Origin of the sequence: Hoeflea sp. AS60 (genome assembly GCF_038900115.1) — a bacterium.
Lineage (GTDB): Bacteria > Pseudomonadota > Alphaproteobacteria > Rhizobiales > Rhizobiaceae > Hoeflea.
Window position 1 is genome coordinate 56,446 of the sequence record NZ_JBBMQP010000006.1, and the last position, 56,299, is coordinate 112,744.

Below are 56,299 nucleotides of genomic sequence, written 5' to 3' on the forward strand. Positions count from 1 at the left end.
TTCGTCTGATCGGATTTTCCACAGCACGCACGCAATTTCCTTCGTCATTGATTCAAATTTGGGAATTTCCTTCCCGATATTTTGCCGCTTAGACCGCCGCACTTTTCGGGAGTTTTTCACCATTATCGGCGCATTCTTGCCATCTCTTTCACAGCGCTAGTCTGCGAAACGGCACAACTTGCGTGGTCAAGGTTCGAGCCGAACAGCACTTACCACTTTCTCGCCCCTTTTTCCGATGATTCGGGCAAATTACTTGGCAGACGTAACCCCACGGTAAGGGCCGTCTTGCGAGGTTGAGGCGAACATCGGAAGTCCTAGTGCAAACACTAGGAGTAGTCCTATGACGATGCGTCCGATTGAAATCATCACCTCTGTGGAGCGCCGGCGGCGCTGGTCCCGTGACGAGAAGGAACGGCTTGTCGCGGCCTGCCTTGAGCCTGGAGCCGTGCTTTCCGAGATTGCGCGATCGGCAGGCATCCATGTCAGTCAACTCTTCCGTTGGCGCAAGGAGCTTTGCCAGATAGAGGAGCCGAGGACACAAGCGGCGAGCACGCTGGTGCCTGTGATCGTGTCCGAAGCGGCATCAGTAGCCCAACCGATTTCCTCAGAGCCGTCTGGGCCATCACACTCCCGCCGAAAGCGCAGCGATGTGACGATTTAACTCGGTCGGGGTCGGCGTGTCCGCGTGGACAGCGACATTGACACGGATGCCCTGGGCCGCATTCTCGATTGTGTGCTGGGTCGGCGATGATCCCGGTCCCTGCTGGTGTGAAGGTCTGGCTGGCGACAGGCCATACCGACATGCGCAAGGGCTTTCCCGGCCTGTCGCTGATGGTGCAGGAGACGCTGAAGCGCGATCCGATGTGCGGACACCTGTTCGTATTCCGCGGGCGTGGCGGTGGCCTGATCAAGGTCATCTGGCACGACGGACAAGGGGCCTGCCTGTTCACCAAGAAACTTGAACGCGGGCGCTTCATCTGGCCGTCGGCGGCCGATGTCTCGGTGGTGATCACGCCCGCACAGCTTGGTTATCTGCTGGAAGGTATCGATTGGAGGATGCCGCAAAAAACCTGGCGACCGACGGCGGCAGGATGAGCAAAAGCACTGGAATGGCGTGGACGAATATGATTCCATCCTGTCATGAACGATGCGGCAGAACAGCTTCCTGACGACCTTGCCAGCGCACTTGCTACTCTGGCTAATGAGCGTGCCCGGCGCATCACGGCCGAGGCAGATGCAGCGACCGCCAAGGCGGAAGCCGCCAGCGCAAAGGCGCTCGTGTCGCACTCCGAGGCGCTGATTGCTCGGCTGAAGCTGGAGACCGAGAAGGTTCGCCGTGAGCTTTACGGCAGCCGCTCCGAGCGCAAGGCCCGCCTTCTCGAACAGATGGAATAGCAGCTTGAGGAGTTGGAGGCCGACGCGGGCGAAGACGAGCTTGCGGCGGAGATTGCCGCCAAGGCTTCGACAGTCCTGGCATTCGAGCGCAAGCGTCCGTCGCGCAAACCCTTCCCTGAACATCTCCCGCGGGAGCGGGTCGTCATTGCCGCTCCCTCAAGCTGCCCGTGCTGCGGCTCAGCCAGGCTGTCGAAGCTCGGCGAGGACATTACCGAGACGCTGGAAGTCATCCCGCGTCAGTGGAAGGTGATCCAGATTGTGCGGGAGAAGTTCTCCTGCCGCGAGTGTGAGATGGTCACGCAAGCCCCCGCACCCTTCCATGTGACGCCGCGCGGCTTTGCCGGCCCAAACCTGCTCGCCATGATCCTGTTTGAGAAGTTTGGCCAGCATCAGCCACTGAACCGACAGAGCGAACGCTATGCCCACGAAGGGATTCACCTCAGCCTCTCGACGCTGGCGGACCAGGTCGGCGCTTGTGCCGCGGCCCTGAAGCCGATCCATTCGTTGATCGCGGCGCATGTGCTTGCCGCAGAGCGTCTGCATGGGGATGACACCACCGTGCCGATCCTGGCGAAGGGCAAGACCGATACAGGTCGCATTTGGACCTATGTCAGGGATGATCGGCCGTTCGGCGGGCAATCACCGCCCGCAGCCCTTTACTATGCGTCGCGAGACCGTCGGCAGGAGCCCCCAGAGCACCACCTGAAGACCTTCACCGGGATTCTGCAGGCGGATGCCTATGGCGGCTACAATCCGCTGTTCAAGGTGGACCGGAATCCAGGTCCCCTGTCGCAAGCGCTGTGCTGGGCACATGCACGCCGCAAGTTCTTTGTTCTCGCCGACATTGCAAAGAGCACCAAACGTGGAAAGAACGCCGTGCCGATCTCGCCGATTGCGCTTGAGGCCGTGAAGCGGATCGACGCCCTGTTCGATATCGAGCGCGGTATCAATGGAATGTCTGTCGATGAACGTCTGGAGCGGCGTCAGCTGGAAAGCCGCCCTTTCGTCGACGAACTCGAAGCCTGGATGCGGGCCGAGCGGACAAAGCTGTCACGCAGTTCCCCGGTTGCCGAAGCGATGGACTACATGCTCAAGCGCTGGTCCGGCTTCACAACCTTCCTCGATGATGGCCGCATTTGCCTGACCAACAATGCTGCCGAGCGAGCCCTGCGAGGCTTCGCGTTGGGCAGGAAGTCGTGGCTGTTTGCAGGCTCCGACCGCGGTGCGGATCGGGCCGCGTTCATGGCAACCTTGATCATGACCGCCAAGCTCAACGACATTGATCCGCAGGCTTGGCTTGCCGACGTCCTCGCCAACATCGCGGACACCCCGATCAGCAAGCTGGAACAATTGCTTCCATGGAATTGGATGCCAAAGGAGCTGAAAGCTCAAGCGGCCTAACCTGCGGCGCTCACCGGATGCTTACTGGCAGACGGCGCAAAATGGGGACTCAGAAGGAAGGTTTTGGATGCTCAAAAGGTTGCTTCACGACCAAAATCCATCTCATTGCTAACACTCATGGACGGCTTGCCCGTGCGGAGATAACGGGTGGCGAGATTTCCGACATCAAAGGTTTCGATGCGCTGGTCGATAGTGACCTTTCAGAAGCCAGAGTTTTAATTGCTGACCCGGGAGGTAGGATAGCTAACAAATGAGCTCTGTGATCACGCGTCGTGGCCGATGACATGCTCCCCATAGAGTCCGCGTCTATAAATTTGTCCTGTTCAGGTTTTGGTCTTCCTTTGACCGGTTAGCATATTTCCGCAGTGTCCGACCAGCGAGGCTTGAATGGGGGGATAACCGTGATGGTTAAAATCGTCGCGCCATTCCGCCACCAGACCGCGTGCATGGCCCAAGCTGTCTATTAGGTGCTCGTTCAAGAGTTCTTCGCGCATCCGGCCATTGAAGGACTCAACGAAGCCGTGTCTCACATTGGCTCGCCCGGCGCGATGTAATGCGGGTATTTACCACCCGCAGATATCTAGCTCCTGATATCATCGGCCTTGCTTTTCCTGGAATGCCAACGGGATCACCTGGCATGGAATACGGCACAAGCTGGGATGCGATCGGCATATCTTTGATAATCAGGTTGTCACGACGTGGTTTCTGGAATCAGATGTGACCATCAAATGCTTTATAAATCGTGTGATACTTCTGTTGCATCCAAACTACATTTGAATTAAATGCAAGCTTCTGATTTTTCACAGTTTTGATCTGTTTCCCGTAGCGTCTTTCCAGCAACTTTGGGGAAAGGTTCAACATGGGAAAGTCAATCGCCGCCGCGCTCGCGCTCGCGTTGTCCTGCACCGCCGCCGGTGCCAATGCACTCCATCTCAATCCGACGCAGCCCACTAGCGCCGAGAAAATGGAGACGTTCGGTAGAACGACGATTCCGATCGGTTACTACGACTATTGCCAGCGTTACGCCGAACGCTGTGGTCGCCCGGCAGGTGGTCAGATCGTCGAACTGACGCGCGAACTTTGGAATGACATCATACGAACCAACGATGATGTCAATATATCCGTTGCACCTCTGACCGATAACGAGATTTTCGGGGTTGAAGAGCGTTGGGAGTATCCCAAGAATGTTGGTGATTGCGAGGATTATGCACTTGAGAAGCGTGAGCGCTTAAATCAGCGGGGCATACCTCTGGGGGCACTATCAATGACGGTTGGGCGGGATGCAAACGGAGGCGGACATGCAGTTCTCACCGTTATCACCGATCGGGGGGATTTCGTTCTGGACAATGTCGAATCGCGGGTTTTGCTTTGGAAAGACGCTGAACTCTACTTCCTGAAGCGCCAATCGCAGCATGATCCCAACACGTGGGTCAGTCTCGTTTCGGGTTGAGTTGTTGACTGTCGGCCAACACCCATACACCACCAGTACCTACAACAAAAGCCAGCAGGTAAGTCGTAAATTCTCCGTACAACGCTTCCATGATGTTGTGGCCTCCGATTAGACAATAGACGCCAAACAAGATTGCAAGGACCGAATAGGCGGTGGAGGTGATAACAATGAAAAGGCCGATGCGTACCAGCACGTCAAAAAAATCCCAGTGTTTTCGATCCTAAAATCATGGATGTACCGCTGGGGTCACGCCAATCACTTGTCGGTGATCGTCCGCGAAACGGGAGCACCTGCTGGGGCTTCTAACTGCAGATGAGAATAGCTTACGACAAACATCGTTGCAGTGAATCAACACAACACAAACATCAGAAGGATGGACCCACGCTTGCGCCGTTGCGCCACCACGCGCGATTCCGCGGTCGAAAGTTGGGTGCTGGCATTCTTGGACAGACACTAAGAACTCCACCCACTATAGCTGCAACATGTTACTACTCACAAACCCGCGAGTTTGAAATCGGTCAGGGTTTCAAAGAAATCTGCGGGTTGTTCGGAGGTAGGCCCGGTAAGCGTCCCCGTAGCGATCAATCAACCAGCGCTCTTCGGCGAAGGTCGCGAGGATCAACGCCGCGACGCCAGTGAAGATCACCGGCCATGCGAGGATCGAGGCGGAAAGCAGTCCGATCCCTATAAGGATCGCCATGTCAGCCACATACTGAGGATTGCGGGAGAACCGGTAGAGGCCACCGGTCCGTAGAACGCCTTCATCACCACTTGTCGCCGCGATTCCAAGTTGCATTACACCGGACCAGACGACGCCATTGCCCAGAACAATCAGACAAAGCCCAAGACCCCAGCGTATGGTCCATGGAAAATCGAGTGCACCCCATTCGAGCAGGGCCAGAGCGATGGCAGCCCCGAAGCCGACGCACGTAAGTCCCCAGCCGACGGTCTTATGGGCTGCAGTAGATTGAATCGGCGGCCAGACACGTCGCTCCGGTTGGAAGATTGACCAGAGTATCCCCGTGACTAGCAGGAGATTGGCCGCACAACCCAGCACGATAACGACGGAATTGAGATCACCCATGACCATACCTGTCCGCGTCCTGATGTTTGGCTGCTGAGCGTTCAAATTCCAGCGTAGAATGGTCGATCCCGAATTCATCGTCGAGGCGGGACTTGATTGCCGTCTTGATGCTTTCGAGGTCAAGCCAGCGGTCCTCGGCGATCACCACATGGGTATCGAGCGCCGCGCGATGTTCCTGCATCTGCCAGAAATGTGCATGATGCACTTCCTCGACACCGTCCACGTCCTCCACGGCTGCGATCACGTTGTCCGTGTCAATATCTGGTGGACTGCCCAGCATCAGGGTGCGGATCGGGCCACCGATCTCGGTGCAAGCGAGCCAGAGGATATAGGCGGCAATCCCGATGGTGATCGCAGGATCGACCCAGCGGATATCGTAGAGAAGGATGAGAACGCCACCCACGATAACCGCCACCGATGCAAGCGCATCGCTGAGATTGTGGAGGAACAGCGCTCGAATGTTCACGTTACCCTTCTGCATCGAATAGGTCAGCCACGCGGTGAGGGTATCGATGAACAGCGCCACACCACCCAGAATGAGCACCGTCCAGCCCGCGATTTCAGGAGGATCAACGAACCGCATCGCGCCTTCGTAGACCAGATAAAGACCGATGATGATTAGTGAGGTATAGTTGATCAGCGCGGCCACGATCTCGACCCTGCCATATCCGAAGGTCATCTTTGCATCAGGCGGGCGGCGTGCGATCTTACGTGCGCCGAATGCGATGATGAGCGATGCCATGTCGGAGAAATTGTGGATCGCGTCGGCGATTAGCGCGAGGCTGCCCGAGAGTATCCCCCCGACAATCTGCGCGACCGTCAGAAGGCCGTTTGCCCAGATGGCTATTGCGACCCTCCGGTCGCCTTCCTTCGGCTCCATATGGGTATGATCATGCGTCATGCAGTGTCCTTTTTTCTACGATTTGGTTCACCACATCAACTCTTCGAGGGAGAGGAGCAGCAAGAAACCGACAAAGAACATCGCCGCGACCCATGGGCGGTCGGGCGTCTGATGCGCCTCAACCAGCAATTCTTCGGTCACGAGGTAGAGCAGCGCGATCAGGCCGAAGCTCAGAAAACCGGTGATGTAATGCGCCGGAAGGCTGGCGATCGGTGTCGCGATGAAAGCACCAATGGGCAGCAGGACAACGACGGCTGAAATGGTTAGAACGATCCGCGTCCGGGACCTAACCGTTTCTGAAAGCTCGGTGGTAACGGCCAGTCCCAGAAACAGGACCTCGACACTGAGTGCGATGGTAAGCAGCAGGCCTGCGTTTGCCCCGGCGGCAAAGGCAATCCCAAGCACAAGACCGTCAATCAGGATATCGACGCCAACGAGTGTGAGCAGCCCAGCCGGACCCTTCATAACCCTTTCCAGCTGACGGACCGCCAACATCACGCCGATCCCGGCAAAGCCTCCGACAATCGTCGCGACTGGCGATCCGCTATGGGCTACATCCGGCATGATTTCACCCGCTGCCGCCGCAAAGACGACGCCAGCTGCAAAGTGCTGGATTGCGCTGACCAGCGTGGGGCCAAGCCGAACATTGACCGCGATGACGGCCCCCAGGATCGCGACCGTTGCCGGGATCAGCGTATAAATCCAGGCAACGGTCACGCCTCATCTCCATGCACCGCTTCATGGTGTTCCTCGTGCGCGTACCGCACGATGCCAATGCCTCCCCACGCCGCGACCCCGACAACGAGGCCGGGCCAGTTGCTACCCAGCCACCAATCGAGACCTCCAGCGATCAAAATACCGCCGTACGATGCGAAATCGTTGAGGCCGAATGTGTTTGTTTCCTCAATGCTCACGTCTGGCTCCTTCAGCCGCCCGAGCAGCCAGACGCAGGCGAGATAGACGGCGGCGGCGACCAGCGACATCACAATCAGACGCGCTCCGAGCGGTTCGGAGACACCAGCATAGCGCCGCCAAGCGTCGATCAAGAGTGCGACGGCCAAGACCAGTAGCAGTCCGGAGGATACGTTTGCGGCACCCCGCTTGCGTTTCAAAAACCGCAATAGACTACCATAAACGAGGGCTCCGTTGCAAATTCTGGATATGTTTGAGAAAGATCTTGTCTAGGAAGTTGGCAAGGCCATGCGCTATGGGGTTCGCCTTGGCCAGCAAGCCTTTGAATGGTCGGGCGAAGGCCGCATAGAATAGAAACAAGCATGGCCAAAATGGACGCAGCCAGCAGAGATGATCGAGTGGAAGCCAGAACTGGAGCAATGGAGCGCGGACAATGGCGGCATGCCGCCCGGGCTCGATAATCCTTTGGGCGCGCGCGCGCTCTACATCTTCCAAAACGGTGTAGACACACTCTACCGTATCCATGGCTCGCCCGAATACTGGACGATCGGCAAGGCGGTCTCGAGCGACTGCGTCCGGCTGAGGAATCAGGATATTATTGACCTTTACAACTGCGTGCCTTTGTGCGCCCGGCTGATCGTGGCTTGACACGGCCATGAGAGGAAAAAACCTTGTATGTCATGGTCTTTGCCGCACTCGCGGGGTTCGCAATCGCCGCGACTGCAGTGACGGTGCAACAGGATGAGCTGCGGGCTGGTCTCCTAAAGCCAGATGACCGGCGGGTTTTGGCGTTGGGCAAAACCCTTTATGCCGATAGTTGCGCGTCCTGCCATGGCGTTGAATTGGAAGGGCAAGTCGAGGATTGGCGTTCGCCGGGACCGGACGGTCTGATGCCAGCGCCGCCCCATGACGAGACCGGCCATACTTGGCATCACACGGATCAAATTTTCTTCGAGATCACAAAGTATGGAATTGTAGCCGCAGCAAATCTGAAGAACTACACTTCGGCAATGCCGGTCTATGAAGGAGTGCTCACCGATGCAGAAATCATCGCAGTGCTTTCCTACATCAAGAGCACATGGCCGGACAAATTCCGCAGTGGCGATGATAAGATGATTACGCGCTATTTTCTGGAGCCAAAATGACCAATTTGAAGCGTTCGGCTTGGGTGGACCTGGCAAAGGGCATGTCGATGATCTTGGTCGTGATGATGTATGCGGCCTACAACACCGGTACACATACCGGCAGCGTCGGTTTCCTTCATTACGTAATCGCGTTCGCGACCCCCTTCCGCATGCCGGAATTTTTCCTCATTTCCGGCCTGTTTCTTTCGACCGTGATTGCTCGTCCCTGGCAGCGATACGCTGATCGCCGCTTTGTACATTACATGTATTTCTATTTTTTGTGGGCATTCATCATGATCGCCTTGAAGGTGGGCATTTTCGCTCGCGATCCGATTGCCATGTTGGCGGATCTTGCCCGCGCCATTGTCCAGCCCTACGGCGTTTTGTGGTTTGTCTACATGCTCGGCTTGTTTGCCATAGCCGCAAAGCTGCTGTGGCAATTCCGGATTCCGCACTGGTTTGTGATTGGCGTTGCGGTGGGTTTGCAGATCGCTTCGATCAATGCTTCAAGTTACATTGTGACGCAATTTGCCGCCTATTTCGTATTTTTCTACATTGGTTATGCGTTCGCTCCTCAGATTTTCCGGGTGGCGGGCTGGGTAGCCGAAAACCGGGGGAAAGGAATTGCGGCGCTTGTTGCCTGGTTCGTCGTCAACGGACTTTTGGTGTTTCTGCCGAGTTTCGAACTGCTGCCGGGCGAAACTCATATGGGATTTGCTGCATTTCCACCGCTGCATTTACTGCTTGGTGTTGCGGGCGCGGTGGCGCTTTGTGCCTTCAGTGTGGTCTTGATGGATCGGCCGTATACTGGCTGGTTGCGATGGATCGGCGCGCATTCGCTTGTCATCTATCTTGCTTTCACCATTCCCATGTCGATCTTTCGCGAGATAGCTATTAATACCGGGCTGATCACGCAAACTGGGCCACTCAGCCTTGCGGTCTTTGTTGTAGCCCTGACGACTCCGATCATACTCTATTTTGCTATCGGCTTGACCGGTTTCGGGCACTTCCTGTTCGAGCGACCTGGATGGGCGCACATCAGATCTGAGTAGGCCCAGCGTAACTTCTTGATTGTGGTTCCATCATTTGATTAGTCGTAGCCTGGAGCATTCACTCACGGGGGAAGCTCGAGCCTTGGTCAATGGTTATGGTGATCGCCCGCACTGACGGGATGTCGGGTGAGAAAAATCCGCTCGAACAGAAACACCAACGCCATACCGACCATGCCGAGACCGACAATCAGCGGATCGGACTGCCACTTGATCGCGGCGAAGGTAGCTAGCACCACCACGTCGAGCGCGATTGCCGTCAACAGCATCCAGCCCTGCGCACCGATTTCGTGGCGAAGATTTCTGTAGACGCCCCAGTGAATGATGATGTCCATCACGAGGTAGAAGAAAGCGCCAAGCGAGGCGATACGGCTGAGATCAAAGAACACCGTCAGGAAGCCCGCGATCACGACAGTGTAGACCAGCGTGTGGTCCCTGATCGTGCCAGGCATTCCGAAATGGTTGTGCGGGATCATCTTCATCTCGGTCAACATTGCCAGCATCCGCGATACCGCGAAAACGCTCGCGATCAGGCCCGAAGCTGTGGCCACAAGCGCAAGCGCCACCGTCAAGTAGAAGCCGGTCGGTCCAAGCGCCGGTTTAGCCGCTTCCGCGAGGGCATAGTCCTTCGCTGCCACGATGCGTTCCAGCGGCAGACTGGAGCCCACGGCGAATGCCACAAGCAAATAGACAGCCACACATATTGCGATGGACAGGATGATGGCCCGGCCCACGTTGCGGTGCGGGTTTGTGATTTCTGCGCCGCTGTTCGTGATTGTGGTAAAGCCCTTGAATGCAAGAATCGACAGTGCGACGGATGCCACGAAACCACCTGCGCCAGCATCCCCGGCCGTCGCCTCGAAGGTGATGCCACTGGCCCAGAGGCCGGCCGCGCCGAACAGCGTAATGCCGCCGACCTTGAGCACCGCCATGACGATAGACAGAAGTCCGACATAACGGCTTCCCGAGACGTTTACGAGATAGGCGAAGATGATCAGCCCGACGCCGAGAACCGGGACGAGAATACTGTTGGGATCGCCACCAAAAGCCTGCAGCGTGTAGGTTCCGAAGGTGCGCGCTACGAGACTTTCGCTGATGACCATCGACAGCGTCATCAGGAGTGCTGCGCCTGCCGCGACCGTCGTCGGTCCGTAAGCTTTCGTGAGGATCATCCCGATGCCGCCCGCGGACGGAAAGGCGTTCGACATCTTAATGTAGGTGTAGGCACTGAACGCGGTCACAATCGCGCCGACGACGAACGAGAGCGGAAAGAGTGGTCCTGCGAGTTCAGCAATCTGTCCGGTCAGGGCGAAGATGCCCGCTCCGATCATTACCCCTGTACCCATGGCAACTGCGCCCGGAAGGGTGATGCTGTTTTTCTTGTAGTCTTCCGCCATCAGGTTTCCTTTGCGGTTCGCCGTCGAGCAGCCACCCAGAGCATAGGCAGTCCTGTAACTAGTCCAATGCCGAGAACTGCCCAAGTTGCGCGGCCCATATCTCCGCTCGCGGCTTCTCCGCCAACATGGGCAAGGAGGCAGCTCGCTGGCACGATTCCGGCCAGTGTCGCCAATGCGAAACGCCAGGCATGCAGGCAACTGAGGCCCGCCGCATAGCTGATCATGTCGAAGGACACGAACGGCAACAGACGGCTGGCAAATACTGTCCCCGTCAGGGCGTTCTGCGACCCGAGCAGTCCAGCATTTACCTTGTCGCCGAACAGGTGCTGAAGTGCATCTCGCCCAACTGTCCGTGCAAGACCGAAGGCTATCAGCGCACCGATCTCCGCACCGAGCACGACCTGAACGGTGCCCCAGAGATGCCCGTAAGCCGCACCTGCGGCCAAGGCTATCGGCGCGCTGGGAATTGGACTGGCGACCAACGCAACAATCATGAGGCCGATGATAAGGAATGGACCCCAGATGCCCGCTCGCGCCACCAGTGCCTCAAGAGTGTCGCGGTCTAGAAGACGCTGGGCTTCAACCAAGACCGAGGGCGCAAACCACCAGACTCCGAGCGCGGCGAACCCGAGGAGGGCCATCGCTGCAAGGATACCGATGCGAAGGCGCATCTCAGGTCGCATCGACCGCCTGCTTCATGGGCCGATCCGGCGATCTGGTGGTGCCGCTACCCATATTCGTAATCTCCTGTCGCGCGGTGATTGGCTCGTGGTTCCGCAACCGCTTCAACGCCATTTCGTTCTGTCGTGTCTTCCGGATGCGTCGACGAGGCGGCGGGGCTGGAATTCATGCTTCAGCTGTGGTGGTCATGCCAAGAAGATGCCAGCCCTGCATCCCGTCGCGGTAATAATGAATTCGACTGGCAGGAAACCCGGTGGCGACCATGGCTCGGATCGCAGTCGGCGACTGACCGCACCACGGACCGTTGCAGAACAGCGCTACATTTCCGACGGTGTCAAAGTCCCAGCCATCGGCGGTGCGCGAGCAGCCAAGCTCGTCCAGCCTGTCCGTGATCTCGGGAAAGGGAATATTGATCGCTCCGGGAATCGACCCGCCCTCAAACCAGTCCGAGGTTCGGCTGTCCACGACGACAGCGCGGGGATCGCATAGCATATCGAGCAGTTCGAGTTCTGCGATCGGCACGATGCCTTCAACTGGCCGGATCGGCTGGATGCAAGATTTCGGGCAAGGGCGAGAGGTCTGGGCCCAATACCCGGAGATTTCGTGCTCCGTATCCTGAATTCGGCTGATGACGACTGGACCATTACTCGTGGGGACGGTCACGCTGGCGCGGCCCTTGGCAATGGCAACGACCGGCATCGTAGGATCAGAACTCTCGGAGTCGTCTGTCATGATTTCACCTTATCAATTTTCTGCCGTAAAAAACAGAAATCGCCTGCGACAACCGGGCCTGCGTTCATAGCGTATCATAGTGCGAACTATGGGCATTAGCATAACACCCACTACGCGGATGTCCTGAAAAAGCACGTGATGGGCCTGATGCTTGCAACGGCAATCATTCAACTCGCAGTGCTGATGAAATAGTCGACTGGCGTTACCATAGCGGTCAGGCTCATCGAGGAAAATGCCTCGAAAACTTGCAGCGGTTCAAGCTTCGCACAGAGACTGGCCGCTTCAACAACCCGACAGGGCTATTGAAAAGCTGCGGACGAGCTCCAGACAGATAGGACTCGGCAGCAAGACTACGTCGCACTAGTCGGACTTGGACAGCTTGTGAGCGTGGCGATGGTGTAGATCGGGATAGTGCGGGTGTTTATGCCGCATTGGCTCATGTCGATGCCAATGGGAATGCACCTGTGGTGTCAAATTTTCATGGCCGTGCCGATGATGTGCATCATGGCTGTGGGCATGGTCATGTTCCACACCCTCGTGAAAGTGTTCGTGGTCATGCCGCTCGGCCAGATGTAGCCAAAGGCCGACGCCCATGAGAATACCTGCAAGGACGAGTTGGAAAGTCACTCCCTCCGGGAAAAGCACCAGCGCCAACACAGCTCCGATGAATGGAGCCAGGGAGAAATATGCTCCTGTCCGCGCAGCACCCAAATGACGCAGCCCAAGCATGAACATCACAAGGCTTACGCCAACACCAAGGAACCCTACAATCGCTCCCGCACCTACAAGCCCGAAACTCGGCAGGGATGCTCCAAGCGACATCGCAAGGGCGACATTCACGCATCCCGCTACCACGCCTTTTATCATCGCGATCTGCACCGGGTCAGCTGAGGAAAGCTTGCGCGTCAGGTTGTTGTCGATGCCCCAACATAGGCAAGCGGCGACGATCAGCAAGCCTCCGTAATCAAGACGAAAAGCCTGCCCGTCCCAAGACAAGACCAGGGCTCCGGCAAGGATCGCCATTGCGCCAAACATCAGACGCTTGTCGACATTTTCATGAAAGACGATCCAGGCGATCGCCATAGTCGCCAGCCCTTCGAGATTGAGCAGCAGCGAACCGGAAGCGGCCGACGTATGGGACAGTCCAAAAAGCAGCAGCAGAGGTCCCAGCATCCCGCCAAAGACAGTGACCGCGGCCAGCCAAGGCAAATCGGACTTCCGCAAGCGCGCTTCGACAGTGGGCAGACCGATTAGTGGCCGTCCCCAATGCACCACGGCCAACCCTGCGCCGGCACCCAAATATAGGATGCCTGCGAGAAGCCACGGGTCAATCGAGCCGATTAACAGCTTGGATAAAGGCGCGGAGGCACCGAACAGGACAGCTGACCCGAGTGCGAGGGGCACACCAGGCCATAGATGTGATTTGGTCTTGGACATGGGACAAGCCTAGCATGGTCGAAAATGTCTGCCGAGGTCGTAATACGCAGCATCAGCTACAAACATTTACTCCTCACGAAGCCGGGGTAGAGAGCTCAACTGACAGTGAACTGGGCCATCATTCCTGCATCCTCGTGTTCCAGAATGTGGCAGTGGAACATGAACGGCATTTCCTTGCTGGCCGGATGTTCGAACCGAGCGAGAATTTCGGTCTCACCGGGCACAAGCACCGTATCCTTCCATCCCGAATTTTCGGGACGCGGCGGCGATCCATCCTCACTGAGAACACGGAACTGGACGCCATGAACATGGAAAGGGTGGGCGACCATCGAACTGCGGATAATCCAGCGTTCCACTGAGCCAAGCACCACATTGAAATCGATACGATCCATATCGAAGGACTTGCCATTGATGGCAAAGCCGCCACCGCCCATCATCATGCCCATTCCCATGTCCAGCGAAATCTGACGGGTCCTGGTGTCCAACCCGGTCAGGTCTTCAAGTTGACTGCCAATCTTATCCGGAAGGCTTGTGATGCGTGCCGGCAGCGTTTCATCCACGGCAAATTCGAGCACTCCATAGGACTGGACGGGGTCGCTCATCAGGACCGGCGCGTCTGCCACCGAGAAATCCACGAGGATTTCAGCCCGCTCTCCCGGTGCCAATTGGAGCACTTCTAGCGCTAGGGGCTGAGGCAGGAAACCGCCATCGGTTGCCACCAAATGCATGGGGCGACCGTCGCTGAGAAACAAATTGTAGATGCGCGCGTTTGACCCGTTGAGCAGGCGGAGCCGCACGACCCCGCTGGGAACCGCCGCGACTGCCCCCGATTGACCGTTGATGAGCATGCGGTTGCCGTGAAACCCGTGCATCCGGTCCATCATCGACGGTTCATAGACCATACGGCCCGCGCGGTCGAAGCTGCGGTCCTGCAGTACGAGCGTCAAGTCATCGATGCCATAGGCCGAGGGCAGGCCACGATCATCGTCCTTGCCGTCGGTGACGTGAATGACACCAGCCAGGCCGTTGTAAACCTGTTGCGCCGTGCGTTCGTGAATATGGGAATGATACCAGATGGTAGCAGGGTCCTGGTTCACCTGCATTTCCGGCTTCCAGAACTCCCCTGGAAGCACTGGTTGATGTGGACCTCCGTCGTGGTCGCCAGCAATCTTCATTCCATGCCAGTGTACACTGACCGGCTCGCCCAGAGTGTTGCCGATTTCGGCAGCCAGCTGACCGTTCTGCATGATCACAGTCGGGCCAAGATAGCCCTGACTGTAGCCAGCAGTCGGCACTGAAGGCCCCCCTAGAAAACTGCTGCTTCCCGCCTGCGCGGTCATGGCTAGCTTGCCGCTGGCGCGAGTGTCGATCAGCGGGGGCATTTGCAGTCGCTGCGGAGTTTCCGCAGCGAAGACACGGGCCGGCCATGCCAATCCGCCACCTGCAACAGCAAAGGCTGCGGTGGCGGAAGTCAGGAAATCACGTCGTTTCATTTCGTACCTGTGATCTTTCGTTTTCTCTGCAGTTGCGTGAATTGAAGTTGCATGATCATGCGACCGAAAAAGAACGGAAAGATCAAGATCGGCACGCCAGTGTGGTCAGCCTAGTCTGAGAGCAGTTTCTTGCGTTCATCGAATTCCTTGGAATCGATTTCGCCGCGCGCATATCGCTCCTTGAGGATATCGTGGGCGCGACTGGACGATTGACCAGTCCCGGGCACAAAGCCGGAACCCATCTGACGCATGACGTAGATCACGGCTGCGACGATGCCTACAAGCACCAAGATCATGAAAATCGGTCCGAGAACCATGCCAAATCCTCCCCATTGATCGCCTCCCCACATCATTCCGCGACCATACTGGAACGGAACATTTCCGCCCGGTATTTCGCCGACCTGTGCGAGGGCAGCTGTAGCCGAAAGCGGAACCAAAGCGACGCTCTTGGCAATTTGCGACAATAGATTTCTTGTCATTTCAGGTCTCCATTTGAATGAGCGGATGCCCCGACCATCTCAAGCTATCCCCGGCAGAAGCGAACGGCGTTGATACGTATCAAATCGCTGTCGTCTTAATACCGTTAAGATCAGTATTTCCCGTCAGCATCTATTATCAGGGTGTCCTGTGCTTTGACGTTCGAAGAGGTAGAGGCTCGTCGAGCGTACGGTTTCAATGCACGCAGACATGAGGATGGACATTCCGGAATGTAAGGCAGCAAGGCTATATTTTGAACACACACCATAAAGCCTCAAGGTACGTCGGACGCGACAAGGGCATTTCTTCACAGGGAGCGACAGCTTCTGGTGGGCGAAAATGTTCAGCTGCCATTCCAAATGGCCACCCCAACGATGCAGATAAAATCCATTGAACTCAACGATTTCTTGGTCAGCCAAATTTGACATGGTTTTTTAAAGCAAGCCAAGTTTAGTGTTAGCGGCCATCTATTTCCGGCGTGGCTTGAGGGCCGCCGTTAAGATCGGCAATCAATGCTTCCATCTCCGCGATCTCGCGCTTTTGCACTTCAATGATACCGTCTGCCAGCTTGCGTACTCTGGGGTCGGAAATGTTGGCACGCGTACTGGTAAGGATGGCGATGGAATGATGAGGAATCATGGCTTTCATCCAGGCTATGTCGTCAACGGTGTCCTGACTGCGAACCAGGTAAAGCCCGAGGCCAAACGAAAGGACCGAGACAACAAGGATGGCCAGATTGGCCTTGCGGTTGGCGTACATCCCGAGCATGAATGACAGCATGACCAATGCCATCGCTCCGCCCATGTAGAGAGCCATCCACATTCTGGTCTGGCTGAACCAGACGTGGCTGACGTCCCAGGTATTGAGATACATCAGCCCAAACATGATGACCGTGGATGTCACAATCATTGCGATAAACCGTGAATATGCCATTTGTCCCTCCTGTTTGTGCGACACACATCAAACGACCTTCCCGCGCAGGAAGGTTCCAGAATATTTAAAAAAAGTTTTGAGCGGATTGACCTTCCATCTGGTGGAAGGCCCACAGCTGCCAAAATTATGCGCCTCGTGTGAGTCGAACAGGAACTAACGAAAAGTTGAAAAATCCCCTACTTGTCAATGTCCTCACGTTGGGGCAAGAACCTGGTTCATGAAGAAGTCCGTTCGCCACCTCGCCGGTCGAAGGCATTTGTTTCTGGTGTTGATGCTCGTTATTGCGAGCATCATGCCGGGTGCTCTGCATGCTGCGGCTATGGCTGGATCGGCAGCGGTCAACAGCGGAGTGCATCACGTCAGTGAACGCTCGTCCGCTGATCACGCGATGATGAGCCATCATCAGGCTGAGGATGGTCACTCTGACGCTGTTCAGGACCCGCTGCAGGCAGATCACGGCAACATGCAGGACCAGTGCTGCCCGATATCCTGTTCCTTTGCTCTCTGCTCGTTTGAGCCTGAGAGGGTCGCCGTTTTTATTCCCGACAGTTTTGAAATCGAGCCAATGCTGGGCTTTGTCGTCACAGCCATTGCCTTGCCGGAACGTCCTCCTCGGATCTGAAGAGTGACTGCCCTTTACCGGGCTCCATGGCCGCTTGTAACCGGTCGATCACACTCTTTATCGCAGTAGGACAATCATGTTTCGTTTTCTCTTGGCGGCTGCCATGCCGCTAACTCTTGCTGGCTGTGCGTCGGCGAGTGGCCCCGCCGACGTCATGTCGGTGAGTTCGCCCGCAGATACCAGTGCAGGTATTCGTAATATCCATCATCACACGGTTCTGGACGGCTACACCCATCGAATTCCCGTGGAACCGAAGCCTTGGCGTCAACAAAACGACAGCCAGGCCCCTGGCGCGGGGGTAGGCTCATGAGCATCTCCCGCACTACAATATCCTTCATTGTCGTGTCATCCGCAGGGTTGTTTCTAGCTGGTTGTGTTAGCGACCAGGAGCTCGCCGGATACTCGGCGAAAGAGGCCGGTTTTGGCGTCGTCGCAGCATCCGTTTCCATCGGCACCAGAGGCAAAGAGGCGGTTTGGCTTCAAAACAAGGATCAGGCAAAAGCGGTTTCCGAACGCGTACACGGCCTGGTGCACAAGAAATCCATCAATGCCGACACCGCTGTTCAGGTAGCACTTCTGAACAACAAGGGCCTGCAGGCAGCCTATGCCGATATCGGCATGAACGCTGCAGAAGCCTGGCAGCAAAGCCTGCCCGAAAATCCGAAGGTCTCCATCGGCCTGCTGGGGATCGGCGCGCCCGAGCTTGGGGCGTATCGGGCCATCGAAGGCATGATCGCAGCCAACATCCTGTCAATGAGAACGCGGCGGGCACGCGTCGATGTCGCCGACACCCGGTTCAGACAGGCACAGATGCGCGCGGTCGACGCCACTCTCAAGGTTGCCAACGACACGCGCCGGGCCTGGGTCACCGCGGTTTCTTCCTTCGAGACGGTTGCCTATCTCAATCAGGCCAAAGTGGCGGCAGACGCAGCATCGGAACTGGCCCAGAAACTCGGGGAAAGCGGGGCTTTGGCGAAAGGTGGCCAGGCCCGCGAACACGCCTTCTATGCCGAGTTGACGGGACAAATGGCCGAAGCGCGTCTGGCTTCACGGCTGGCAAAGGAGGAACTCACCCGGATCATGGGCCTGTGGGGAAGCGATGTTGATTACTTTGTCCCTGACCGGTTGCCAAAGCTTCCGCGTGGGATACTGAAGAAAAACCGGATCGAACAGGAAGCACTCGAAAACCGTGTTGATCTAAGGGTCGCCAAACTTGAACTCGATGCAGTTGCCAAAAGCTATGGCCTGACCGAGGCGACCCGTTATGTCACTGACTTGGGACTCCTTGGCGGGCTCGAAGCCGAACGCACTATCGATGAGAACGGAAACAAGGACGTTGAAGTCACTGGCCGAATGGAGGTCGACTTCGTGATCCCGATCTTCGACAGCGGCAAGGCCCGTCTGCGCAAGGCTGAACTTGCCTACATGCAGGCAGCCAATCTGCTTGCCGAAAAGGCGGTCAACATCCGCTCCGAAGCCCGCTCGGCGTACACGGCCTACAGCGCGACCCACGAGATCGCACGGCATTACCTCAACTCCGTGGTGCCTTTGCGCACCACGATCGAGGCGGAATCCCTGCTGACCTACAACGGCATGATTTCCAACACCTTCGAACTCCTCGCCGACACCCGCGCCAAGATCGGAACCCTGATGTTGGCGATCAACGCCAAACGCGAGTTCTGGCTGGCCGATGTCAATCTGTCAGCAGCGATCTATGGCGGCGGAGCCGGAGCAGGCAGCTCAGCTGCAGCACCGTCCGTCGGCGATGCCGGCGGCGGCGGCCACTAACTTTCCGGAAAGGAAAAGACCATGATGAACAGACGTCAATTACTGGGTGCAAGCGCTGCCGGAGCAGCCCTTGTCTCCTCTACCGCCTGGTCGAAGACAACCAACATGGGACTGCCCGATGCGGCCCTGATGGAAAGTCCGCTCACCCAGTCACCGGTCATGCCTTCGACAGGTCCGGACTACAATCCGGTGGTGACGCTCAACGGCTGGACCTTGCCATTCCGAATGAACAACGGGGTCAAGGAGTTCCATCTCGTGGCCGAGCCGGTGGAGCGTGAACTCGCAGACGGCATGACCGCCTATCTGTGGGGTTACAACGGCCAATCCATCGGCCCGACCATAGAAGCGGTCGAGGGCGACCGGGTCCGGATCTACGTCACAAACAAATTACCCGAGCACACAACGGTGCATTGGCACGGCTTGATCCTGCCGTCAGGCATGGATGGCGTGGGAGGCTTGTCGCATCCAGCGATTCCATCCGGTAAAACCTACATCTACGAGTTTGATCTCGTGAAGTCGGGGACCTTCATGTACCACCCGCACGGCGACGAAATGGTACAGATGGCCATGGGGATGATGGGGTTCTTCATCGTTCACCCGAAAGATCCGGCCTTCATGCCGGTTGATCGGGATTTCCTGATCATGCTCAACGCCTTCGACATCGATCCCGGCTCCTACGTGCCGAAGATCATGACCATGACCGACTTCAACCTGTGGACATGGAACAGCCGGATCTTTCCCGACATCGATCCGCTGGTGGTGTCGAAAAATGATCGGGTCCGCGTTCGCGTCGGCAACCTGACCATGACGAACCACCCGATCCACATGCACGGCTATGATTTCGAGGTAACCTGCACGGATGGTGGATGGGTGCGGCCTGAAGCGCGCTGGCCGGAAGTGTCGGTTGATATTCCGGTCGGGGCAATGCGGGCTTATGAATTTGACGCCAAGCATCTGGGTGACTGGGCAATACACTGCCACAAGTCTCACCATACGATGAACGCCATGGGGCACGATGTGCCGACCTTCATCGGTGTCGACAAGTCCAAGGTCACCAAGAAGATCCGGATGGTGCAGCCCGAATACATGCCGATGGGTACGAACGGCATGGCTGATATGGCAGAAATGTCGATGGAGTTGCCCGCTAATACCATTCCGATGATGGCCGGATGGGGGCCTTACGGACCCTTGGAAATGGGCGGCATGTTCTCCGTCGTCAAGGTCCGCGAAGGCATTTCTGCCGGCGATTACAGTGATCCCGGCTGGTACGAAAACCCTCCCGGAACCCAGGCCTATGAGTGGACCGGCGAATTGCCGGAGTTCGCCAAGGCCGCAGACGCATCAACATCGATCACCCTAAAGCCGCATAGCGGCAAAACCTAAGCACAAGCTCACCAACCAACCTGAAGGAAACACAATGAAATTTGTTACAAGCAGTGCACTTTCGCTCCTCCTACTCGGCACAACCGCATTTGCGGCAGGAACCCATGGTGGTGGACATGACGACAGCCAGATGGCTGTCGGTCAGCCCGGCAAAGCATCCGAGGTCGGGCGGACAATCGAAGTGGTCATGAAGGAAACCGACGACGGTGAGATGCTGTTCGAACCCAAAGAAATCAAGGTTGAGAAGGGCGAGACAATCCGTTTCACCGTGATGAACAAGGGTGAACTCGAGCATGAGTTTGTTCTCGACAATCATGAAAATGTGATGACGCACAAAGCTGCGATGTCGAAGATGCCCGAGATGGAACATGACGATCCCAATTCAGTACGTCTCGACTCAGGCATGGATGGCGAAGTGATCTGGACATTCTCGAATGCAGGTCCCTTTGAGTTCGCCTGTCTGATTCCTGGTCACTATGAATCTGGAATGAAGGGCGACATCACCGTCGCCGGCCACTGATCAAACGAACCGTTTCCGACACAAACAAAGGTAAAACAAATGCGAAAACTCACAACACTCATGATTGCTGCCATGATTACCGTTACCGGCAGCGCTGCAGCTTTTGCAACCGAATACACCAAAGGCACCGTCAAGAAGGTCGACATGAAGGCCGGCAAGGTCACCATCATTCATGAGGAACTGACCAATCTTGATATGCCTGCCATGACCATGGTGTTTCGCACCGCCGACCCGACCATGCTGGAGAAAATGAAGGAAGGTGATGCAATCGAATTCGTCGCCGACCGGGTCAAGGGCAAGTTGACCGTCACCGAGCTGAAATAGGGTTCGACAGAACCGGTAGCGGGAGGCTGGAGTTTCCCGCTGCCTACACGCTGTCCTAGAGGTCCTTTGGCCCTTCAGGACTTGTTATGTGCTGACATCTGTCTGCGCATGAACCAGACAACCGCCAGCGGTATGAAGATCCACTGAAGCAGCGGGCTGAGCCCGGTGCCAAACGGCGGCACCAGCGGCATGAGATCGGAATAGGTCCAGCGTTGGGATATGTTGGTGTAATAATATTCGAAGCTGACCGTCAACGCGATCCCGATCCCGAGGAACACCAGCGTCTTCAGAACGGCGTCTGCCTTCTCCCCCAGACCGATGAGCATATGCGCCAGTTGAAAATGCTTGAGAACGACGCAATCGAGATGGGTGGCGAGACGGTCCTTCTTGTCACGACATCTTTGGACAAGGCACAGGAAGGCAAGGTGATCGCAAGATTCAAGGCGGATCGGGACGAACAATATCGCGAATTTATCGGGAAATGCGATGCGTTCGAAGCTGAGATTGCCAGGGAGATCGCGAAAGAGAAGTTCACTTATGCCGAACTGGAGGAAGAGGACAACGATCTCAAAAAACTCCAGAGTTGGATTGAAAAAATCAGAAGCCTTGATTTCTACAAAGCGATACTTGCTGCCTCTGCATGGAGAACACTTGATGCGCTGCGAAGCCGTGTTGGCAGACTACTGTCTGACGTCAGCGTTCACCCTGCTTCGACCATCAGAGCTACCCAAACCGCGATCGCAAAAATAGCGGTGGTCAGCACGACCATCCCTATTATCTGAGCAGCCAAGTTATCACCCTTCTCACCAGCGCGATGCGCATGTCCCATCTCTGGACTTTCGGCGCGAGCGCCTTCCATGGCGGACGCCGTGGAAGGCTCACCTAATGTCGGCAAATCGTCCGCGCCGACTTCATCGCGCCGTACTGTCATCATCCCGTGCTTGAGGTTTCGGGCGACGAGCCACCAGTTGATCGGATAGGCGACCGTAAAGCCCACAAGCAGAGCCATACTCATTACGAACCAGAACTCAGGCATCAACGGATTCAAGGGCGAAGGGATCAGCGAACGTCCAAGCGCCACAATCAAGACCATTCCAGCCATCAAGACGTTCATCGATAGGAACTCGGCGACAAATGTACCCTTGAGCGCCTGCTTGTATGAACCTCCCGCGGTATCGCGCATGAACAGCGCCTGGAAGATGGTCCAGCCAAATCCAAATCCAAGCGCATATTCAACCGCGATATTGGCCAAATTCGGAAGAGCCAGTACCGAACCAAGGGCAGCGCCGGCCAATATGCCAATACCATCCCCGGCGACGCAGTGCATGGTCGATCCAAGGACCTGCCGCCAGCGCACCGCAGTGTAGCGTTCATGCAAGCCCGGCAGCGGTTCGCGACAGCCAAGCACATACAGGAATGCACCGATCGGTCCGGTATAGGCGGTGAGCAACACAAATCCCCACTTCAGGACCGGAGATTCTGGCGTGCTCCGAATATCGATGATTACGAATAGGACTGACGCGCCGGTCAAGGTGAACCAAAGCAGCATTATACCGTCTAGCATTGAAATTCTCCGATGTTGTGTCTGGTTGACCCGCAATGGGTGTAAGTTCGAGAGCCAGAAGATTATGCCGCGTGGCATGTATGCAGAGTGCGGCCGGGTTTTGTATTCCGGTGCAGGTGGATGGGTCTTGTCCTGGGCTATCCGAGGTGTGGCAAAGCGTGGCTACCAACGAACCGGCCCGAATCGAGAATTTCCCGATGTCTCCCGACCTGTTTACCGCGACTTCGAACCTCCGACGGGATATTCGGGAAACGGGATGGGAAATCGGTGCGCCAATTGGGTCAGCACCCGCGATCATTCAATTTCCACCACCTCGTGCTTCCGGAAAGTGGTGGTCAGCGACGCTGAAAGCGAGAAGTCCATGCAAATCCACCGTCATCCTGATTGCGTAGCCCAATTTCGCCGCAAGCATTGTATCTTGTCGTTCGGGACCGTCCGATAAGGGAAACTCAATGAACTTCAAGACATGCGCAATTTTGCTGGCCGTAATCACTTTGGCGGGCATCGCTGCGCCCACTACGAACCATGCTCTGGCGAATGAAATGACCGTGATCGCTCGACAATCGGACATGAAATCCATGGCCGAGGCAGCCAAGCTGATTGACGCGATGTTCAAGGGCAACACTTCATACGATTCTGAGTTGTTCAGGGATGCGGCGGAGACAATATATAAGAGGTCCGGCAGTGCCTTGACGGTCCACTTCGAAGGCAATTCCGTCATTTTCGGCTCGCAGGCCAGTTCGACCATCATGACTGAGCGCGCAGAGTTCAATTCACTTGCAAATGACCTTGGCGTGTATGCGAATTCGCTCTCTTCTGCCGCTGAGAGCCATCCAGATTCATTGACTCAGGATATGCGCATGAAAGCGGGTGAGGTGATCGGTCTCGGACCATTCGGAAAGAAAATTGACCCCGCAACAGCAGTTTTGTCGATGCCTGCCGAACACGCCTTTCACATGCTGCTCCAGACCTGTGCATCCTGCCACGCTCAATTTCGCCTGAAGACAAACTGACCCGACTAGACTGAATGGCTGATGCCAAATTTAGATAGTGCTGTTGGACCATCTTCCCGCATGGGTTCAGAGATGCCATCAATGATGGGGCACTCTGGCCTGCCATCGCCATGGCAGTTATTGGCCAGGTGCTTTAGCGTCTTGGTCATGGTCTTTATGGCTGCAGCCTTCCGCTCGAGTTCGGCAATATGGCTAAGGGCGAGCGCTTTCACATCTGAACTTGCCCTGGAACGGTCCTTCCAGAGGGCCAGCAGGGTCTTCATCTGGTCGACGGAAAATCCCAAGTCTCGAGCCCCGCGAATGAACCGCAGCGTATGGATGTCACTGTCTGTATATACGCGATAACTGGACTCTGCACGGCGCGCGGGCGCGATCAGGCCGATCTGTTCATAGTAGCGGATCATTTTGCTCGAGACACCGGACGCCTTGGAAATTTCGCCGATATTCATGATGGTCTCCTATTTTGTCTTGAAGGCGTAACGCGCGCGCCCTTTGATCAATTTTCAGCTTGTCTTGAACCGACGCAGTCGCAGAGCGTTGGTCAGCACAAAAACGCTTGAAAGGCCCATCGCCCCGGCGGCAAGAATGGGTGACAATAGCGTACCGTTGATCGGATACAGAATGCCGGCCGCCACTGGCACGAGGCTTATATTATATGCGAAGGCCCAGAACAGGTTTTGCCGAATGTTGCGGATGGTGGCTTTGCTAATCGAAATCGCAGTAACCACGCCCGTAAGATCACCTGACATCAGTACGACGTCCGCACTTTCGATCGCGATATCGGTTCCAGTGCCAACTGCAATTCCGATGTCCGCTTCTGAAAGAGCCGGTGCATCATTGATGCCATCCCCCACGAAGGCGACTTTCCGTCCGCCCTCTCTGAGCCTCTTGACGGCATCGACCTTACCGTTGGGGAGGACTTCAGCGACCACTTCATCAATGCCGACCTGGTGTGCAATGGCATTGGCGGTCCGGGCATTGTCACCTGTAACCATAGCCACTTTGAGCCCGAGAGCGTGGAGTGCGGCTATGACTTGAGGCGTGGTGTCTTTGACGGGGTCAGAGACTGCGATGATTGCAGCAAGCTTGCCATCGATTGCGGCGTAGAACGGTGACTTACCTTCGTCGCCCAATATCGCCGCTTGCCTGCTGAACGTCGAAACGTCGACGTCGGCTTTCGTCATGGATCGATCCGCGCCCACGATCACGGTTCGACCGTTGATCTGTCCGCTCACCCCGTAGCCTGGTGCAGCCTGGAACTCCGAGACGTCGGCGAGAGAGAACCCTTCTCGCTTTGCCGCTGCGACAATGGCGTCTGCGATAGGATGCTCGGACTGTGACTCGAGGCTGGCGACGAGGCGGAGGATGTCGCGTCTATCAAATCCTTCGCTAACGACGAAGTCTGTCAGCTCCGGCTTTCCCTTGGTGAGCGTCCCCGTCTTGTCCAGTGCGATGACATCCGCATCGCGCAATGTCTGGAGCGCTTCGCCTTTCCGAAACAGGATACCCAATTCGGCGGCGCGACCCGTGCCGACCATGATTGATGTCGGCGTGGCGAGACCCATGGCGCAGGGGCAGGCGATAATCAGCACTGCAACGGAGTTGATCAATGCGAAGGTGAGGGCAGGCGAGGGGCCAAGGAGCAGCCATGCCGCGAAGGTCAGAGTTGCCGCAGCGATCACGGCCGGGACAAACCAGCTAGTTACCCGATCGACCAATGCTTGGATCGGAAGCTTGGCTCCCTGTGCCGCCTCGACCATCTTAATGATCTGGGCAAGCAGTGTGTCTGAACCAATTTTCGTCGCTTCGAAAGTGAAGGCTCCGGATTTGTTGATCGTGCCGCCGACCACATCCGCGCCGGCGGACTTTATTACCGGAACCGGCTCGCCCGTAATCATGGACTCGTCAACATAGGATTCGCCATCAACCACGTGACCGTCCACGGGAATTTTCGCGCCCGGACGTATTTGAACGATATCACCCAAGATCACATCGCTGATCTGAATTTCGACGAAATTTCCATCACGCTTCACGTGCGCTGTCTTTGGCTGGAGACCAATCAGATGCTTGATCGCCTGGGAAGTCTTGCCCTTCGCACGGGCTTCAAGATAGCGACCGAGCAGAATAAGAGTAACAATGACGGCGGCCGCCTCGTAGTAGACGTTTGCCGTTCCCAAAGGCAGAATGCCCGAAAAAAACGTGGCGACAACCGAATAGCCCCAGGCGGACGAAGTGCCCAGCACTACCAACGAATTCATGTCAGGGGTCCATCTCAAGAGATTCGGAACGCCCTTTTTAAAAAAGCGTAAGCCTGGCCCGAACAGGACGAGCGTGGCCAGAACGAACTGGATGACAAGATTGTTATCCATGCCGACATTGGCCATTATCCAATCATGGATGGACGCGCTGAGATGCGATCCCATTTCAAGAACAAAGAGCGGAAATGTAAGCACTGCGGAAACGGCCAGCGACATTCTCAGACGGTTGATCTCCCGGTCGCGCCGGTCCCCGTGACTGTCGTTGGTGACCTCAGCAGCAATCCTCCGGACATCATAGCCGGCGTTGCGAACGGCATCCTCCAATGCTGATGCGGGTGTGCCCACAACCGCGCGAACCGTTGCCTTTTCTGTTGCAAGGTTGACTGACACATCCCTGACGCCCGGGACGGCTTTGATCGCTTTCTCCACGCGATTGACGCAGGAAGCGCAAGTCATGCCTTCAATGCCGAATTGAAGTGTCTCGATCCTGGGCTCGTAGCCTGCCATCTCAATTGCCTGAACCACAGTCTCCATCGGCACCGCTTCATTGAAAGTGACGGTGGCACGTTCGGTCGCCAGGTTCACAGTTGCAGAAGTGACGCCTGGAACGGCTTCTATGGCCTTCTCAACGCGCGCGACGCAGGACGCACAGGTCATGCCTTCGATTCCGAAATCGGTGGTAGCGGAGGGCGCTACGGGTATCCTGACTTTCGATATTGCATTCATTTGAGCGGCTCCTTTACTAACCGCTGACATCTGTAATCCTTCCCATGATGGGAAGGTCAAGAGCGTTTTTGCCTCTTTTGAGAACTCTGGTTTCGCAGAGGGGAGGTGACCCATTATTGGACGCAGCCAAAAGGTGATCAGGCCTAACTAGCGACGGCTTGCATCCACTACAGCGGAGAAGCGGCCCGCAAATTGCCAAGCTATCGAATTTGGTCTTGAAATGTTGGACGGCTGAGGCGCACCTGATTTGAGCAGACCTACGGTGGAACCCAAATGGACGTCCCCAGGCACTTGGATGGTTCACTGAAAAACGGTCGCCCCACGCTTTTGCGGAGGGCGACCGGATTGGCAATCAGAGTTTCACGTAGGATACCGGATATCCGGCATTCTTGATCGCGTCGCTGATGACTGCCGGGTCAAGGCTGGTCTGCACTGTCGCCTTCTTCGAGGCCAGGTCGATCGTTGCGATCGCGGCGGGATCAGCTGCTTTAATCGCTTTCTCGACCGTGCCGCGGCAATGGCCACAGGTCATATTTTTGACGTCGAACTCATAGGTCATTCTGTTTCCTTTCAAAGCTGCTCGCCTGATATGGGGCTTCCCACGATGGGAAGGTCAAGGGGTGGCAATCTTTAAAATCTGAGGCTTCGCAGACGAAGTGAATTCATAACGACCGAGATTGACGAAGCACTCATGGCAAAAGCGGCAAACATCGGGCTAATCAAGATGCCAAACCACGGATAGAGCAATCCCGCCGCAATCGGCACACCGACGGCATTGTAGACCAGGGCGAAAAACAGGTTCTGGCGGATATTGCGCATAGTCGCCTTACTGAGCCGCCGAGCACGCACAATCCCGTCCAGATTGCCGCTAACCAGTGTGAAGCCTGCACTCTCGATGGCGAAGTCCGCTCCAGTGCCCATGGCAATGCCCACATCGGCTTGTGCAAGCGCCGGCGCGTCATTTACGCCGTCGCCAGCCATGGCAACCTTTCGGCCCATATCCTGAAGTTCGCGAATGATCCGTGCTTTGTCTTGAGGCAGCACATCGGCTCGAATTTCGTCGATACCCAGTCGTCCCGCTACGGCTTTGGCTGTCCGTTCGTTGTCGCCTGTGGCCATGATGATGTGGAATCCGAGCTCGTGCAGAGCTTTGAGTGCTGCTGGCGTCGTTTCCTTTACGGGATCGGCAACGCAGACCAGACCGACAATGGTGCCATCGAGGACAACGAACATCACTGTCTCGCCTTCGTCACGACGAGTGTTTGCCTTATCCATAAGTGACGGAGCCGCCAGCCCCATCTCGGTCATCAATCTCAAATTTCCCAGCGCGATCTGGCGGCCGTTGACGACGCCCTTCACACCCATCCCTGTGACGGCTTCGAATTCGGTGGCGGCGGCCATTACTATATGCCGTTCTTCCGCGCCTCTTACGATCGCCTCGGCGAGCGGATGTTCCGATCCCCGTTCCAAAGAGGCGGCGAGTTGCAAGACCTCGGCTTCGTCGTGGCCAGCTTCAGGCAATACAGCGACCAGACGCGGCTTGCCTTCAGTCAAAGTGCCGGTCTTGTCCACGATCAGCGTATCGACTTTCTCGAACCGCTCCAGCGCCTCCGCATTTTTGATCAAAACTCCAGCCTGAGCTCCTCGGCCTGTCGCGGTCATGATTGACATCGGGGTCGCGAGACCGAGCGCACAGGGGCACGCTATGATGAGCACTGCGACGGCGGCGATGAGTGCATAAGAGAACGCAGGGTCAGGTCCCAAAAGCGCCCACGCAGCGAAGGCCAGCACTGCGACGCCTATAACAATAGGCACAAAGTAGCCCGAAACCTTGTCGGCGTATTTCTGGATTGGCGCACGTGAGCGTTGGGCGTTTGCCACCATCTCGACGATCTGGGAAAGCATCGTGTCAGCGCCAACCCGTGTGGCCTCTATTATCAGACTTCCAGTGCCGTTGATCGTTGCTCCAGTCACCGGATCGTCCGCAACCTTTTCAATCGGGACGGGTTCTCCCGAAATCATGCTCTCGTCAATCGAGGAGCGACCATCAAGGACGATGCCATCAACAGGCACCTTGTCACCCGGCCGGACGCGCAATCGATCGCCGACTTGTACTTCTTCGAGCGGTATTTCTTCCTCGCGCCCGTTTTCCCGGATCACGCGGGCCGTCTTCGCTGCCATGTCGAGCAAAGCGCGGATGGCTCGTCCTGTGCCTTCGCGCGCTCGAAGTTCCATCAACTGGCCAAGAAGGACCAGGGTGACAATCACCGCGGCGGCTTCGAAATAGACGCCGACATGCCCCTCACTGTTGCGGAAGCCATCCGGAAAAATGCCGGGCACCAGAACGGCGACAATACTGAACAGCCAAGCAGCCATCACGCCCATGCTGATCAGGCTGAACATGTTGAGCTTCAACGTTCGGAATGATGTCCATCCGCGAACAAGAAATGGCCAGCCAGACCAGAGAACGACAGGCGTGCCAAGGGTCAATTCGATCCAGAGCGTCGCTCGTTCTCCCAGGATTTCACGCACATTGGCAAGACCGACATATGGTCCCATCGTCAAGACAAGCAGCGGGATACTCAGAACCACTGCGACCCAAAAGCGGCGGGTGAAGTCCACCAACTCCGGATTTGGTCCGTCACCCTCCATCGCTGACGACTCAAGCTCAAGTCCCATCCCGCAGATCGGACACGATCCCGACTTGGTCTGACGAACTTGGGAATGCATCGGGCAAGTGTAGACCGGGCCAGAGTAATCGGATGGCACCTTGTCATACTGGCGATCATCGTTCTTGTTCTTGACAGCTTTAAGTCCGCCGTGGCTGTGACCACTCCCGTGTTCGTGTCCTCCATGGCCGTCGTCGTGACTGTCGGTTGGGCCCTCGGGTACCAAGTCCATATGGCATTTTGGACAGTCCCCGGGTCCTGTGCGCCTGACTTCCGGGTGCATCGAGCAGGTGTAAACCGTGCCGGAGAAATCGGCTGGGACCTGATCGTCGACGTGTTCCTCTTTCATAATCGATTCCCTTCCGGTTACATTTTGTGCGGTTTGTAGGTGATGCCGTTGGCGAGTTGTATCTCGCGGACGTAGCTGACTATTTTTGCAACCTCGTCAGGTGTCACCTGACCTAGTTTCGGCATATTTCCGAATGGCCAATGGTGTTGAGGAACACCGTTGGCTACCGCGCTATAGAAAGCCTCATCGGGATGATGTCCGGGATTGTAGATATCATGAATCAAAGGCGGCCCTTTGTCAGTGCCTGATGCGTTCTTGCCATGGCAAGCGGCACAATTGGTGTCAAACAACGACTGTCCATCTTTGGCTTCGTTGCTCAATTCGGACATTAACACTTTTGCATAGTTTGCTTCCGGCTCTGGCTGGAAATAGTTATAAACAATACCCACTATTCCAAGCCCGAAGAATCCGAGAACAAATAGCTTTGGAAGATTTGCACTTGTTTTCAACTTCTATCTCCATGTATTCCAATTTTCACAATTCATAATCTATCTGCAGGTATGCTTCGGGCAGATGCCGCGCTCCCATCGGGGTCCTGATTGCGCCGAAGAACCTCGTTGATTTCTGAACGGAATTTGCCACGATCTGATCGTCTACAAGCAAATCAACCGATAACGACTCTTCTGTTCTGAATCAGCTCATAGGGAGGAATGACGAGGTTCCTGGGTGCAGGACCGCGCCGAACCCGGCCTGACGTGTCGTATTGCGAACCGTGGCATGGACAAAACCAACTGCCCCAATCGCCCTTTGGATCGCCTTCTTTTTGTCCCAGAGGAATGCAGCCCAGATGTGTGCATACCCCGACGACGACAAGCCATTCCGGATTCTGCACGCGATCCGCGTCATGTTGCGGGTCTATCAGTTTCGCGTTGTCGTCGGCGACCGCCGCAGCTATCTGCGGAGGTGTCCTGTGATCAATAAAAATCGGATGCCCACGCCACTTTACGGTTACCCTTTGACCAAGTTCAATTGCCGAAATCGGGACCTCGACTGACGCCATGCCTCTTACACTTGCCGAAGGGTTCATACTGTCAATAAAGGGCCAGGCAAATGCAGCGGCTCCTACAACAGCCATCGATCCCGTTGCGATAAAAATGAAATCGCGCTTTGTAATCAGTTGTTCTGAATCATCGTCTGTAGACATCTCTAGTCCTCAACTTCCTACCGCGAAAAAGCACAAGGCCGTCTTCGGCGTGAGCTCTCACCTGTGACGTCGATCCGACGTGGACATTGTAGTTTCCGGTTTTGCTTTCCTGGGGGCTTCCGCTCCCATCTAATCCATGTTGCCCATCAAATTCTTGATGCGTTCAGGAATGTCTTTTTTGGAGAACTGCGATTGGGCTTCTGCATCGTGGACGAAGGCGATGATGTCCGCCAATTCGGTGCCGGTCAGACTGATAGGCTCACCAAGCTCTTCGCGCTGCATGGCGACCATCGCTTCTGCTCCGCGCCACATACGCGCAGCGAATTCAAACGGATTCATGGGCAACACCATGGTCGATGCATCGAGCGGCGGCGCATCTTCGCCGCCGACCCCGTTCACCGAGTGGCAAACGACACAGCCTTTGCTTGCGAAAAGCTGCCTTCCACGCGCAGGGTCCATTGTCGGCACCATCAAGCCGGGCCCCATCATGTCTTTCATCATTCCGGTTTCCTGGCTGGCGGCTAGGTTGGGCTGCCACGCGGTTACGAATACGCTCGTAACCACTGCGGCAAGGGCGGTTTTTCCAATTCGAATGTTGGACATAATGATCTCCTTTGGACGATTTGTTGGGAAATTACGGAAGCACGACCATCTGGTGGCCCTCGCCGGAAACGGCGATTTCGCCGATTACCGCGAGATCGATCTCGTTGATGATCCAGATCCTGGGTTCGTCGCGGCTCGATACGTAAATCTTGCCAGTGCCGTCGATCGTAGTCAGATGATACGGAGCGGGCGACAGTGAAGCGGTTCGCATCGCACCGGATTGCAGATCGATCGCGACAAGCTTGTCTTCGCTCTTTCCGCTGACGAAGAGCGTGCTCCCGTCGTCCGACAAGTCGAGCCCGTGCAACTCTCCTCCAATCTCGAATGAGCGGAGAATGGCACCATCGGACACCGCAATCTCATGGATTTTGCCGATATCTGCGTCGGTCACATATAGCGTGGCCCCGTCGCCGGAGATGACCACATGCTCGGGAGCTGTACCAACAAGCAAATTGCTTCTGACAAATCCCTTCTCGACATCGACTTCACTGATTGTGCCGTTGCCTGAATTGGTTACGAAAACCGAAGCGCTGTCTCCGGAAAAAACAGCATAATTCGGTGCCGATCCAGTTGGAACAAAGGCCTTGAAAGCCAAGGTTTCGAGATCGATTATGCTTATCCCGTCACCTGATGGATGAGTAGCTGCAGCGTAACGACCGTCGGGCGAAACAGCAGTATGATGAACAGCGCCGGGCACTTCGATCCGACGCAGTATCTCACCAGACTTTGCGTCGAGGATGGTCAGAATGCTGATCGCGGCATCCTTGGGCATCGCCCCCGCTGCGGGTTTGGCGTGATGGGCCGCATGTTCGTCCTCCGCCACACCTTCTGGCTTAGCGAGTGCCGGGGCCGCGGTGCCTTCGACCTCGGAATAGCTGCCGGCGACGAGGTACCGAACACCAGGTGCACCAGAAAGGCCGTGAATGGCATCTAAGCCGGTGATCTTGCGTTCGACCGTGCCAGTGTCTGTATCGACGACGATGATTTGATCTGCGCTGCCATCAGCAATGTAGACCGTCGCGGCCGTCGCTGACGCCGAAGTCAGGAGAACGGCGAGAATTGCCGAAAGAGAAAGTTTCAATGGCGATGTCATAGTTGAGTTCCTTTTATTGTGCGTTGCATCAACGTGCCCAACGGGCAGAGAAATAATTGAATAGCGGCGCGAATATCAGCGCGACGAACCAGCCATAGGCAAAGGCCTCCACCCCGCCGAGCAGAAAGCTTGACCAAGTCAACCAAGAGAAGCCGGGAAGCAGTTTCAACCACGTCTGGTACATGGCCTGCCCGGGGAAGATGAGGTCGAAGCCGACACACAGCGCAAACGTCACCGCGAGAAAAATGCCCAAGCTCATGCCGAGCGCGACGACCGGGATATGCGGTGGACGGATCACGGGCAGAGGTATGCCTGCCCGGTGAGTTTGATCGGTTTTTGCAAGGCTAACCATGAGCTTGCTCGCTCATGTCTGGGATGGTTCCCTTAGCTTCAGCAAGATAGGAATCTGGTGCGGCCTCGAAGCGCTCGCGGCATTCCCGCGAACAAAAGTAGTAGACGTGGCCCTCATGGACGGCTGACTTCGAGTTTCGTGTCTGAACGGTGATTCCGCACACAGGGTCAGTGTCAGTCTCCGGGGCAGTCCATCGGACATCAGCCGCCGAACTGCTCGGCTTGTCGCGGGTTGCTCCTGACTTGCCGTGACCCATGACGTGAGCGCCACAGCCAAACCGCATCATGATGAAGATGAGGCCGGCCCAAAAGAGAAAATAGAGGATAGTTTCCATTGCATGCTCCACGCGCAAATCTGAATGCGCATTCGCCGTTTCGGCTTTGTCCGAACTGTGCTTGAGCCAACGAAGGTGGCCGGCGGATAGCGGAGATGCGTTGGTGAGCGATTCAACTCAACCGTCGGCATCGAACGCCATTCCGTTGGCCGCCATGCTCGCGTGAAAGGAGATGAACCGCTAAAAACAGCAGACAGCTCTATTGACGCAGCTGGAACAAGCTCAGCCGGAAGTACGAATCCGTCGTGTCAGGAAATTTTGGGAGGGGGAGATGGGAACTTGGAAAACGGCTGCTTCACGAATGCCTGGATCGAAGAAATCGCGACCGCTACGGCGTTTTCATGGCTCAATGCCTCAAACGGCAAAATCGCCGCAGCATGGCAATGCATTTGGTCCGCGCATTGCGGTGAGTGCGGCGACGCATCGCGTTCGGAGTTTCCAGAATCAGGCGAATGGGTAGAAACCACGACCGTCTGCATGCCTGAGAATTCGCTGGCATGAGTTTGATGCAGGGAAATGGCGGAGAAGTACAGAGCCACGATGACCACAAGCGTCAGGGTCTGCCAGGTGAACTGGCCTCCTTTCAATCTGCGGTTTCGACGTGTTGGCACGTTATCAAATCCCTATTGAAGATTACTATTACCACATCGAATCCCCGGCCTTCATTGACATGGGTCAAATTGGCATCAAGGCTATATCCAACACCGGTATGCGATTTGGGATGCGTCTCGGTACGCGCCTGCAAGCCAGCCAAGGTGCGCCAGGCCGGAAGTCCAACCCGCATTCCTGATGTTTGCAGGCAAAGAGAAAAAACAACGGGGGTGCGGATCGCTCATGAGCGGGATTACACGGCAACCAGAATTCGGAATTGTAATATTTTCGTTCCTACTGCATTTCGTTTGGGAGTATCTACAGGCACCCACCTATATAGGCATGATGGAATTGCCCCACTGGGAAGGCGTTAAACTATGCACCTCGGCGACCATCGGTGATGTCGGCTTTGCATTAATTGCCTTTTGGGTTGCGAGCGCCTCGGTCCGATCACGCGGCTGGTTGATGTCACCCAAGACACTCCCGTTTCTTGTCTATCTCGGTGTGGGTGTGGCGCTGACAATCGGTTTTGAATACTATTATACCCAGATTACCCATCGTTGGGCCTATTCCGATCTCATGCCGCTGGTCCCTCCGTTCAACACGGGCATGAGTCCGCTCCTTCAGTGGTTGGTGGTCCCCCCGATCGTGCTTTGGCTAAGCCGTCGACATATTGGTCACTAGTCTGATTGATCTTCGCGGGGCACCCACATCACGATCGTCAGGCAAGACCAATGGACGATCAATCTACTTTCACAGCGCGGTACCGCCTCGAAGACAACGTCTGATCCCCAAATGCCCTTACCTCAGGCAGTGGGGGCGCTGCGGCATTGAGCCTCGGGACGCCCCCGGATGACCTCTTCCAAGCACCGCTACTACATGCGACAATAAATGGATGAGGTTCGCGAAGGTCATTCAACAACTGCTGATCGTGTCCGCCCTACTGGGGATCATCCTTGGTCCCTTCAGTCTGGTGGTGGCGGATAGCGCCATGGCGTCTTCGAAAATTGTGGGAATGGGAGGCATCGGGAACACGAGCATGCCTGCCAGCGATCCCTGTTGCCAGAATGAAATGCCAAGCTCACGGGACTGCCAAAAGACATGTCCGCTTCCATTGCTGTGCGCGACTACCATCATCTTTCAAAAGACAACGGCAGTCGCTTGGTCTCATGATTCCGACTGGGTGCCCGTGATTTCCATGTGGAAGCCATATTTGGGAATGGCTTCATTTATGCCTGCTCCGCCAATCCGTCCTCCACGAAGCTGACTTCAAGTCGTAATTCCGCGTCGTCGTGTGTGGACAGCCTGATCTCGCAACTGGACCACCCGCTCCGGGGCGAAGGTAAGTCTGCGCGCGCGCAGCGCGGCTATCCAAATCTGCAATTTCGTCAAACAGGTGTGATGTGGTCACTGCAACGCGCAACGTCACGTCCAGAAAACAAGGAAAATACCAATGAAGAGAAGAGATTTTATCCGCGCTGCGGCCGCTGTATCAGCCGTGTCTCTCGCTACGAGAAACGCTTTTGCTGCAGAGTCCATGACCGTTTACAAAGACCCAAATTGCGGCTGCTGCCATGCATGGACGAAGGCGATGCAGAACGCTGGCTATGCTGTCGAGATTCATGACATCGACGACTTATCGGAGATCAAACAGAAGTATGGGATTTCCGCCGAACTTCAGGGATGCCACACGGCAGTCATGGCCGGCTACTTCATAGAAGGCCATGTGCCGCTTGAATCGGTGAATTGGTTGTTGACGGAGCGGCCTGAAATCGCGGGCTTGGCAGTTCCTGCAATGCCATCTGGATCGCTGGGCATGGGCGATGATCCTAGCGCGAGCTATGACGTATTGGCAGTTGACCGGGCTGGGAAAGCGACGCTCCATACGGCTGTCCGTCCGACGTAGCCGAGACGGTGGGCAGTAGCCCTTTCTCTGAAACACCTCTCCATCCACGTCAAGTATCGGATGGAGAGGTGTTCGACCACATCAAGGTATTGCCATGAACCGCAACTCATTCGGTGAGAAACACCCTACTGGTACGACGTGGCTTTGAGCAGAAGTAAAAACTGAAGACGCCGGGGCACTCAACTTTGTCATTTGGGCTGCGAGCGAGCGATCCAAACTGGTTCTGCCTTCCTCCGCAGCTTTCATCATATTTGCCGTTTTCAATGCGGGAAAATAGTACATCTAAGGCCGTCATATTCGACAAAAAGAGATCCCGGAGGTTACCTTCCGGGGGCCTTTTCTTTGGTCGCGTCTTTGGAGGCGACCTCCGAGAAATCCCGGGGGTGCAAAGCGATTGCTGGCTATTCAGATTGTCTTGCAACTTGAACACCAGCTCTTTTGTTCAGAAATAATTTCTTGCTCACGATCCCGGTCTTATTAAGCGGTGTTCTGATCACACCTTGGCAGGATGGTTCCAAGGAAGCAGCTCATCGATCCGGCTCTGTTTATGACCGTTCAATATGGCGGTAAGTGTCCTTATCAGATAGCCCTGCGGTCTGTTTCACTTCAAACTTGAGTTCGCCAATTATAAATATATTTAGAAAGGAAATTCGTCAATAAACGGAAATTCTTTGAATTTGCGTGCCGACCAGCCCATTGTGTGTTCCAATACAAGATCAGTAACTGATCCAATATCAACATCTTCAGAGATATAAAATCCGCGCTCGGTTTCGGCGCGTTGTTTTTTTGCTCTATGCCAGTCGATGATACAGAGATTCAAATGTCCTCGGTCCAGGTATTTTTGAATGGAGTGGAGCGGCTTCTGCGCAAAGTGAGACAAGAAAAAATCAGCCGCTTGTGCTTCGAGTGAGTGATTTGAAGATCCAAAAATTGTCTCTTGCTCTGCCATTTTATTGTCCTTATTTATCGGTCAGTCGCACATAGAACAATATTTCTCAACCACAATGGCTTCGCCAAAATAATTATCGCCGTTGCCGGAAATTGTCGGATTTAAATGTCTCCAGTTGAGAAAACAATGCGAGACATCGATGCAAGCCACCACCGTCGGCGCAAATTGGATCACTACGTGAAACCAGGCAAAACCGTTTTCTATTTACGGAGTAACGGGGGGAGAATGTGGAAATCATTTCTTCGTGTTGACCATTGGAACAAGCTTGTCAGCATCAAGCCGATGAACACGACGCTTGACCTTTCTCTCAGCCATCCGCGCAGAATACCCAGAGGATACTAGATAGTTGATCGCCATGCTCTCCAGTGCGGTGACACGGCCGACATCTTTGGCGGATTTAGCTTGCTCCGCAGTGTGTCTGTAGACGGCAACGGCAGCAGCAAGCGCGGTGTCGACAGCATGAACTTCAGGACAACGAGCGCCCTTCAGATCTGCTCTCCAACGGCGTGTAGCAATCAGTCCCTTGTTCTTTTCGTCTCTTGCAGTCCTCGGCATCTCTTCGGTTCCCAATCCTCACTACGTGACATCACTACGGGAATTCTGCCGTCGTACAAAGCAAGGAACAAAGCACACCTTATGCGATCCTCACGGACATCTGGCGGGCTTATGCGATTTGAGCGGACAAAAATGGCGTCTGGCTTAGGCTTACGCGATATATATGAGACACAAGCGTTCCATTTGTCACTTATGTGAGACGTAAATCTATTTCGCGGGACGGCCTGGGAGCTTCGTCTTGAGTTCACCAGAGCGCGCCCGAGCCGACACAGTGAATGGAACGCCTGACTTGTCCGGGAAAACCGACGCCAGGTGCGCCCGAATGGCATCGGCACCATTTGCGTTCGATGCAAGGAGCGAGATTGCGGCGTCGGCGAGTGCGTCACGTGTCGTCTCGGTGTTAAACGGAAGATCACCTACGGATTTCTTTTTAGCTATCGCCTTGCGGCTCTCGCGCTGAAGCTTGGCTTTATATGCGCGGTGCTGCTCTTCAGTCATGTCAGCAATGCCGACAGTTGTCGCTGCCGTCCGAGTGCGCTTAGGCTCATCGATAAGGCTGTCGAGCATCTGAATTTCAAGTGAAGTAGTTTTCATGTCCGTCTCCCGAATAGTTTCTACATGTAGAATGCGCTTCGGCGGAACCTGATGCAAATGATTTCTACATGTAGAAATATAAATCTATTCTACATGTAGAAATTGATTTCGGATTTACGAGAACTGCTGCTCTCTGAATTCCTGCCAGGACTTTGTACCGACGTCGGCTTTCACGGCAGCGGTGAGAGCGTCGACGGTGACGTCGGTATATCTGTAGTCGGGTTTGTCGCCGTCATTGAACTCCTCGTTGCCGAGCCAGAAGGCGACTTCATGGTAATCACCCTTGGAGAAGTCTTTAAAGACGTCTCGGACAAATGTATTCTCGTGGACGGCAAGCTCATATAAGAAATCCTGGGTGGCTGTGACTAGTTTTTGCATAATTATGTCTCCTTTGTATTGTGAATATACAGTATAACACGTTTATATAATTAATTCAACTGTTTATATTAAAGATGTAACGTTGACAATATGCTATAGATGCGTTTCTACAGGTAAAATCGTTATGAGTCTTTCGAGATTTTATTATAGCCGTCCTAAATTTCTACATGTAGAAACGATTCTAAAAATGTCTGCGCGCACTGGAGGTCTTCGACGCTCCGCCAAATGGATATCCTTGGTCTTCCTTTTAACGCCAGCTGATATCGGCGGGACTTCGTAATCTGAACCCAAGGGAAGACAACATATGAACCCAAGGGAAGGCATCAGGCTATCTGCTCGAGACCCCTTGATGTTTTCTTTTCAGAAGCTGGACACCTCTAAAAACCTCCCCCTTTTGGTCGTTTTCTGATTCAATCGACCTGTATGATTTGCAGGGAGCGGATGATGCGTGGACAGCCTGGGTTTTGGGATTTGGACGAACGGTACGAGCGTCTGAGTGCCGTCGGTGATCCTCTGGAGAAGCTCAACATCATCATCCCCTGGCCGGTATTCGAGAAGCCTTTGGCAAAGGCGCTGAACCGGTCGGATGGATCTAAGGGTGGACGTCCTGCTTTCCCGTCGGTGCTGATGTTCAAGATCCTGGTGCTGCAGGCGCTCTACAATTTGTCGGACGACCAGGCCGAGTTCGTGATCCAGGACCGGCTGTCGTTCATGCGGTTTTTGGGTCTGTCCCTGTCGGAGAAGGTGCCGGATGCCAAGACGATCTGGCTGTTCCGCGAACGTCTGGTTCGGGCTGGTGCCATCGACGATTTGTTCGCCCGTTTCGACAAACATCTCTCGCGGTCGGGCTACCTGGCAAAGGGTGGTCAGATCATTGATGCGACGATCATTCAGGCTCCCAAGCAGCACAATAGCCAGGACGAGAAGGCGGCGATCAAGGCTGGTGAAATACCATCGGAGTGGAAAGACAAGCCCGCCAAGCTCGCGCAGAAGGATCGCGACGCGCGCTGGACGGTGAAGTATTCCAAGGCAAAGCAGCCCACCGAAACGCCGACATCAGCCGCGACGAAGCAGCATGACATTGCCATTCCCATGTTCGGCTACAAAAACCATGCCGGCATCGACCGAGCGCACGGCTTCATCCGGGGATGGACTGTGACGAGTGCAAGCGCCCATGACGGTGCCCAGCTCCGGAACGTTGTGACGAAGGACAACACGGCATCGACGGTCTGGGCCGACAGCGCCTATCGCTCGAAGACCAATGAGGAATGGCTGCAGGACAACGGCCTGAAGTCCGATATCCATCAGAGGAAACCAAAGGGCAAACCCATGCCGGAAGCGATGTCGCGGGCCAATGGCCGCCGTTCGAAAGTGCGCTCCGCGGTCGAGCATGTCTTCGCAAGGCAGAAGGACAAGATGAAGCTCTTCATCCGCACCATCGGTATCAGCAGAGCGAAGGCGAAGATCGGCATGGCCAACATCGCCTACAACATGCTCCGCTATGTCTGGCTCACCGGAAAACCGCACGCCGCATGACGACCGGCCGAAAGGCCGAAAGGCAAGCCGCCAATGCGAAAATCAATGCAAAAACGACAGGCCTTCCTGGCACCGTTCACCCGGAAAACAGCTATCCGCCCGTCAACTCCACCGCTGCCAGTAAATAGAGGTGTCCAGCTGATGGCTTGGTAGGAAGGCCAGATTCTGGTGACGAGCAAAAACAAAAACAAGCGCAGCGCCCCGTCCTCTGTTCTTAACTATGCGGAGCTTGGAGAACCCAGATTCGTAGATTCGGAGAACCCTTAATTGGGTGACAGGGCTATTAAGTATATAGTCTTCTAGTATCACCATTAAATTCTGCTGACTTCCGTAGAGTGGGCATGGGCAAACTAGGTATCTCTTGGTGTGAAGATGTTAAAACTAGGAAAACAATCCTATGTCCTCGCGTATAGGAAACACTATAGACTGGCGTATTATATATAGTCTTCTAGTATCACCATTAAATTCTGTTAACGATTCTAGACTGGGCATGGCCGCAGAGCCTCTGACGTGGTGTGAAGATGTTAAAAGCAGGGGTTTCTAGTGTAAGGATGTAAAGGATTATTATGTCTTGGTGAATTATATTTAGATTTTACACTGATAAACTGTTGCATTTAGCTACGCCGACAGACAGTATATTTAAATCAGAAGTTCATTGGATAGATTTGTTACATGGCTGTCATTGAGAAATACGTTCGGGAAGATGGGAAGATAGTTGTTGAAGGCAAACAACTTCGTGGAGATGATATCATCCGTGGAATTGATCGTGCCGGCTATCGGGCAGGGGATTGGGTCAAGGAGACCTCAACGTCTAAGCGCCATCCTAGTGACGAGCCACAGATCGCTCGTGAACGCATCCTGATTGAAACTATGGCTATCGTCGGTGCCGATGAGCTGACTGCGCAAGACATCGCCGTTCACGAATACCTCATGGCATGCGCCCGCAAGTCGAATATGACGCTGCCAACGCACCGCATCCGGATGTCACAGCTTTCCGACTACCTCGGTGTCACTCAACATGAGCGTGTTTGGAGTTCTCTTGAGCGCCTGATGCGTACTCTCGTCCGCTACCATGTGACAGACCCTAAGACGAACAGGCGTGTCTGTAGGACTCTACTTGAGGCTGTTAGCATGTCGACCAATCGTCTGACCCAGAAGACCATGCTTGACTACACCATCCCTGGTGTCATCCGAGAAGCCATTTTGCAGTCTCGCAGCTACACGTGGCTCGACATCAATGTGTTCCCGAAATTCAAGTCGAAGTACACTGGCCGTCTGTATCCCAAATTGGCTCTCATGGCTGGCTATGATTTCCGCGTTCGGAAGGATTGGAAGCCTACGATCTCTGAGCTGGCAGCGTTCATTGGATATGCTGCCAAGGGCGAAGACATCCATGTTGCTTCGTTCATGAAAGTGATCGACAAGGCACTGGCAGAGATCGATGAACATGTGCAGGGTTTCAGTGTGTCCTGCACGAAGCCTTTGCGTGGCACTGGTCGCGGTCGAGCTATCCCAGATGATGCAACTTTCATCATCAAGTGCAGCGACACCAAGGTCGATGTGCTGGCACGCCGTCCTGCTGAGCTGACTGAGCAGCAGATCGCAAAGATTGAAGACCGCCGTCATTCTCCGCTCGAAGAAATCGAACATCCGCCAGTCAAATATTTTGCTCAGGCTCAGGCGCTCACTGGTATTCCAGCCGAGCAGATTTCGGATCGCTGGCGCATGAATGTGGTTGATGCACGGCTGCATCCAGACAAGCGGTTCGGTATTTTCAGTGGTGGGCATTTCATCCAGATGCTCGACAGCGAAGGTTTCAAGATCGCGTTCAAGCACTGGATCAACTGGAGCGTCAACGTGAGCGGAGACCTCGTACGTGAGCATGTCATTCCCGACTATAGCATTCCAGTCGACAGCTCAGGCCGTGATTGGATCGCAAGCGAGCCTTGGTTTAAAGACGACCACTGGGTCGACCCTGAGCTTGCCATGCCAGAAGACGTCAATCTGGATTCGCACTTCTGCGACGACGCTGCACCAAAGATTTTCAGGCACGTCGACGATAGCCATATCCCTTTCTGATACGATCGCTTTCTGTTAACCTAACACCCGGATGCCGCGTTGACTGAAATGATCACACGCGGCATAGTTGAGCCGACAACGAGAGAGACCTGTGTCATGAACACCCTGCGAATAGCCAAGATAGCTGCCTAACGCCCACCAGGGCGACAGCTATCCCTATTCCGCAGGAGTCTCCCATGTTTACTCGCCCCACTCTCGAGCGTGCCGTCGCTGATCTTCATATCGCCCGTGCCCTCAAGCCATTTCTCCGCTCAAAACGATTCATCATCGTCATCACACTTCCGTGGAACGCCGAGGTCGGCGAGTGGAAGGAATCCGTGGCCGACATGGTGAAGGTGTCAGATGGCGAGGATTGGCAAGACGCCATGAGCGGATCAGATTGTCGCGTCGATTTTGTGATGACTGAAAACAATGCAAGCCAAGGCCTTGAAGGGGTCAGCATCGGGCGTCTCAGGTCCGTGATCCTCGTCACTGCTGAGCAGACGGAAACTTTCTTGGGTCATCCATCTGTCGGGGCGGCTGATGCTGTCGTCCGCATCGACACGATCTCGGCCTCTTACATGCAGCGGGCATTTTCTATTTCGATCGGTCGCAAGATTGATGAAGCCGAAGCTTCCGATCTGGTGTCGATGCATGCAAAGTGGCGGCGCATTGTCGTCCGTGCCGGCCGCAATTCACGAGCCGCCGTTGCCGCTTTCAAGCGGTCTAAGGCGCGCGACCTGGCTCACATTGAGGCTTTCGAGAAGAAGTCACAGATCACCGACGGCCCGCACCTCGATGACATGCACGGCTACGGCGAAGCGAGAGAGTGGGGTCTCGAATTCGCCAAGGATATCGCTGACTACAAAGCTGGCAAAATCGCATGGAAGGATGTCGACTCTGGGCTTTTGATTTCGGGGCCTCCTGGATGTGGGAAGACCACTTTTGCCGCCGCTCTGGCACGCACGTGCGACATGAATTTTGTTGTCGGAAGCTACGCCATCTGGCAGAGCCATGGTCATCAAGGTGACATGCTCAAGGCTATGAAAAAGGCTTTTAAGCAAGCCCGTGAGAAGGCTCCGTGCGTCTTGCTGATCGACGAAATTGACGGTTTTATGGATCGCGAAACCAACGCCGATAGGCACAACGGCGACTACCTTAGAGGCGTTGTGAATGGGCTTTTGGAGGAACTCGATGGCTCCATCAGTCGTGATGGCGTTGTCGTGATTGGTGCATGCAACAATGCCGCCATTGTAGACGTCGCGCTCTGCCGTCCAGGTCGTCTTGATCGTCACATCGCTATCGGACTTCCTGACGATGATGCAAGAATGTTGATCCTCAAGGGCTATTTGCAGTCTGATCACGACCTCGACATGCGGCCCTTCCGTACGAAGACACAGGGTATGACAGGAGCCGACCTCGAAAAGCTTGCTCGTGACGCTCGACGGCTGGCTCGTCGTGAGCGCATCACCGTGGAATATCGTCATGTGAATGCGTGTCTTCCTCGTCGCGAGAGGCGCACTGATGACCAGATGTATCGTATCGCGGTCCACGAAATCGGGCATGCTGTTGTCGGTACTGTGCTGCAATATGCTCCGCTCGTAGAGGTCTTTATTGAAGACCATTATGTACCAAACAGTGGCGACCAGATCGCGGGGACTTGCACCTTTCAGATCGATTCTGGACAGCGCCAGGATCAGCAAAGAATCGCTGACCGGATTTGTACAGGCCTGGGTGCAATGGCATGCGAGCAAATTATCTTTGGGTCACATGGTGACGGTGTCATCGCCGATTTGATGGAAGTCACAACCGCCGCCACTTTTGCGCTTGCAGCGGTTGGAATGGGTGACACTCTTTCCTCAGCTGGTCTCCGCGATCCCGAGAGCTTGGCTAGGCTCCGTATGTATGACCCACGGCTCAGCGAAAGGGTGGAGGACTTGCTCCAGCAGCAGCTCGTCAGAGCGCGTGAGATTCTCGAAGAGCGGCGTGATGTCGTTGAGTTTCTGATCTCCGAGCTTGTGCAGAGGACAAGGCTGCCAGGGTCTTTCGTGTATTCGCGGCTTGAAGTTCCTCAGCCTGCTCAGAATTTCGGGTGATCGACATGGCTTTCACAAAGAAATTCTACATCAGCGACACCCATTTCGGGCATCAGCGCATGCTCGACATGCAGCCACGACCATTCGCCGACATCGAAGAACACGACGAATGGATGGTCACCTGCTGGAACGATGTCATCGGGCGTGATGACATCGTCTATCACTTGGGCGATTTCGCTGCACGTCTGCATGAGACCGATCGCATTCAAGCGCTCTTCAGCCGTCTCCACGGCAGGAAGCACCTCATCATCGGCAACCATGACCTCGACAAAAAAGGTGCCTTGCATCCGACCCTGGCCGCACTGGATTGGGAGAGCCGCCCTGAACACGGTCTTCGAACAAAAGACAGCGGGCATGACCTGTGGCTCGCTCACTACGCTGGGCGCACATGGCCGTCATCACATCATGGGGCTTTCCATTTCTACGGTCACTCGCACGGACGACTCCCGGGTGTCGGTCGGAGCCGTGATGTCGGCGTTGATGTCGAAGACGTGGCTTTCACACCTCGGTCTTTCACAGAGCTGACCAAAGGCATTCTGGAAGCCGAAGCGGAAAGCCTTGTTTTGCAAGGATAGACGGCTCCTTAGTGTAGTTATAAGGGCTTAACTACACAACTAAGGTATGGAAACATATACGCCATCTAGTTCATGCTATTCGGGTCGAGTGACCAATAGCGGTCATGATATTCATCAGGAACGCCGCGAGTGTGGGCATACAAAATCATATTTTCATATGTCTGCAGTACCTTGAATTTCTCCTTCAATTTCTCGTCGTAGTTATAGATGGCCTGGCTAACGCTATCTCGACCCTCGTTCTTGTGGGTCACCGTTTCGACCGACTTGTGACTGACAAATCCCAAGCTTGTCCAATCGTCCATGTGCGTGGTGAAAGCCTTCCGATGGTCATGACTTCCCTTGAATGTCGTCGGCAGCGGTCCGTCTTTCTTTCGCGCTGCTCCGATGGCATTCTTAATAGCTGAATAGCTCAAATGTCCCTTGGAGCGATCATCGGATTTCCCTTTGTCGGGACGCAGGGGCGGGAGCAGATAGACGTTTTCAGGCACTGAAAGGGCTTCATCCGTGAGCATCTCATGCACGACGTAGCTGGCAACATCGGGTAGGGGCAAGAGCCTGTAAGCCGCCATCTTGTCGGGACCGAGCGCCCAGACATATCGCCATGGTCGCCCTGGCGTTCTCACGAATTCACTCTTGTGCGCCGACAGGACGGTCTCGATGCGCTGGCCAGTCAGAAGCTGTAAGCGGATCGCGTGGACAATGCTGGGATCACATTCGTAGTCAGATGTCAGCCATTTGAATGCAAAATTATGGAGCTGGATCGGGCTTGCGAGGATCGCCGTGAAGGTCGCCTTTGCGCGTACATCCGTAGCGTCTTGTGTCGGTCGCTTTGGGACAGGAACCATGACCGCAACATTCATTTCCAGCTGAGAATCCTTGTATACTTCAGGGCTGGTGACCCATTTGAACGCAGCTCTGATAGCTGCATGGGTGTGCCTCATTTGATTCCAGTTTCCGCCTTTGCCTTTGGATTTTCCCCGATCCTGAATCGATAAAAGGACGGCACTGATGTCGCTCGGACGGATGGACTTAATGGGCATGCCATGAAGGGCTTTGAAGTCCTTTGCGACAATGCCTTTCTCATATGCCCCAATCGACTTGCGATAGTCGTCATATGTCGCTTTGCTCAGATTATCGTTGGCGTACTCGAGAAACCGATCCCGCATCATTTCCCACGTCCATTCGCCAGCAGCGACACCTGCGACCTCGACGGATTTCTGGATATCTGCGCCGCCAGAATGAACGAATGCATTGATAAGCACTTTGGGATCGCGATCCGCTTTGACTTCCAATTTTAGCTGCTTCACCAGAGCGCGGAGCTTTCCCAGTTCGTCATCCTGAAAGGTGTCCAAGCGACAGAGACTTGTCTTCCCGTCGCGGGTAGCCCAGAACCACAGGCATTGACCGTTGCGCACACGGAGCATCAAACCGTGTGTTTCCTGGTCTCGGTATTCCAGAACTTCCCGCTTTTTGGCTGCCGATCTGGCTGCCGTGATTGTTCTGTCGTTGATGTGGACCTTGACCATGAGCTGATATCCAAATTGCGTCGAGGGTCACATTAGGGTCACATGGCAGAAAAGCAATCAGCGATCGGTCGAATCTCAGAATGAGCCACATTATCAGGGGAAAACTTAGCAATTTCAGTGTTTTCAATATGTTGACAATGGTGAGACGCATCGAAATTAGTCAGCCGTTAACTGAAATATGCTCTCAAAAGGCTATAACCGCTGACTCTTAATCAGCGGGTCCACGGTTCGAGCCCGTGCGCGCCCACCATTTTTTTCTCTAGATTACCGAATGAAAACAATGGTGTTTTGGCTCACCCTTGTTCGTCACTGACGGTGACACCTCCATTGGGACCACGTCAACGGCGTTGGTCGATTGAGGTGTGGTGCTCTCGAAAGGGGTCACCCATGCAATTCCAGCTCCAGAACGGCAGATTTTGCGCTAGATCGCTGACGTGGGCTGAATGTCGGGGTTTTCTGAAACTTGACGTACCCAGCGATGGCCGATCGGCAGGGACCGTACATCTCGCATCGGTTGTTGACGACGGTTGGTTTTCACAAGGGCCCGCTATGCGGCATTCCATCTTGGAAAAGCCAATCGCCGCCATCTCCTGAGAGACAGCGGCGATCAGGTCCGGACTTTGCGGACGCAACTGCTACTTCGGGAGCAGCACTTTATTGATCACGTGAATGACGCCGTTGGACTGGTTTACGTCAGCAATGGTGATCTTGGAGGCACCACCGCTTTCATCGAAAATGTAGAGATTTTTCCCTTTGACGACAGCCGTGAGCGCATCGCCTGAAACGGTCTGCATGTTGTAGCGACCACCATTGGCCTTTGCCATGCGTACCAGGTCAGTGCTCGACAGATCGCCGCTCACCACATGGGCGGTCAAGACCTTCGTCAGCATGCCCTTGTTCTCAGGCTTCAACAGCGTGTCGACAGTCCCATCGGGCAGCATCTCGAACCCGGCGTTGACCGGTGCAAACACTGTAAAGGGGCCTGCAGTTTGAAGCGTATCGACCAGACCTGCGGCCTTGACGGCAGCCACCAAGGTGGTGTGGTCCTTGGAGTTAACGGCGTTTTCGACAATGTTCTTTTCAGCATACATGGCAGCGCCGCCAACCATCGGATTTTGTGCGAAAGCAGAAGTGGCGCTGAAGCTGGAGGCGATGGCAATGAGGCCAGCGAATGCAGTTTTGCGTAGGTGTGTCATGATATTCACTTCCTGTTTTTTGATCAACAAACAGGTAGACGGCAGGTCGAGCCAGAAAGTTTCACAGGGTTTGCAAAAGCGGTGGGCGCGATTGTGTCGGGCCGATCGGTCTGCCAAATATCGGAGCTCGCGTTGGCAGGAAGCAGACGTCTACGAGAGAGTGTAGGTGTGGCAGGAAACGGGCCGAAGCGACCCATTGCCAGGGGGGCATGAATGTCGGCTTTGGTGAGCCATTTTATCAATTTGCTTGGGCAATTGATACATTTCCGGAGGCCGGCAACACTACTTGCGAAACGATGATATGATTGATGGAAAATCTACTGTGCTCGACCAGAATCAAAGACAATAGAAAGCCGCTCTTGCGTGGAATATCTGTGACGCGAAGCGGTATAAGTTGCCCTACCAGATTGTCGGCGGGCTGGCCGCGTTGGCACGCGGTCGGTATCGCCCACCGTACGATATTGATCTTTACATGCCCTTTGGTGGTCTCGATGGCCTGATTTTCTTAAGGGATTGGAAGCATATCTGGTTTGGGAGCCGGGATCAGTCTTAGAAGCGGCGTGGGATCTCACCTACCTCAAGGTGAATTATCTTGGGCAAAAAATCGAAATCGGTGATTCTGCCAATCTGAAAATACCAGTTTGCAAAAGTGGCGAATGGCGAAATGAAATCAACGCAACTGCCGCGCTGATGGTGCCGGTGCAAGGCGACCGAATCTTTGCACTCACTGTTGGCGGCATGGCGGCAAGGCCTGGTTCTCTTTCTTTTGGTGGGGGTAGCTGCTCTTTTTGTCTGGCGCCACAGGCACGCGCCGTTCGGCAGTCATGTCGAATTGTGTCAGGTGCAAACTTGCGGTTCCTGCAGCGTAATATTCGCGATAGAGTTCAGCCTGAACCGGTCTTGTCGAACGGTAGTGGTGTCGGTTTTTTGGCCTGCGTGAATAAACATGGTTCGACTCCCGGCGTAATTCCCAAGTGTAACTAGTTCACGCATAAAAGATTATGCCTACGTGCTTGTTTTGGTTTTGCTTTCTAATTCTACAAAGAAGCGGCCTTTAAGAATATTATCAAATTATTTTTTGGTATGGTTGGCGACAGTCACTAAATTCTGTCTATCTGTTTATTTCTGTATATAGATGCAAATGATCAAGCATAACGATAGCGTATTACTCACTCTTATTTTCCAGATTAGGGAAGACCAAATTGTTTGTTGTGTGGTAAAAACGCAACAAGCTCATGGCGGCTGGTCCTGTGCTTAAATTTTTGTAATTTCATGACTCGCTTCGGGTTGGCTATTTGTGCCACAAGCAATCAATGGGTGTGGAAATTTGGGGTTAAGATGTTAAAGAAGCTTTTGTATTCATGCTGCTTCACGATCGGGTTCAGCGCCCTGGCCGCAGTGCCGGCGAGCGCTCTTACTTTGAAAGAGGCAGTAGACGAGGCACTTAGGTCTAATCCGGAGATTTTGTCTTCAGCGGAAAACCGCGAAGCTGTTGAATTCGAGCTCAGGCAGGCCCGTGGTCTTTACTTGCCTACGCTGGATCTCGAGGCATCAGCTGGCAGCCGCAGGCTCGACAGCCCAGGCCGTCGCCGGCTTGGAGAGCAGGACAACACGCTCGACGCTGCCGATGTCGGACTTACATTTACCCAGACGCTTTTTGATGGCGGCGCCCGCCGCGCGGAAGTCGAACGCCAGGCTGCGCGCGTCGATGGTGCATCCTTCCGCGTCGCCGAGCGCTCCGAGGCGATTGCGCTGGCCGTGACGCAGGAATATTTCGAAATCCTGCTGCAGGCTGAAATCGTGTCGATCGCACGCAAGAACGCCAACGTCCTGTCTGGAATCGTGTCGGACATCTCGTCAGGTGTTTCCGGCGGCACCTTGACCTCTGCTGACCGCACCCAGGGTCGGGAGCGGTTGTTGTCGGCTCAGGCCAGACTGAAAGAAGCCGAAGAAGATCTGGCTCAGGCGCAGATCCGCTTTCTCCGTCTGGTCGGCGTCAAGCTCGGATCAATGAAATACCCGCCGTCAGTGGCCAAGGCATTGCCGCGCAGTTCGGCTGAGGCGATTGATATCGCCCGGCGCCAGAGCCCGCGAATCGCTGCTGCAGGTGCAGATGTGGATGCAGCCGACGCTCTCGCACGGGGCGCAAAATCTGGCTATCTGCCGGTCATCTCGTTCGAGGCGAAAGCTCGTGTCGGTCATGATATTGACGGGTCGGAAGGCAGGACCTCCGATCTTGAGGCCAAGGTCGTCGCGCGCTGGAACCTGTACAAGGGTGGTCGCGATATGGCCGCCGAACAGGAGCGCATTCGCCGCGCCAGCCAGAGCCGGATGGACAACGCCCTTGTTCACCGTGAAGTTCAGGAATCGATCCAGTCGGCATGGGACAAACGCTCCAAGCGTGCCCAGCAGGCATCGCTTCTGCGTGAGCAGGCTTCCGCATCCGGATCCCTGGTGTCGTCCTACCGGGACCAGTTCAAGCTTGGTGAGCGGTCGCTTCTTGATGTACTGAGCGCGCAGAACACTCGTTTCAACACCGAAGTTCTGGCCAAGACTGCTCAGTATGCGGCGGTTTACGCCGACTATCAGACGCTGGCTGCCATGGGCTCGCTGGTTCGTGCCTTCCAGCTGGAAAGCGCGCCTCAGGCAGAGGCTTATGCCCGGGAAGAGTTCAAGGCCGTCTCCAATGAAGCCGAGCCGGTCTACAACCGCCTGCCTTCGCGCCAGGTCAGTGGCGCACCGTTTGATCTGCTTGCCCCCGTCAGGAAGAATTGATTCTTTCCGGAATGGTTTGGGGTGACATTATCGATCGGTGAGCTGAGATGAACTTCAACGAGGCTTTCCGTGAAATAAGCGTTCATTTTGAACGCAGTGGTTCGGCGACCGTGTTGTATTCCGGTGTTCCGGATGACCAGCTCGAGGCGGCTGATATCGAAACCGTTCGCGAGGTTTCCAATCGCATCGGGCTTGATGTCGCCAAGATCCACCTTGCGGATCTGCTGGGCGGCAATGCCGACCTTCCGGCCCTGGTGAAAACACTGGATGGTTCGTTTATCCCGGTGTTTGCGCTCAATGACGACGGGACTTTCGTGTGCAAGGAGGCTATCGGCGATGTAGCGTCTGAGAGTGTGGATCTTCGCGGAAGAGTGGCAGAGCTCGATCCCACGGTGCTGGATTTCAAGAAAGTCTACTTCAACAATCGCGAGGAAACCGGCGCGCTGCATGCGGGCAAGATCGAAAAGCAGCACTGGCTGTCTTCGGCTGTTCGCCCTTATTGGCGCTCGTTTGTCCGGGTCGCGTTCGCGGCGCTGTTCATCAATGTACTGGCGCTGGCTTCGCCGCTTTTTACCATGAATGTCTATGACCGGGTCTTGCCTAATGAGGCGATTGCGACCTTGTGGGTGCTGGCTATCGGCATCAGTGTAGCGTTCCTGTTCGATTTCTTGCTCAAATTCGCCCGCGCCGCGCTGATCGATTACACCGGCCGAAAGATCGATCTGAAGATTGCCTACATCCTGTTTCAGAAAGTCATGAACACGTCGCTGTCCGCGCGGTCGATGTCGACGGGCGAGTATGTCAGCCGGGTGTCGCAGTACGAGTTCGTGCGGGAGTTCTTCACCTCCAACACGATCGCGACGATGATCGACACCTGTTTCGTGTTCATCTTCATCGCTGTCATCTACATGATCGCCGGCCCGCTGGCATATATCCCTGCCGTTGCGCTGGTTCTGGTGGTGATCATCGGGCTGGTGGCGCAGACGCTTATCAGTCGCAGGGTTGCGGCGGCCGCCAATGAAGCGGCACTTCGCCAGTCGATGCTGGTTGAAACGATCTACACAACAGAAACCGTCAAGGGGCTCAGGGCCGAAGGCCTGCTGCTCAAGCGCTGGCGCGACCTGACCATCAACAGCTCTGCAACGAATGAGCAGATCAAGAGCATTTCGGCGTTTGCCGTCAATGCGACCCAACTTGTTCAGCAGCTTGTGACCGTCGGTGTCATTCTGGTGGGTGCCTATCTGTTCCGTGAAGGCCATGTCACCACGGGTGCCATCATTGCCTCGGTGATCCTGTCTGGACGGGCGGTCAGTCCGCTGGGGCAACTGGCGATGACACTGGCGCGGTTCCGGCAGGCGCTGCTTTCGCTGCGCATTCTCGACAAGATCATGGATCAGCCCGAGGACACGCCAGAGGCATCCGGGTTCGTAAACCGCGTCATCGCGCATGGCGACATTGCCTTCGAGAATGTCCATTTCCGTTATCCGCAGGCTGATCAGGATGCGCTCGACGGTCTCTCGTTCTCCATCAAGGCTGGCGAGAAAGTGGGTATCATCGGCAGGATAGGATCGGGCAAGACGACGATCGGCCGGCTGATGTCACGGCTGTACCAGCCCAGTGAGGGCAGGGTACTGATTGACAGCATCGACATGCAGCAGTTCCATCCCTCGGAAGTGCGCTCGGCTGTGGCCGTGGCGGGACAGACCAGCGATCTGTTCTCCGGATCGGTCAAAGACAATCTGCTGATGGGAAATCCGAATGCAACGGACGAGGAGCTGATCGAGGTCTCTCGCAAGGTCGGTATTGAATCCTTTGTCGCGCGCCATCCGCGCGGGTTTGACATGCAGGTCGGTGAAAACGGCAGCAATCTTTCCGCCGGGCAGAAACAGTCGGTCGCCATTGCCCGCCTTCTGCTCGCCTCTCCCAAGATCATTTTCCTGGATGAGCCGTCCGGTGCGATGGATCTGGCCAGTGAACGTCATCTGATCGGCTGCCTGCGTCAGGCGATTGCGCCCGAGGTGACGCTGGTGCTGTCCACGCACAGATACAGCATGCTCGATCTGATCGACCGGCTGATTGTGATCGAGAATGGCAAGCTGCTTGCCGATGGCCCCAAAGAGCAGGTGATTGCAGCCTTGCAACGCAAATCAACCGGGATTCAGTGATGCGAGCGATGGAGCAAGACACACCGCCGGTCATGTCACGCTATATCGTGTGGGTCTGCCTGTTGTCGGTGGTGACGTTTCTGGTGTGGGCTGCATGGGCGCGGGTCGACGAGATTTCGCGCGGCGACGGCAAGGTCATTCCGCTGTCGAAGACGCAGATTGTGCAATCGAGCGAGCCAGGTGTGGTGCAGGAAATCGCGGTGACGATTGGCCAGCTTGTCAATAAGGGCGACCTGCTGATCCGGCTCGACAGTTCTGGCAATCTTGCCTCGCTGGGTGAATCCCAGGCCCGCTATGACGCGTTGCAGGCGCGGGTTGCCCGGCTGGAACTGGAAATCGACGATCTGCTTGATACCGATTTCGTCTGTCCCGAGCAGACCCGCAGGGTGTCGGAGGGGATCTGTCAAAACGAGTCCAGCCTGCTGGATGCAAGGCGTGAAAACTATCTCAACAAGCTGCAGGTTCTGGAAGCCCGGCGGCAGCAGCGGCTGGACGAGATCGGCGAGGCCAAATCCAATGTCGAGCAGTCAACTCTGGTCATAGAGGCCATGCTCAAGGAGCGCGACAAGATAGCGCCGCTGGTGGAACGCAAGCTGCACCCGGAGATCAACCTTCTGCGGCTGGATCGCGAGATTGCGCAGCAGGTGGGGCAGCGGGAGAATGTCAGCCAAAGCCTCAAGCGCCTTGAAAGCGCGCTGCGTGAGGCCGAACTGCAGATCCAGGAGCTGGACTCACAGTTCAAGCAGGAAGCGCGCCGGGAACTGGGCGACACGCTGGCGGATGTCAGTGTGCTGGAGGCGACACTGACCGGGGCGGAAGACAGGGTCCGGCGGACCGACATCGTCTCTCCGGTGGATGGAATTGTGAACACCCTGGAAGTCAATACGATCGGTGCATTTCTGCAGCCTGGCTCGGTGGTTGCCGGTGTCGTCCCGGTGACGGATACGCTTTTGGTCGAAGCCCGGATTTCGCCCAGGGACGTGGCATTCGTGCAGCCTGGACAGAAAGCCATGGTCAAGCTCACTGCTTATGACTTTTCGATTTATGGCGGCCTTGAGGGCGAGGTCTCCAATATTTCAGCCGACAGCATCGTCAATCCGGAGACCGGTGAGACCTACTATCAGGTCCTTGTCCAGACCGGTGATTCGCAGCTTGGAAAGGGAACGGTGAAGCACGCCATTCGTCCGGGCATGATTGCGTCAGTGGAAATCCTGACAGGAGAAAAATCTGTTCTCGACTATTTGATCAAGCCGCTCAGCAAGGCGCGTTATGAAGCGTTGACCGAGCGGTAGCGGCTCTTAGAAGAAAGCAACCGTGGTGTCTGATCCAGATCCGTTCAAACCGCATTTCCGTGCGATCAACTCGGCCGGCAAGCGTCGTGGCTTCCGGCTGGAAGGCGTGTTCTGGAAAGCTCTGGAAACCGTGACCAAGAACGACGGAACCTCGGTGGCAGAGTATGTGTCAAAGCTCAATCACGAAAAGACAGGTGAAAGCGGTCTGAGTTCTTACCTTCGGGCCTCGATCATGCAGCGTGTGCTGGAGCAGCATGACAGCTTGCGCAGCCGGATTGATAAAATCAATTCCAGAACCATAGTTTCAGCCTGCCCGGTCCCCGGCTTTATCATATCGGTGGACAAGAGAATCCTGTACCAGAACAGTGGTTTTCTGATGTATTTGCAGACACGCTTTACCGGCCTTGATAGTGTAGAGGCTCTCAGCAATATCAAACTCACACTCGAGACGCCCCTGATCGACCTCATCGAGGAGATGGGACGCGACAGCAGCCGTCCGAAATACACCGGGTTCACGGTTGGTTATGGCGAGCGGCGGCTGCGCGGTCGGCTGAGCATGGCGCTGGCTCCGGATATGGATGACCCGCCAGCCGCGATTGCATTTGTCTCCGGTCCCGCCTGACCTTCAGCGTTGAGGCGGGGATGCGGGGATCTCCGGTCTCAGAAACCTGCGCCTGGGGCGATAGAGGAGATGCCTCCGGCGGAAGCGAGGAGGTTGGATTTTCCACCCTTGTAGCCGAAGATGTAGTTTGCCTTGCCCGATATAGAGAACAGGGGCGCGTAGCTGCGCTTTGCGGTGTCGCTTTCAACGGCGTCGGTCATGTTGTCCAGAATCACGCTCTGGCCCTTGAGTGCGACGGACAGGACGGCATGGAACAGGCGGCGGCTTGTGTCCTTGAGGACGACGATTTCCATGGCTGTCATCGGAACACCGAGGCGCGACAGCAGGGCCATTTTCAGGATGGCGTAATCTTCGCAATCGCCGCTGCTGCGGCCCAGTGTTTCGTTGGGTGTTGACCAGTAGTCGAGGCGGCCATGGTTCTGCTCATCCGTCTTGTAGGCCACCATCTTGTTGACGGACGCCGAGACATGGCGGAGTTGCGCGCTGATGTCCGATCCCTTGAGGTTCAGACTGTCGGCGAGGTCGGCGCACTGGTTGATGCAGATGGCGGACGAGCCGGAGCTTGCTGCCTTGCGGATCAGGGCTGAGATGCGCACGCCGCTCTTGATCTTGCCGAAGCGGATCCTGTGGGCGCCGAAGAGCGGCAGATCCTGCCGGATTGTCTTGCTGAGCTCGGCGCCGGCGGGAGCAGCAGCTGAGGGGATGGAGGCGGTGGTGATCCGGTCCTGAGCTGCCGGCTGGTCATCTTGCAGGCCCTGCGGGGTGCTGTTCAAGGCCGCGAGGGCAAGCGGAGGCAGGCCGCTCAGGCTCAGGCGCAGGGTTGTGGAAGCGCGTGCCGGGGTCAACCAGGTCGGGTTGCTGGCCTCGGTGACGGTTCCATTTCGGGACACGTCAGGGATCTTTACGAGTGGGGCGGGTGTGTTTGCATGGGCCAAAACCCCGAGTTTGGTGCGCGGGTCTTTGTCAACATCTGCTTGTGCTGTGGCAGTACAAAGCAGAGAGATCAAGATGGCAGTATTTGCATAATACAGAGTCGTTTTTACTTGATTATACATATGTTTCGCCTTCCCCTTTTGTTGAGGAGAGACTACTCAAATAAAAATAAGATCTTCGAAACAAACAAAACTAACAGATGCATGGTTGTTTAGCTAAAATTTGAATCAACATTCTTGGATTGATCGATTTCAGGATTTCCCGCATCCGCTACGTTTGGGGCGATCAAATATTAATGCCTGCTAAAAAGCATATAAATATATGCCCCAAAATTTACCATATGTTTATTATATCGAGTTTGGCATACTTATGTATTCAATTTCGATTCAAAGTATTTGTTGACGAAATACTAAGTGGTTAAGGGTGGGTAAATTCAGTTTGGGAGTCATGTTATGATTGAAGACCGCGGCCTTGATGTTTCAGAAACCATAGTTGAAAACGCAGAGGCCGACAGCGGCATGGATGCGGTTCTGATGGCACAGGCGGACACGGGGTCAGACCCTGCGGGCTCCCCGGCATCCGATGCTTCTTCCTCCGGGGCTACACCGGGCATGAGCGTTATTGTTCCCAATGCCGAGAACCGGGTGACATTGGCAGCCAATGCAAGCATCGAAGACATCCAGCTTGATGGTAACGACCTTTTGCTGATCCAGCCGGACGGGTCGCAGATCCGGATCATCGGCGGGGCGCTCAGCGTGCCGACCTTCATCATCGGCGATATCGAAGTGCCACAGGAAGTGCTGGTCGCAGCGCTTGATTCCAACGGCTTCAACGTTGCTGCAGGCCCAGGCAATACGCTTTCGGTGTCGCCGCAGGCGCCGACCGGCTCGGGTGGAGAATTTGAGGATTCAAGCGGAGCCTCGATTGCCGGTGACGGACTGGATACGCTTGGGCTTCTTGGCGATACGTCCGGTGCTGGTGGTGCTGGCGCCACGGCTTCCACGGAAGAAGACACCGGCAACATCGCGTCGGTTCTGACCGGCGGCGTGTCCACCGGCGGGATCGTCGAATCGGTTGACAATCCTGGTGGCGTGGATGCGGATCCGGTCGCAGCTACCGGCTCGATCACTTTCTTCGATCCGGATTTCGGTGAAACGCGCGATGCGGAAGTGACCACGCGCACGGTTGTGTCGCAGGCCCTCAACAATGGCGGAACGCTGACCGCAGCGCAGCTCGATGCGCTGCTTGCCGGCTTCAATCTCGACACGCCTGGCGGCATCACGGTCGAATCGACAACCGCTGCCGGCGGTTCGATCGACTGGACCTATCTTGTCGGCAATGACG

General features: G+C 55.4%; 58 protein-coding genes and 4 pseudogenes (1 of these 62 cut by a window edge). 28 read left to right on the forward strand and 34 right to left on the reverse strand.

What is annotated here, in order from left to right; genetic code table 11:
* Positions 1-340: 340 nt before the first annotated feature.
* The 4 genes and pseudogenes from WNZ14_RS22220 (at position 341) to WNZ14_RS22235 (ending at position 3,050) form a co-directional block, all read left to right on the forward strand.
* Positions 341-661 (forward strand): transposase, encoded by a 321-nt coding sequence (locus WNZ14_RS22220; protein WP_342870882.1) that lies wholly within the window; start codon positions 341-343, stop codon positions 659-661.
* An 86-nt stretch (positions 662-747) separates the two neighbouring features.
* Entirely contained in the window at positions 748-1,095 is a 348-nt protein-coding gene (gene tnpB / locus WNZ14_RS22225) for an IS66 family insertion sequence element accessory protein TnpB (RefSeq protein ID WP_342870883.1), read from the forward strand.
* 45 nt (positions 1,096-1,140) lie between these two features.
* Positions 1,141-2,796, forward strand: a pseudogene (locus WNZ14_RS22230) (IS66 family transposase).
* Entirely contained in the window at positions 2,754-3,050 is a 297-nt protein-coding gene (locus tag WNZ14_RS22235; RefSeq protein WP_342870884.1) for a transposase, read from the forward strand. Before WNZ14_RS22230 ends, WNZ14_RS22235 begins: the two are co-directional and overlap by 43 nt.
* 52 nt (positions 3,051-3,102) lie before the next feature.
* On the opposite strand, the pseudogene WNZ14_RS22240 reads toward WNZ14_RS22235, so the two are convergent.
* Positions 3,103-3,352 (reverse strand): annotated as a pseudogene (locus tag WNZ14_RS22240) (transposase); the annotation flags it as partial.
* On the opposite strand from WNZ14_RS22240, the gene WNZ14_RS22245 reads away from it, so the two are divergent.
* Together WNZ14_RS22245 and WNZ14_RS22250 are read left to right on the forward strand one after the other, a co-directional pair.
* Positions 3,350-3,517 (forward strand): DUF411 domain-containing protein, encoded by a 168-nt coding sequence (locus tag WNZ14_RS22245; RefSeq protein ID WP_342870931.1) that lies wholly within the window; start codon positions 3,350-3,352, stop codon positions 3,515-3,517. The pseudogene WNZ14_RS22240 and the gene WNZ14_RS22245 sit on opposite strands and share 3 nt — an antisense overlap.
* A 138-nt stretch (positions 3,518-3,655) precedes the next feature.
* Complete coding sequence (locus WNZ14_RS22250; RefSeq protein WP_342870885.1) at positions 3,656-4,246, forward strand: transglutaminase-like cysteine peptidase; 591 nt, start codon at positions 3,656-3,658, stop codon at positions 4,244-4,246.
* Here the strand turns inward: WNZ14_RS22250 and WNZ14_RS22255 are convergent.
* From WNZ14_RS22255 to WNZ14_RS22275, 5 genes are all read right to left on the reverse strand, one after another.
* Positions 4,227-4,439: a hypothetical protein gene (locus WNZ14_RS22255; RefSeq protein WP_342870886.1), complete on the reverse strand. Its 213-nt coding sequence runs from the start codon at positions 4,437-4,439 to the stop codon at positions 4,227-4,229. The two genes, WNZ14_RS22250 and WNZ14_RS22255, sit on opposite strands and share 20 nt — an antisense overlap.
* 333 nt (positions 4,440-4,772) lie before the next feature.
* On the reverse strand, positions 4,773-5,330 hold the full coding sequence (locus WNZ14_RS22260) for an isoprenylcysteine carboxylmethyltransferase family protein (RefSeq protein WP_342870887.1): 558 nt from the start codon (positions 5,328-5,330) through the stop codon (positions 4,773-4,775).
* The gene (locus tag WNZ14_RS22265; RefSeq protein ID WP_342870888.1) at positions 5,323-6,231 is read right to left on the reverse strand and encodes a cation diffusion facilitator family transporter; all 909 of its coding nucleotides are present in this window, start codon (positions 6,229-6,231) and stop codon (positions 5,323-5,325) included. Before WNZ14_RS22265 ends, WNZ14_RS22260 begins: the two co-directional genes overlap by 8 nt.
* A 27-nt stretch (positions 6,232-6,258) precedes the next feature.
* The gene (locus tag WNZ14_RS22270) at positions 6,259-6,948 is read right to left on the reverse strand and encodes a transporter (protein ID WP_342870889.1); all 690 of its coding nucleotides are present in this window, start codon (positions 6,946-6,948) and stop codon (positions 6,259-6,261) included.
* Positions 6,945-7,292 (reverse strand): hypothetical protein, encoded by a 348-nt coding sequence (locus WNZ14_RS22275; protein ID WP_342870890.1) that lies wholly within the window; start codon positions 7,290-7,292, stop codon positions 6,945-6,947. Before WNZ14_RS22275 ends, WNZ14_RS22270 begins: the two co-directional genes overlap by 4 nt.
* A 124-nt stretch (positions 7,293-7,416) precedes the next feature.
* Between WNZ14_RS22275 and WNZ14_RS22280 the strand changes: the two are divergent.
* From WNZ14_RS22280 to WNZ14_RS22290, 3 genes and pseudogenes are all read left to right on the forward strand, one after another.
* Positions 7,417-7,791 (forward strand): annotated as a pseudogene (locus WNZ14_RS22280) (L,D-transpeptidase); the annotation flags it as partial.
* Between the two features lie 32 nt (positions 7,792-7,823).
* On the forward strand, positions 7,824-8,288 hold the full coding sequence (locus tag WNZ14_RS22285) for a cytochrome c (RefSeq protein ID WP_342870932.1): 465 nt from the start codon (positions 7,824-7,826) through the stop codon (positions 8,286-8,288).
* Positions 8,285-9,319 carry an acyltransferase family protein gene (locus tag WNZ14_RS22290; protein WP_342870891.1) on the forward strand — a complete coding sequence of 345 codons (1,035 nt, stop codon included), beginning with the start codon at positions 8,285-8,287 and terminating at the stop codon, positions 9,317-9,319. The genes WNZ14_RS22285 and WNZ14_RS22290 overlap by 4 nt, the downstream gene beginning before the upstream one ends.
* Before the next feature lie 86 nt (positions 9,320-9,405).
* Here WNZ14_RS22290 and WNZ14_RS22295 read toward each other — a convergent pair whose 3' ends face one another.
* The 7 genes from WNZ14_RS22295 to WNZ14_RS22325 form a co-directional block, all read right to left on the reverse strand.
* Entirely contained in the window at positions 9,406-10,713 is a 1,308-nt protein-coding gene (locus WNZ14_RS22295; RefSeq protein WP_342870892.1) for an APC family permease, read from the reverse strand.
* Positions 10,713-11,384: a VTT domain-containing protein gene (locus WNZ14_RS22300; protein ID WP_342870893.1), complete on the reverse strand. Its 672-nt coding sequence runs from the start codon at positions 11,382-11,384 to the stop codon at positions 10,713-10,715. The genes WNZ14_RS22295 and WNZ14_RS22300 overlap by 1 nt, the downstream gene beginning before the upstream one ends.
* 175 nt (positions 11,385-11,559) lie before the next feature.
* Positions 11,560-12,126, reverse strand: a complete 567-nt coding sequence (locus tag WNZ14_RS22305; RefSeq protein ID WP_269391806.1) for a rhodanese-like domain-containing protein — start codon at positions 12,124-12,126, stop codon at positions 11,560-11,562.
* 360 nt (positions 12,127-12,486) lie between these two features.
* A complete protein-coding gene (locus tag WNZ14_RS22310; protein WP_342870894.1) occupies positions 12,487-13,563 on the reverse strand; it encodes a DMT family transporter in 1,077 nt (358 codons plus the stop codon).
* A 95-nt stretch (positions 13,564-13,658) separates the two neighbouring features.
* On the reverse strand, positions 13,659-15,098 hold the full coding sequence (locus WNZ14_RS22315) for a multicopper oxidase domain-containing protein (protein ID WP_342870933.1): 1,440 nt from the start codon (positions 15,096-15,098) through the stop codon (positions 13,659-13,661).
* Positions 15,099-15,166: 68 nt separating this feature from the next.
* A complete protein-coding gene (locus WNZ14_RS22320) occupies positions 15,167-15,535 on the reverse strand; it encodes an SHOCT domain-containing protein (protein ID WP_342870895.1) in 369 nt (122 codons plus the stop codon).
* Positions 15,536-15,989: 454 nt separating this feature from the next.
* Positions 15,990-16,466: a DUF305 domain-containing protein gene (locus WNZ14_RS22325; RefSeq protein WP_269391810.1), complete on the reverse strand. Its 477-nt coding sequence runs from the start codon at positions 16,464-16,466 to the stop codon at positions 15,990-15,992.
* Between the two features lie 217 nt (positions 16,467-16,683).
* On the opposite strand from WNZ14_RS22325, the gene WNZ14_RS22330 reads away from it, so the two are divergent.
* The 5 genes from WNZ14_RS22330 to WNZ14_RS22350 all read left to right on the forward strand — a co-directional run bounded on the left by WNZ14_RS22330 (position 16,684) and on the right by WNZ14_RS22350 (position 21,103).
* Positions 16,684-17,088: a hypothetical protein gene (locus WNZ14_RS22330; protein WP_269391811.1), complete on the forward strand. Its 405-nt coding sequence runs from the start codon at positions 16,684-16,686 to the stop codon at positions 17,086-17,088.
* A 306-nt stretch (positions 17,089-17,394) separates the two neighbouring features.
* The gene (locus WNZ14_RS22335; protein WP_342870896.1) at positions 17,395-18,876 is read left to right on the forward strand and encodes a TolC family protein; all 1,482 of its coding nucleotides are present in this window, start codon (positions 17,395-17,397) and stop codon (positions 18,874-18,876) included.
* Between the two features lie 21 nt (positions 18,877-18,897).
* Positions 18,898-20,259 (forward strand): copper oxidase, encoded by a 1,362-nt coding sequence (locus tag WNZ14_RS22340; RefSeq protein WP_342870897.1) that lies wholly within the window; start codon positions 18,898-18,900, stop codon positions 20,257-20,259.
* A gap of 34 nt (positions 20,260-20,293) precedes the next feature.
* On the forward strand, positions 20,294-20,779 hold the full coding sequence (locus WNZ14_RS22345; RefSeq protein WP_342870898.1) for a cupredoxin family protein: 486 nt from the start codon (positions 20,294-20,296) through the stop codon (positions 20,777-20,779).
* A 39-nt stretch (positions 20,780-20,818) separates the two neighbouring features.
* Complete coding sequence (locus tag WNZ14_RS22350; protein ID WP_342870899.1) at positions 20,819-21,103, forward strand: copper-binding protein; 285 nt, start codon at positions 20,819-20,821, stop codon at positions 21,101-21,103.
* A 74-nt stretch (positions 21,104-21,177) separates the two neighbouring features.
* Here the strand turns inward: WNZ14_RS22350 and WNZ14_RS22355 are convergent, their stop codons facing one another.
* Positions 21,178-21,429 (reverse strand): hypothetical protein, encoded by a 252-nt coding sequence (locus WNZ14_RS22355; RefSeq protein ID WP_342870900.1) that lies wholly within the window; start codon positions 21,427-21,429, stop codon positions 21,178-21,180.
* On the opposite strand from WNZ14_RS22355, the gene WNZ14_RS22360 reads away from it, so the two are divergent.
* Positions 21,430-21,885 (forward strand): Chromate resistance protein ChrB, encoded by a 456-nt coding sequence (locus WNZ14_RS22360; protein ID WP_342870901.1) that lies wholly within the window; start codon positions 21,430-21,432, stop codon positions 21,883-21,885.
* Here the strand turns inward: WNZ14_RS22360 and WNZ14_RS22365 are convergent.
* A complete protein-coding gene (locus WNZ14_RS22365; RefSeq protein ID WP_342870902.1) occupies positions 21,804-22,652 on the reverse strand; it encodes a DUF4396 domain-containing protein in 849 nt (282 codons plus the stop codon). The genes WNZ14_RS22360 and WNZ14_RS22365 overlap by 82 nt on opposite strands.
* 467 nt (positions 22,653-23,119) lie before the next feature.
* Here WNZ14_RS22365 and WNZ14_RS22370 point away from each other — a divergent pair, with 467 nt between their 5' ends.
* The gene (locus WNZ14_RS22370) at positions 23,120-23,680 is read left to right on the forward strand and encodes a cytochrome c (RefSeq protein ID WP_269391820.1); all 561 of its coding nucleotides are present in this window, start codon (positions 23,120-23,122) and stop codon (positions 23,678-23,680) included.
* 5 nt (positions 23,681-23,685) lie between these two features.
* Here WNZ14_RS22370 and cueR read toward each other — a convergent pair whose 3' ends face one another.
* The 11 genes from cueR to WNZ14_RS22425 all read right to left on the reverse strand — a co-directional run bounded on the left by cueR (position 23,686) and on the right by WNZ14_RS22425 (position 33,819).
* A complete protein-coding gene (gene cueR / locus WNZ14_RS22375; RefSeq protein ID WP_269391821.1) occupies positions 23,686-24,129 on the reverse strand; it encodes a Cu(I)-responsive transcriptional regulator in 444 nt (147 codons plus the stop codon).
* A gap of 54 nt (positions 24,130-24,183) precedes the next feature.
* Positions 24,184-26,664, reverse strand: coding sequence for a heavy metal translocating P-type ATPase (locus WNZ14_RS22380; protein WP_342870934.1), 2,481 nt, complete (start codon positions 26,662-26,664; stop codon positions 24,184-24,186).
* 352 nt (positions 26,665-27,016) lie between these two features.
* Positions 27,017-27,223: a heavy-metal-associated domain-containing protein gene (locus WNZ14_RS22385; RefSeq protein ID WP_269391823.1), complete on the reverse strand. Its 207-nt coding sequence runs from the start codon at positions 27,221-27,223 to the stop codon at positions 27,017-27,019.
* Positions 27,224-27,294: 71 nt separating this feature from the next.
* A complete protein-coding gene (locus WNZ14_RS22390; RefSeq protein WP_342870903.1) occupies positions 27,295-29,682 on the reverse strand; it encodes a copper-translocating P-type ATPase in 2,388 nt (795 codons plus the stop codon).
* A gap of 17 nt (positions 29,683-29,699) precedes the next feature.
* A complete protein-coding gene (locus WNZ14_RS22395) occupies positions 29,700-30,131 on the reverse strand; it encodes a cytochrome c (protein WP_342870904.1) in 432 nt (143 codons plus the stop codon).
* Positions 30,132-30,286: 155 nt separating this feature from the next.
* Positions 30,287-30,826 carry a ubiquinol-cytochrome c reductase iron-sulfur subunit gene (gene petA / locus WNZ14_RS22400; protein WP_342870905.1) on the reverse strand — a complete coding sequence of 180 codons (540 nt, stop codon included), beginning with the start codon at positions 30,824-30,826 and terminating at the stop codon, positions 30,287-30,289.
* Between the two features lie 129 nt (positions 30,827-30,955).
* On the reverse strand, positions 30,956-31,429 hold the full coding sequence (locus tag WNZ14_RS22405; protein ID WP_342870906.1) for a c-type cytochrome: 474 nt from the start codon (positions 31,427-31,429) through the stop codon (positions 30,956-30,958).
* Between the two features lie 31 nt (positions 31,430-31,460).
* Positions 31,461-32,522, reverse strand: coding sequence for a YncE family protein (locus WNZ14_RS22410; protein WP_342870907.1), 1,062 nt, complete (start codon positions 32,520-32,522; stop codon positions 31,461-31,463).
* A gap of 28 nt (positions 32,523-32,550) precedes the next feature.
* Positions 32,551-32,874, reverse strand: coding sequence for a DUF5676 family membrane protein (locus tag WNZ14_RS22415; RefSeq protein ID WP_342870908.1), 324 nt, complete (start codon positions 32,872-32,874; stop codon positions 32,551-32,553).
* On the reverse strand, positions 32,867-33,208 hold the full coding sequence (locus WNZ14_RS22420; RefSeq protein ID WP_342870909.1) for a YHS domain-containing protein: 342 nt from the start codon (positions 33,206-33,208) through the stop codon (positions 32,867-32,869). Before WNZ14_RS22420 ends, WNZ14_RS22415 begins: the two co-directional genes overlap by 8 nt.
* Before the next feature lie 248 nt (positions 33,209-33,456).
* Positions 33,457-33,819, reverse strand: coding sequence for a hypothetical protein (locus WNZ14_RS22425; protein ID WP_342870910.1), 363 nt, complete (start codon positions 33,817-33,819; stop codon positions 33,457-33,459).
* A 223-nt stretch (positions 33,820-34,042) separates the two neighbouring features.
* On the opposite strand from WNZ14_RS22425, the gene WNZ14_RS22430 reads away from it, so the two are divergent.
* Both WNZ14_RS22430 and WNZ14_RS22435 read left to right on the forward strand, forming a co-directional pair.
* Positions 34,043-34,483 (forward strand): hypothetical protein, encoded by a 441-nt coding sequence (locus WNZ14_RS22430; RefSeq protein ID WP_342870911.1) that lies wholly within the window; start codon positions 34,043-34,045, stop codon positions 34,481-34,483.
* 769 nt (positions 34,484-35,252) lie between these two features.
* A complete protein-coding gene (locus WNZ14_RS22435) occupies positions 35,253-35,705 on the forward strand; it encodes a DUF411 domain-containing protein (protein ID WP_342870912.1) in 453 nt (150 codons plus the stop codon).
* A 493-nt stretch (positions 35,706-36,198) separates the two neighbouring features.
* Here the strand turns inward: WNZ14_RS22435 and WNZ14_RS22440 are convergent.
* The 5 genes and pseudogenes from WNZ14_RS22440 to WNZ14_RS22460 form a co-directional block, all read right to left on the reverse strand.
* Positions 36,199-36,300: pseudogene (locus WNZ14_RS22440) on the reverse strand (transposase domain-containing protein); the annotation flags it as partial.
* A 42-nt stretch (positions 36,301-36,342) separates the two neighbouring features.
* A complete protein-coding gene (locus tag WNZ14_RS22445; protein WP_342870913.1) occupies positions 36,343-36,654 on the reverse strand; it encodes a hypothetical protein in 312 nt (103 codons plus the stop codon).
* A gap of 234 nt (positions 36,655-36,888) precedes the next feature.
* Positions 36,889-37,209: a hypothetical protein gene (locus WNZ14_RS22450; RefSeq protein WP_342870914.1), complete on the reverse strand. Its 321-nt coding sequence runs from the start codon at positions 37,207-37,209 to the stop codon at positions 36,889-36,891.
* 207 nt (positions 37,210-37,416) lie between these two features.
* Positions 37,417-37,803 carry a hypothetical protein gene (locus WNZ14_RS22455; protein ID WP_342870915.1) on the reverse strand — a complete coding sequence of 129 codons (387 nt, stop codon included), beginning with the start codon at positions 37,801-37,803 and terminating at the stop codon, positions 37,417-37,419.
* 114 nt (positions 37,804-37,917) lie between these two features.
* Positions 37,918-38,181: a hypothetical protein gene (locus WNZ14_RS22460; RefSeq protein WP_342870916.1), complete on the reverse strand. Its 264-nt coding sequence runs from the start codon at positions 38,179-38,181 to the stop codon at positions 37,918-37,920.
* A 444-nt stretch (positions 38,182-38,625) separates the two neighbouring features.
* Between WNZ14_RS22460 and WNZ14_RS22465 the strand changes: the two genes are divergently transcribed.
* From WNZ14_RS22465 to WNZ14_RS22480, 4 genes are all read left to right on the forward strand, one after another.
* Positions 38,626-39,717: an IS5 family transposase gene (locus tag WNZ14_RS22465; RefSeq protein WP_342870917.1), complete on the forward strand. Its 1,092-nt coding sequence runs from the start codon at positions 38,626-38,628 to the stop codon at positions 39,715-39,717.
* 672 nt (positions 39,718-40,389) lie between these two features.
* On the forward strand, positions 40,390-41,796 hold the full coding sequence (locus tag WNZ14_RS22470; RefSeq protein ID WP_342870918.1) for a replication initiation protein: 1,407 nt from the start codon (positions 40,390-40,392) through the stop codon (positions 41,794-41,796).
* Between the two features lie 176 nt (positions 41,797-41,972).
* Entirely contained in the window at positions 41,973-43,871 is a 1,899-nt protein-coding gene (locus WNZ14_RS22475) for an AAA family ATPase (RefSeq protein WP_342870919.1), read from the forward strand.
* 5 nt (positions 43,872-43,876) lie between these two features.
* Positions 43,877-44,446, forward strand: coding sequence for a hypothetical protein (locus WNZ14_RS22480; protein ID WP_342870920.1), 570 nt, complete (start codon positions 43,877-43,879; stop codon positions 44,444-44,446).
* A gap of 65 nt (positions 44,447-44,511) precedes the next feature.
* Here the strand turns inward: WNZ14_RS22480 and WNZ14_RS22485 are convergent, their stop codons facing one another.
* Positions 44,512-45,972 carry a hypothetical protein gene (locus WNZ14_RS22485; protein ID WP_342870921.1) on the reverse strand — a complete coding sequence of 487 codons (1,461 nt, stop codon included), beginning with the start codon at positions 45,970-45,972 and terminating at the stop codon, positions 44,512-44,514.
* A 635-nt stretch (positions 45,973-46,607) separates the two neighbouring features.
* On the reverse strand, positions 46,608-47,168 hold the full coding sequence (locus WNZ14_RS22490) for a fasciclin domain-containing protein (protein WP_342870922.1): 561 nt from the start codon (positions 47,166-47,168) through the stop codon (positions 46,608-46,610).
* Between the two features lie 513 nt (positions 47,169-47,681).
* Between WNZ14_RS22490 and WNZ14_RS22495 the strand changes: the two genes are divergently transcribed.
* The 5 genes from WNZ14_RS22495 (at position 47,682) to WNZ14_RS22515 (ending at position 54,022) form a co-directional block, all read left to right on the forward strand.
* Positions 47,682-48,152 (forward strand): hypothetical protein, encoded by a 471-nt coding sequence (locus tag WNZ14_RS22495; protein WP_342870923.1) that lies wholly within the window; start codon positions 47,682-47,684, stop codon positions 48,150-48,152.
* Between the two features lie 354 nt (positions 48,153-48,506).
* Positions 48,507-49,943, forward strand: coding sequence for a TolC family outer membrane protein (locus tag WNZ14_RS22500; RefSeq protein ID WP_342870924.1), 1,437 nt, complete (start codon positions 48,507-48,509; stop codon positions 49,941-49,943).
* Positions 49,944-49,990: 47 nt separating this feature from the next.
* On the forward strand, positions 49,991-52,108 hold the full coding sequence (locus WNZ14_RS22505; protein WP_342870925.1) for a type I secretion system permease/ATPase: 2,118 nt from the start codon (positions 49,991-49,993) through the stop codon (positions 52,106-52,108).
* Positions 52,108-53,400: an HlyD family type I secretion periplasmic adaptor subunit gene (locus WNZ14_RS22510; RefSeq protein ID WP_342870926.1), complete on the forward strand. Its 1,293-nt coding sequence runs from the start codon at positions 52,108-52,110 to the stop codon at positions 53,398-53,400. Before WNZ14_RS22505 ends, WNZ14_RS22510 begins: the two co-directional genes overlap by 1 nt.
* Positions 53,401-53,422: 22 nt before the next feature.
* On the forward strand, positions 53,423-54,022 hold the full coding sequence (locus WNZ14_RS22515; protein WP_342870927.1) for a ribbon-helix-helix domain-containing protein: 600 nt from the start codon (positions 53,423-53,425) through the stop codon (positions 54,020-54,022).
* A gap of 38 nt (positions 54,023-54,060) precedes the next feature.
* Here the strand turns inward: WNZ14_RS22515 and WNZ14_RS22520 are convergent, their stop codons facing one another.
* Positions 54,061-54,912, reverse strand: a complete 852-nt coding sequence (locus tag WNZ14_RS22520; protein ID WP_342870928.1) for a transglutaminase-like cysteine peptidase — start codon at positions 54,910-54,912, stop codon at positions 54,061-54,063.
* Positions 54,913-55,407: 495 nt separating this feature from the next.
* Here WNZ14_RS22520 and WNZ14_RS22525 point away from each other — a divergent pair.
* Positions 55,408-56,299 carry part of the coding region annotated (locus WNZ14_RS22525; RefSeq protein WP_342870929.1) for a VCBS domain-containing protein on the forward strand (this coding region is incomplete at its 3' end). 724 nt of the annotated region lie beyond the right edge of the window, so 892 of the 1,616 annotated nt are shown.

Excerpts from the sequence above, each read along its gene's own strand:
- WNZ14_RS22220 (WP_342870882.1), top strand. The coding sequence starts at position 341 with ATGACGATGCGTCCGATTGAAATCATCACCTCTGTGGAGCGCCGGCGG.
- tnpB (WP_342870883.1), top strand. The coding sequence starts at position 748 with ATGATCCCGGTCCCTGCTGGTGTGAAGGTCTGGCTGGCGACAGGCCAT.
- WNZ14_RS22235 (WP_342870884.1), top strand. The coding sequence starts at position 2,754 with ATGGAATTGGATGCCAAAGGAGCTGAAAGCTCAAGCGGCCTAACCTGC.
- WNZ14_RS22245 (WP_342870931.1), top strand. The coding sequence starts at position 3,350 with ATGCGGGTATTTACCACCCGCAGATATCTAGCTCCTGATATCATCGGC.
- WNZ14_RS22250 (WP_342870885.1), top strand. The coding sequence starts at position 3,656 with ATGGGAAAGTCAATCGCCGCCGCGCTCGCGCTCGCGTTGTCCTGCACC.
- WNZ14_RS22260 (WP_342870887.1), bottom strand. The coding sequence starts at position 5,330 with ATGGGTGATCTCAATTCCGTCGTTATCGTGCTGGGTTGTGCGGCCAAT.
- WNZ14_RS22265 (WP_342870888.1), bottom strand. The coding sequence starts at position 6,231 with ATGACGCATGATCATACCCATATGGAGCCGAAGGAAGGCGACCGGAGG.
- WNZ14_RS22285 (WP_342870932.1), top strand. The coding sequence starts at position 7,824 with ATGGTCTTTGCCGCACTCGCGGGGTTCGCAATCGCCGCGACTGCAGTG.
- WNZ14_RS22290 (WP_342870891.1), top strand. The coding sequence starts at position 8,285 with ATGACCAATTTGAAGCGTTCGGCTTGGGTGGACCTGGCAAAGGGCATG.
- WNZ14_RS22295 (WP_342870892.1), bottom strand. The coding sequence starts at position 10,713 with ATGGCGGAAGACTACAAGAAAAACAGCATCACCCTTCCGGGCGCAGTT.
- WNZ14_RS22300 (WP_342870893.1), bottom strand. The coding sequence starts at position 11,384 with ATGCGCCTTCGCATCGGTATCCTTGCAGCGATGGCCCTCCTCGGGTTC.
- WNZ14_RS22305 (WP_269391806.1), bottom strand. The coding sequence starts at position 12,126 with ATGACAGACGACTCCGAGAGTTCTGATCCTACGATGCCGGTCGTTGCC.
- WNZ14_RS22310 (WP_342870894.1), bottom strand. The coding sequence starts at position 13,563 with ATGTCCAAGACCAAATCACATCTATGGCCTGGTGTGCCCCTCGCACTC.
- WNZ14_RS22320 (WP_342870895.1), bottom strand. The coding sequence starts at position 15,535 with ATGACAAGAAATCTATTGTCGCAAATTGCCAAGAGCGTCGCTTTGGTT.
- WNZ14_RS22325 (WP_269391810.1), bottom strand. The coding sequence starts at position 16,466 with ATGGCATATTCACGGTTTATCGCAATGATTGTGACATCCACGGTCATC.
- WNZ14_RS22330 (WP_269391811.1), top strand. The coding sequence starts at position 16,684 with ATGAAGAAGTCCGTTCGCCACCTCGCCGGTCGAAGGCATTTGTTTCTG.
- WNZ14_RS22335 (WP_342870896.1), top strand. The coding sequence starts at position 17,395 with ATGAGCATCTCCCGCACTACAATATCCTTCATTGTCGTGTCATCCGCA.
- WNZ14_RS22340 (WP_342870897.1), top strand. The coding sequence starts at position 18,898 with ATGATGAACAGACGTCAATTACTGGGTGCAAGCGCTGCCGGAGCAGCC.
- WNZ14_RS22345 (WP_342870898.1), top strand. The coding sequence starts at position 20,294 with ATGAAATTTGTTACAAGCAGTGCACTTTCGCTCCTCCTACTCGGCACA.
- WNZ14_RS22350 (WP_342870899.1), top strand. The coding sequence starts at position 20,819 with ATGCGAAAACTCACAACACTCATGATTGCTGCCATGATTACCGTTACC.
- WNZ14_RS22355 (WP_342870900.1), bottom strand. The coding sequence starts at position 21,429 with ATGCTCATCGGTCTGGGGGAGAAGGCAGACGCCGTTCTGAAGACGCTG.
- WNZ14_RS22360 (WP_342870901.1), top strand. The coding sequence starts at position 21,430 with ATGCGCCAGTTGAAAATGCTTGAGAACGACGCAATCGAGATGGGTGGC.
- WNZ14_RS22365 (WP_342870902.1), bottom strand. The coding sequence starts at position 22,652 with ATGCTGCTTTGGTTCACCTTGACCGGCGCGTCAGTCCTATTCGTAATC.
- WNZ14_RS22370 (WP_269391820.1), top strand. The coding sequence starts at position 23,120 with ATGAACTTCAAGACATGCGCAATTTTGCTGGCCGTAATCACTTTGGCG.
- cueR (WP_269391821.1), bottom strand. The coding sequence starts at position 24,129 with ATGAATATCGGCGAAATTTCCAAGGCGTCCGGTGTCTCGAGCAAAATG.
- WNZ14_RS22380 (WP_342870934.1), bottom strand. The coding sequence starts at position 26,664 with ATGAATGCAATATCGAAAGTCAGGATACCCGTAGCGCCCTCCGCTACC.
- WNZ14_RS22385 (WP_269391823.1), bottom strand. The coding sequence starts at position 27,223 with ATGACCTATGAGTTCGACGTCAAAAATATGACCTGTGGCCATTGCCGC.
- WNZ14_RS22390 (WP_342870903.1), bottom strand. The coding sequence starts at position 29,682 with ATGAAAGAGGAACACGTCGACGATCAGGTCCCAGCCGATTTCTCCGGC.
- petA (WP_342870905.1), bottom strand. The coding sequence starts at position 30,826 with ATGTCTACAGACGATGATTCAGAACAACTGATTACAAAGCGCGATTTC.
- WNZ14_RS22405 (WP_342870906.1), bottom strand. The coding sequence starts at position 31,429 with ATGTCCAACATTCGAATTGGAAAAACCGCCCTTGCCGCAGTGGTTACG.
- WNZ14_RS22410 (WP_342870907.1), bottom strand. The coding sequence starts at position 32,522 with ATGACATCGCCATTGAAACTTTCTCTTTCGGCAATTCTCGCCGTTCTC.
- WNZ14_RS22415 (WP_342870908.1), bottom strand. The coding sequence starts at position 32,874 with ATGGTTAGCCTTGCAAAAACCGATCAAACTCACCGGGCAGGCATACCT.
- WNZ14_RS22420 (WP_342870909.1), bottom strand. The coding sequence starts at position 33,208 with ATGGAAACTATCCTCTATTTTCTCTTTTGGGCCGGCCTCATCTTCATC.
- WNZ14_RS22430 (WP_342870911.1), top strand. The coding sequence starts at position 34,043 with ATGAGCGGGATTACACGGCAACCAGAATTCGGAATTGTAATATTTTCG.
- WNZ14_RS22435 (WP_342870912.1), top strand. The coding sequence starts at position 35,253 with ATGAAGAGAAGAGATTTTATCCGCGCTGCGGCCGCTGTATCAGCCGTG.
- WNZ14_RS22445 (WP_342870913.1), bottom strand. The coding sequence starts at position 36,654 with ATGGCAGAGCAAGAGACAATTTTTGGATCTTCAAATCACTCACTCGAA.
- WNZ14_RS22450 (WP_342870914.1), bottom strand. The coding sequence starts at position 37,209 with ATGCCGAGGACTGCAAGAGACGAAAAGAACAAGGGACTGATTGCTACA.
- WNZ14_RS22455 (WP_342870915.1), bottom strand. The coding sequence starts at position 37,803 with ATGAAAACTACTTCACTTGAAATTCAGATGCTCGACAGCCTTATCGAT.
- WNZ14_RS22460 (WP_342870916.1), bottom strand. The coding sequence starts at position 38,181 with ATGCAAAAACTAGTCACAGCCACCCAGGATTTCTTATATGAGCTTGCC.
- WNZ14_RS22465 (WP_342870917.1), top strand. The coding sequence starts at position 38,626 with ATGCGTGGACAGCCTGGGTTTTGGGATTTGGACGAACGGTACGAGCGT.
- WNZ14_RS22470 (WP_342870918.1), top strand. The coding sequence starts at position 40,390 with ATGGCTGTCATTGAGAAATACGTTCGGGAAGATGGGAAGATAGTTGTT.
- WNZ14_RS22475 (WP_342870919.1), top strand. The coding sequence starts at position 41,973 with ATGTTTACTCGCCCCACTCTCGAGCGTGCCGTCGCTGATCTTCATATC.
- WNZ14_RS22480 (WP_342870920.1), top strand. The coding sequence starts at position 43,877 with ATGGCTTTCACAAAGAAATTCTACATCAGCGACACCCATTTCGGGCAT.
- WNZ14_RS22485 (WP_342870921.1), bottom strand. The coding sequence starts at position 45,972 with ATGGTCAAGGTCCACATCAACGACAGAACAATCACGGCAGCCAGATCG.
- WNZ14_RS22490 (WP_342870922.1), bottom strand. The coding sequence starts at position 47,168 with ATGACACACCTACGCAAAACTGCATTCGCTGGCCTCATTGCCATCGCC.
- WNZ14_RS22500 (WP_342870924.1), top strand. The coding sequence starts at position 48,507 with ATGTTAAAGAAGCTTTTGTATTCATGCTGCTTCACGATCGGGTTCAGC.
- WNZ14_RS22505 (WP_342870925.1), top strand. The coding sequence starts at position 49,991 with ATGAACTTCAACGAGGCTTTCCGTGAAATAAGCGTTCATTTTGAACGC.
- WNZ14_RS22510 (WP_342870926.1), top strand. The coding sequence starts at position 52,108 with ATGCGAGCGATGGAGCAAGACACACCGCCGGTCATGTCACGCTATATC.